Genomic DNA, 57,177 nt, shown 5'->3' on the forward strand with positions numbered 1-57,177 from the left:
GGCTGGCATTCATTTTGAAACCAGCGATATTTCATTGGCGGCCCGTATCCTGGCCAACTTCCCGGACTACCTCGCAGAAGACCAGCGCGTGCCCGATGCTTTGGCCGAACTGGGTGAATACACCAAAGATCCTAACGCCAACATCATTAAATTGCCGAACATTTCCGCCTCTATCCCGCAGCTGCGCTCTGCCATCAAAGAGTTGAACAAGCAGGGTTATAAGGTCCCGGAATATGAAGAAAATCCCCAGACTGACGAAGAAAAAGATGTCACCTCCCGTTATAGCAAAGTACTGGGCAGCGCTGTAAACCCGGTATTGCGTGAGGGCAACTCTGACCGCCGTGCTCCTGCCGCGGTAAAAGCCTTTGCCCGCAAATACCCGCACTCCATGGGCGAGTGGAGCCCTGCATCGCGCACCCACGTAGCGCACATGAAAGGCGGCGACTTCTACTCTTCAGAGCAGTCCGTCACTCTGGACAAGGCTACCAACAGCCGCATCGTGTTCGAGAATAAGAAAGGCGAACAGACCGTGCTGAAAGCCGAACTGCCGCTGCTGGACGGCGAAGTGGTCGACGGCATGAACATGAGTAAAAAAGCGCTGTGTGCATTCTTCGAAGCGGCTATTAAAGACTGTGAAGACACCGGCGTGATGTTTTCTCTGCATGTTAAAGCCACCATGATGAAAATTTCCCACCCGATCGTGTTTGGTCATGCGGTGAAGATTTACTACAAAGAACTGTTTGACCAGTTTGGCGACTTGTTCGACGAGATCGGCGTAAACCCGAACAACGGTTTGTCATCTGTGCTCGAGAAAATCAAGCTACTACCAGAGTCGAAGCAGGAAGAAATTCAGGAAGCATTGCACAAAACCTACGAGCATCGTCCGGAAATCGCTATGGTGGACTCGGTCAAAGGTATCACCAACCTGCACATGCCCAGTGACATTATCGTAGACGCCTCCATGCCTGCGATGATCCGCAACTCCGGCAAAATGTGGGCCCGTGATGGCAAGCTGAAAGACACCAAAGCGGTAATGCCAGAGTCGACTTACGCCACTATTTACCAGGAAGCCATCAACTTTTGTAAAACCAACGGCGCGTTTGACCCCACTACCATGGGCACCGTACCAAACGTGGGTCTGATGGCGCAGAAGGCCGAAGAGTACGGCTCACACGACAAGACGTTTGAAATTAAAGAAGACGGCATTATTCGGGTGATCGCCGAAGACGGCACCGTACTGACCGAGCACAACGTGGAAACCGGCGACATCTGGCGCGCATGCCAGACTAAAGACCTGCCCATTCGCGACTGGGTCAAACTGGCCGTTAATCGTGCCCGGGCCACCGGCATGCCGGCTGTGTTCTGGCTGGACGACGAGCGTGCCCACGACGCCCAGTTGATCAAGAAAGTAAACACTTACCTGAAAGACCACGACACCGATGGTCTGGACATCCGCATCATGTCGCCGGTACGTGCTATTCGCTGGACCATGGAGCGCCTGATTCGCAGCCTGGATACCATTTCGGTAACCGGCAACGTATTGCGTGACTACCTGACGGACCTGTTCCCGATTCTGGAGTTGGGCACCAGCGCCAAAATGCTGTCCATCGTACCGCTGCTGAACGGCGGTGGTCTGTACGAAACCGGTGCTGGCGGTTCTGCGCCGAAGCACGTGCAGCAACTGGTCGAAGAAAACCACCTGCGCTGGGACTCATTGGGTGAGTTCCTGGCCATCGCGGTATCGCTGGACGAGCTGGGTGCAAAGCACAATAACCACCGTGCACGTCTGCTGGGTCAGACCTTGGACAAAGCCACCGAGACACTGCTGGAAAACAACCAGTCACCGTCGCGCTCTACCGGCGAACTGGACAACCGTGGCAGCCACTTCCACCTGGCTTATTACTGGGCACAGGAACTGGCTGCTCAGGACGAAGATAAGGAACTGAAATCCTTCTTCGCCAAGCTGGCTGAAAAGCTGGGAGCCCAAAAAGACAAGATCCTTGAAGAGCTGACAGCGATTCAGGGCAAAGCAGTGGATCTGGGAGGCTACTTTCACGCGCCTGCTGGCAGAGTAACCGAAGTCATGCAGCCCAGTGCAACGCTAAACAAGCTGATGGAAGAAGCCCTCGCCTCGGCTTAACACCCTTGGTGTGGCAGCGGCCCGGTAAATAACCCGAGCCGCTGAATTGAAAAACCCGCAAAACGGTCACCGTCTTGCGGGTTTTTTGTGTGGAGATTTTACCCAGTCAGTCGGGCATCACTCCAGGCGCAACGCCACAAAGCGCCCCCGAGTGAGCGTGGCGAGGTCTGCCGGCGCCAGCTCAATTTCAAGCCCCCGCCGACCGGCGCTGACATGAATCCGTTCGAACAGCCGGGCTGACTCGTCAATGAACGTCGTCAGCGTCCGTTTTTGCCCCAGCGGGCTAACCCCACCCAGAACATAACCGCTGCTGCGCTGCACTTGCTGCTTGTCTGCCATGATGGCTTTTTTGCCGCTCGCTGCTTTGGCAATCAGCTTCATACTGAGCATGGCATTTACCGGTACAATGGCTACCACCAGGGTCTTTACATCCACCGCGACCACCAGAGTCTTGAACACGCAAGCTGGGTTCAGCCCAAGCTTCTCCGCAGCTTCAGTGCCATAGCCAATGCTGGCAGGGTCGTGTTGATACTGATGAAGTTGGTGTTCAATGCCCGCCTCCCGGGCGACATCAATAGCAGGAGTCATGCTGGTTCCGGTGGGATTTTCGCGTTGCTTCCATTATCCGATCTGTTTATTGTCAGAACTCTCTATTATCAAGGCAATCTATTATTAAGACGGCCTAATTACCCAGCACATTGGTGTCACCTTTTTTTGATTTTTTAGCCGCTTTCTTTTCTTTTGCGGTCAAAAGCGGTTTCTTTTTATCAGCTTTTTTACTGTCTTGTCCTTTGCTCATGTCTGTTGCCTCTAGCCACAACTGATTGACCCAAAATTCAGTATGGCCCCAATTACGAATAACTGGAAGCACAGAACTCGGTGGTGAAGTAAGATCCGAATAGGTGACCACATCAAGACCCTAACCGGAAGCTCGTTGGCTATCTTTTCAGTCGGCCCTCCTGTGCGTGAAAGCCAGTTGCGGCTACACTGATGTATTAAGTGATCCAACAATATACCCCCAAACATTAGAAGAACCTGAGGAACAACCCATGCAGGCAATCAGAGGCTACATGCAATCTATTTCAGGCATCATGGCGATGGTTATGATGTTGGCATCAATGTGGGCAATACCCGCTTCTGCCAGCATTGTCGGCACCGGCGAATTACTAACAGAACAGCGTGCCGATATTGACCGCCAGGCCCTGATGGAGATGCTGGATCGCGATGATGTAAAAGGTACTTTGGCCAGTATGGGGGTCGGGGAGCAGGAAGTGCGTGACCGCATTCAAAGTCTGACACCTTCTGAGCTGGGGGACTTCAAACAACAGCTGGTCGCGGCTCCGGCCGGTGAAGGCGTTGTCGGTATCGTCGTGTTGTTTCTGCTGGTGTTCATCATCACCGATATGCTTTGCGCCACCGATATCTTCCCGTTCGTCAAGTGCTTGCGGTAATGACCTCAGCATGTTCGATTTTTTGTTGAAACCAAGCAGGCTACTCACGGCCGCATTCCTGGGGGTTCTGCTCTCAGGTTGCGCCAGCCGGCCTCAGTGGCCAACCGGCTTCGAAAGCGCTGAGCTTACGGACGTGCGATTTCATCCTCAGGAACAGTATCAGTGTGGCCCCGCTTCGTTGGCGATGATGCTAAATGCACAGGGCGTGAGTGCCACCCCTGATGAGTTGATTGACCGGGTGTACCTGCCAGAGCGCCAGGGAGCGTTGCAGGTTGAAATGGTTGCTGCTGCGCGCCAATACGGCATGCTGGTGTACCCGCTGGATCCCGACCTAACCAGCGTCTTGACCGAAGTGAGTGCGGGCCACCCGGTGCTGGTGTTGCAAAACCTGCGTTTCAACTGGTGGCCGCAGTGGCACTTTGCCGTGGTTATCGGATTTGATAGTGCCCGGGAAGCGCTGATTCTTCACACCGGAACGAAACGAGGCTACCGGCAGAAGGTCTCCGTTTTCATGGCGACCTGGGATCGCTCAGGCCGATGGGCCCGAATAATAGTGCCGCCGGGCCAAATTCCGGTAACGGCACAGCCGCTGCCTTACCTGATGGCCGCGCACGATCTGGAAGCCACACAGCAACCTGTTGCAGCGGAATCTGCCTATCTGGCCGCGGCAAAAGCCTGGCCGGATCAGCCCGCTGCGTTATTGGGGCTGGGTAACATCGCCTATCAGCAAGGCCGGTGGGCTGTGGCAGCCGAACACTATCAGGCCATGACTTATCGGTTTCCAGACATTGCATCAGGTTGGAACAACCTCGCTGAAGCGCAGCTGAAGCAAGGTTGTACCGAGGCGGCTGAGGCGGCCTCGATCACCGCGAACCGGTTAGCCCCAGACCGTTTTTTTGTGATCACCCCGGAATCGTTGGCCCCCAAGTCATCGGATGTCAGCATGACCCGCAATTGCCCGGCACCGTCAGCGTATTAAAAGAAGTTTCACGCTTGGGGTTGTGCGCCAGGATTCTTTTGCACAGCGCCATCTGCTCGGTTGTAATAATTGGTGTATTTTGGGCTAGGCCGTATAACAATTTAATCCACGCGATAAGCGCGTAACTATGGCGCCGTGCGCTCATGGAGAAATAACATGCTCAGCCCCATCAACGCTCTCACTCGCCGCGCCCTTCACACGTGCAGAGTGCCCAAGGATCTTGCCAGCGTTACCTGCCGTGATACGGCCGGGGAAAATCCTGTGTCTGCAGGGTTGCGACCAGAGTCGGTGGATGCGGTATGGCGCAGTGTTGAGAGTCTTTACCGCACCGGCGTGCATCCGGGTATCCAGATTTCACTGCGTTACCGGGGCGAGTCTGTGCTGCATCGCGCTATCGGTCATGCCCGGGGTAACGGCCCGGACGACAGCGTTGATACGCCGCGGGTAGCGATGACAACAGACACACCGGTCTGTTATTTCTCCGCGTCGAAAGCGGTGACGGCCTTTTTGATTCACCTGCTAGCCGAGCAGGGGTTGGTCAACCTTATGGACCCGGTAGCCTATTACTGCCCGGAATTTGCCGACAACGGTAAGCGCACCATCACCTTGCATCAGATACTGTCCCATCGCGGCGGTATTCCGGCGATTCCTGGTGACACGCCAACTGAGGTACTTTGGAATCCGGAAGAAATCTGGCGCCTGCTGTGTGAGGAGCGCGCAGTGCAGGTAAACGGCTCAAAAGTCTTTTATCATGCTATTACCGGCGGTTTTGTGCTGCAGCGTGTTCTCGAAACCGTAACTGGTCTGACGATTCAGCAGTATCTGGACCGTTATATTCGCAAGCCCATGGGGATGACCTGGTTTACCTATGGCGTCGCAGCGGCAGATTTGAATGTGCCGGCGGCTAACTATGCTACTGGCCCGCGGCCTACCTGGCCGGTATCGCGGGTTGTAAAGCGGGCGTTGGGTGGCGATATCAAATCTGTAGAAGCGGTGACGAATGACCCCCGCTTCCAGCAGGCGGTGATACCCGCCGGCAATCTGTATGGCACCGCCGAGGAAATGGGGCGGTTTTTCCAGATGATGCTCAATGGTGGTGTGTGGGGTGGCAAGCGCATCTGCAGTGAGATTACGGTGCAGCGTGCAATTCAGCAGTTCGGGTCGCTGCAGCTCGATCGCACTCTTATGCTGCCTATGCGCTTCAGTGCCGGGATGATGCTGGGGGGCGATCCGGTAGGAGTCTGGGGGCCAAACACCCGTTATGCGTTTGGCCACGTGGGGCTCATCAATAAATTTTGTTGGGCAGATTCGGCGCGGGATATTTCAGTGAGCCTACTGACCACCGGTTTCCCGATTGTGGGCCATCATTTACCGGCGCTGGGGAAATTTCTGTACAACGTCAGTACAGCGTTTCCACAATTGCCTGAAGGCCAGCGGGTGCATGTTGGCGTGTAATTTACGGTTGTTTCAGACAGTAGACTAAAGCGTGCGCAGCTGGTCTTCCAGAATGCCCAGTACAGAAGAAAGAATGTCGCGAAAGTCGGTCAGGGTCTGCGTGCGCTGGATGATCAGTTCGCGGGCTTCGTCCAGGCTCTCAAGTTTCGGCACGATGCGGCGAATGCCTTCGGTAATCACTTCGTAAGGGTAGTGGTGGTCTTGAATGCTGAGCTTGTTCAGCTCGGCCACTTCCTGGCTGAAAATACTGATGATGTCGTACAGCATGTCTTTGTGAACGATGCAGCTGGCTTCCCAATAGGCGTCGTCCAACAGTTCCAGTAACGACTGGTACTCGCGCAAGGTATCGGTAACAGATGTTTGCGGCATAGCTCGGGCTCGGCAACGGTGATGAATCAGAACACAACCGTATAATTATAGCAGCCGCTGCCGGGCCAAGGGCGTAAATTATGACCCACTCTGGCCAGCATGCCATTGAAGACCCAGCCACGCTCGTACAAACCCAACACAGATGCATACTACCAGATGGCGCTGGCAGTATGGATTGGATTTATCAGGGTTACTGTCATTACAGGTCGTTATCCGTTTTTGGTCGGTGCATGAATCTTAAAGCGTAGTGCATCGCTTGCCCGGGGCTTTGCAGCAGCGCTGGGCAAGCGCAAAAGTCTTGAGGTCTGTGGCAAACCCTTACAGACAGCATTCTGGCTCGCCATCATAATCACTGCTGTCATATTTTACGTTGTGTTATCCACCATGCCGTTGATCAGGTATCGGGCGGATCTCTCCTTTTAGACGCAGCCTTCGGGTTGCGTTTTTTTTTGGAGTTGCTCTGGAGTCTGACACAGGCGCGAAAACGTTAACGGTTAACCCGTTGCCAGGTGTGCGATAGAATCAAGGCGTCGTTTTCGGCCCGGTGCACCGGTAAACCCAGTTCACTGATAACGTGTTGGCGGGCATCAGGCCATAGCTTAACCTGCCGGCTGTTGAGTAGCACGGACACCGATTCCAGCTGAAATTTCGGCTCTATGGCGGCCGCGCGAAATAACCGATGCAGCCAGAAGCTGTCGAAAGTGAAGGCATCACAGAACACCTGTTCCGGCAGCAGGCGGTTTAGGGCAAGCGCTACGGTTAACACATCGTTGCCGTTCTGGGTCAGTTCATCGCGTTCAATGCCGTGAATCTGCTCTGCGCTTTCTGACCAGTCCAGCCAGGCCTCACAGGGTTTTATTAGCCAGCTATGCAGGTATTTTCCATTCAGGCACAAGCCAGCCTCAATAGGATAGCTTGCGATAAGATCAAGGCTGGACGCTTCGAAATCGATAAAGGCTGGAATCTGGTTACTTATAACGTCACCTGTTATAGCTGGAATGCATTTGTACGTGAGTTTACCTTGCCGCCAGTGTATGTGCGAACCCAACCTGCCGGCAGGCTGTTACAATAAAGCCTATTAAAGCACATCGACCGCCCACCTAACGGACGCCTGAATGACTGACACCGTGGTTGTAATTTATTCCGGAGGCATGGATTCCTTCACGTTATTGCACAAGGCGCGTGCTGATGGCTTGAACGTTCATGCCCTATCTTTCAACTATGGCCAGCGTCATGTGCGCGAACTTGACTGTGCCCAAGAGGTTTGCCAGCAGCTGGGTATACCACACAAAGTGATTGATATCCGCGCCATGAGCGACGTAATGGCCGGCTCTGCGTTAACGTCTGAAACCATTGACGTGCCTGAAGGGGATTACCAGGAAGGCGCTATGAAATCTACCGTGGTGCCCAATCGCAATATGATCTTGCTGGCACTGGCCACCGGCTATGCCGTCACTGTAGAAGCCAGCGCCGTATGGTTCGGCGCCCACGGTGGCGACCACGCGATTTACCCGGATTGCCGTCCTGAGTTTGTGGAAAAAATGGACGCAGTTTGTAAGGTTGCAAACTATCAGCCGATAGCGGTGGACGCGCCGTTTATGCACTTCACTAAAGGCGACATTCTGGCCCTCGGTTTACAGTTGAACCTGGATTACCGCCATACCTGGACCTGTTACAACGGCCGTAGCAAAGCCTGTGGCCGTTGCAGTTCCTGTGTGGAACGCTTACAGGCGTTTGCCGAGCATCAGCAACAGGACCCTGTTGCCTACGAGGTGCAATACTGATGTACCGGGTAAAAGAAGCGTTTTATACACTACAGGGCGAAGGTGCCCAGGCCGGCCGCGCAGCGGTTTTCTGCCGCTTTAGTAAATGCAATTTGTGGACTGGCCGGGAAAAAGACCGTGCCACATCAGTGTGTAACTTTTGCGACACCGACTTTGTCGGTACCGACGGCCAGAATGGCGGCGTTTTTGCGACGCCTGAGGCCTTGGCAGCGCATATCGCGGGGTTGTGGCCGGTGGCACCTGGCAAGCCCTATGTGGTGTGCACTGGTGGCGAGCCGCTGCTGCAGCTAGACTCTCCATTAATTAATGCCCTGCACCAAGCCGGATTCGAAATTGGCGTTGAAACCAATGGTACCCTGCCGGCGCCTGCCGGCATCGACTGGCTCTGCGTGAGCCCGAAGGCGGATGCGCCAGTGGTCATTGAACGCTGCAACGAACTTAAGCTGGTGTACCCACAGCCAAAAGCCACGCCCGAGCGTTTTTTGCACATACAGGCCGATCATTTCTTTTTGTCGCCCATGGCCTCGCCGTCGGTGCCGGAAACCAGCACGGATGTAATCAAGCAGAGTAATACGCGTAAGGCGACTGATTACTGTCTGGCAAATCCACGCTGGCGCCTGACGTTGCAGATGCACAAAATTATCGGTATCGATTGAGCGTGGGCTTTACAGCTTTATATCGGTAATCAACGGGTTGTGGTCGGAAGAACGCCAAGGCTGCGGGCTTGAATGGCTGCGGTAATCCGCCATTCGGGGTTGATCTGCGTTGATATTCCACACCTTTGCCGACAGCACCCACGGTTTTAACGCCGCGGAAGCCAAGGCGTGATCCAGTGACCCCCGAGCCCCTTTAAAGCGATAACTGTAGTGTTCACAGCGCACCGGCGTGCACGGATGGAAGTGCGCGACCATGCTGGTGTATCCCGCGCGGGCCAGTTCACTGATCGGCTGTTCTTTGCTGTAGCTGTTGAAATCGCCGGTGATCAGGGTGCCCGCCAAGGCGTTACCTCTGTCTAGTTGGCCCAGCTGCTGATGCAGTGTTTTTGCCTGTTTTACTCTTACAGCGGTGTAGCAACCCTGGCCATCGTTCTGTTGTGCGTTGTCGCCCTTGGCGTTGCGGCAAGATTTTGATTTCAGGTGCACGCTCACCAGTCTGAGCGGAAGGCCGCCGCTTTTCAGGGCAAAACGCTGGGTTAGCGAGGGGCGTCCGCCGTCGCCCAACAGATACTGCGCTGGCCCAATCGCGTTTACTCGATCTGCGCGGTATAGCAAACCGTTGCGGATGGCGTCTCTTTGCATAGCCGGGTTAACCGGCACCACAAAGCGCCAGTGTGGCCCAAGACTGGCGGCTAACTGGGCGATGGTGCTGTTGCTGCCGTAGCCATCGTTTTCCAGTTCAGACAGCGCCAGCAAATCGGCACCCGCCTGATTTAGGCCGGTGCTTAGACGTTGTAGTTGGCGCTTGTACTGAGCCTCGGTTTTTGCCCCACGGCTGGTTGGAAAACCTTGGCCGCGGCCATCACCGTTGAACAGGTTATGCAGATTCAGGGTCATAACCCTCAGATTCGCGCTTGTTGGCCTCGCCGGCGCCGGGTCAGGCAGTGGAGGTGGTTTCAGGCTGGGTATCTGATCAGGCTGAAGGCGCCACGCGCCGTAGCGGTAATCCAATACGCCGGTCAGGCCGCGAACCTGGGTGCCGGCCACCAGGCTGGACGCGGCTGAACCCGGCTGTGTGGCGTTGTAGATTGGTAGCCAGTTCAGTGAGAGCGGGTTGCGTCGCGCGTTGCCATCATCAAGAACCAGTGTGTTCACGGAAACCAGCTTGGCGTGGCGTAGGGCCGCTGTTCCGGGAACCATGAACTCGGTCGATATCAGCGGGTCTTTGGCTGCCAACGATACGTCACCAAAGCGCGTTAGCTGATGGCTGTCGGTAATCGTGAGCGGGCCGTTAATGCGAACGCGCATGTTCTCCAAGTTTTCAGGCGCTCTTGTCCAAGGCAAAGACATTTCCACCGGGGCTGGAAGTACCTGGGTGCCGCACACCTGTAAATCACTTACCGCAACCAGCTCTGTAAGCCCGTAGTGTTCTTTGACTTTGCCGGTAACGCGAAGGCGTTGGCCCAAGCGGCCTTCTTTATGACGGGTATAAACAAACAGAGCGGAAGAGCGAATAGAGTCTGCAGGCGTATTAGCCTGCTGCAGGTAAAACCCGGAAAATCCGCCGACCTGGCGTGAGTCCTGGGTTAATACGCCTTCAACGGTAACGGTCTGGCCCACCAGCGCCGAGGTGTCTGTACTACCTTGAACCTCAGTAATGACTGTTGCAGGTTGTCCACAGGGATTTGCTGCTGTTAACGCTGGGAATACCAACATTGAACAGCAGAATAAGCGGATAAAAATCGACCGCAGGCGTGTGATCACACGCGGAACTTACGGCACGGTCGAGCGCTTAACTCAATCTTAACCACAGGCGGCGATGGTTTTAAGCGCCTGCTCGCGTTTGCTGCCAAAGCCCAGGCTGTCCGGGTTAATCAGCTCCAGCTGCTGCACCAGCGGGTCAGGATGCTGGGTGTTTATGGTAATGCCCAGCTGCGCCAGAACATAGGGCGCCAGTGCAGCCCGGCTGGTGACCGTTAATTTTCCGTGTTGCATGTCGTAATCGTTAGCAATAATAAGTTGCTGCGGCTGCGACAGGCGCTGGTCTGGCGCCACTTCCAATGTAACCTGGCGATTCCAGTCGTCGTCTTGGGACACACTGTGGCGAACTTTCTGGCGCAACAGTTCAGGCACGCTGCGTAGACGGCTGATGGCAAAGTCACGAAATTCACGATTGGCCTCACACCAGGCGCGAACGTGCCATTGATTACCCGCGCATACAATTGTATGAGGTTCCAATACGCTGTGAATCGCTTCTGGGCGGCTGAGAGATACGTAGCTGGCTTGCAGTTGTCGGCCACCGCGAATTGCACTGATCACAGTGCGCATGGTGGCTGGATCAATCACCCGTCCGGGGCTTGCAACCGAATGGCTGCCGGGTAGCCGCACCTCCAGTGAGGCAAACACACTGCTGAGCTGTTGCTGGCTGGCCACCAGATCTTGGTATTCGCTGATTTCGCCGCGGGTAACCACCGGCTTGAAATGGCTGGCTGGCACGTAGCCTTTCAAGTGACGGTCGTATTCCAAATTACCAGGCGCCAGTTCACGCAGATAGGTGTTAATGTCTTTGGACGCTTGCTGACGGCCAATGCCGAAACTATAACAAATGTGGTTGGTTGTCAGACGACCTTCCCACAACGCAACGGCCTCAATCAGGCGATATCGAACCAATAAGTCCCAACGGATGGGCCATTCTGTCTTTTTCATAACGATTGAACTCACCAATTGTACATAAGTTGATTATGGTACATTTTCACAATCATGTGATCTGTTACGGCGTATTAATGTAAAAAATTGTAGAATTCCCTGTCCTCACTGGCTAAAACACTGAGTAACAGCGGCAAGTGCCTAGTGCATTGGCGATGTTGCGGCTGGTTTAATGACGGTGCTTGAAAAGCGCTGCTGTTCGACCGGAAAACATCCGTTGCTGCGATCACCAACACCACATCATATCCTCACCTGGTAATTCCGGAGTTCTGCCATGACCCGAATGGTCGTCTCATTGTTTGCGCTGCTTCTCAGCATCGTGCTGCTGAACGGCGGGAACGCTTTTCTGATGACGCTGCTAGGTATCCGCCTGAGTATTGAGAGCGTTGCGCCGGATACCATCGGTATGGTTTTGGTGTGTTACTCCATTGGTTTTGTGCTCGGCACTTTATTTGTGCAGAAAGTGGTATCACGGGTAGGGCATATTCGCGCTTTTGCCGTATTTGCGACCATCGCTGCGGTGGCATCACTGTTGTATCCCATGGCCATCAACATGGTTTTCTGGGCCATTTTGCGAGTGGTTTCGGGATTTAGCATGGCCGGCGTTCTGGTGGTCATCGAGAGCTGGTTTTCCGCCCGGGCGACCAATGCCAACCGCAGTACCCTGTTTGCGGTGTATCAGGTGGTGTATTTGCTGGCGGCTGTAGGTGGCCAGTTATTGATCAATGTGGGCAATCCCGCAGATTATGTACCTTTTTCCCTGGCGGCGATTCTATTGGTGCTGGCCCTAGTGCCCCTGGCCTTGACGCGAATGGAGGCGCCGGAAATTGCGCCTTCACCGAGACTGTCCGTGGTTAAACTGGCGCGCGAGTCGTTTACGGGTGTGGCCGGGGCCTTAATAACCGGCATACTGATTGGCAGTTTTTACGCGCTGGGGCCGGTTTACGCCACTCTGATAGGCCTGGGTGTAAGTCAGACCGCGAACTTTATGGCCTGCGCCATCCTTGCCGCCATGCTTCTGGCGTGGCCGATTGGCATTTTGTGCGATCGCTTTGACCGCCGTCGAATCATGTTCTGGATATCAGTGCTGGCGGCCATTGCTGCCTTGGTCGTTAGTATGTTGGGTAGCCATCAGTTACTGGCATTAACGTTGGCCGTGGCGGTATTTACAGGCCTGTCCGCAAGTATTTATCCGGTGGCCGTGGCGATCACTAACGACCGCATGGAAAGTTCTCGCATTGTTGCAGCCAGTGCTACGTTGCTGCTCAGCTATGGTATTGGCAGCGTGATCGGGCCAGTGGTGCTGTCTAAACTGATACAGCTTTTGGGCCCAGAGGGTCTGTTTTATGGTTATGCCGCTGCGCTGATCGTGTTGGCGGCGGCGACCAGCTATCGCATCACCCATACTGAGGATATCGCGGTGGAGGATCAGGAGCACTTTGTGCCGGCCATGCCCGAAACGTCTATGGTTTTGGCCGAAATGGATCCCCGCAACGCTGAGTTTACCGATTCGCCAGAGGTCGCAGCGGATACGGCACACGGCGAGCCGGATGAAGGCTCAATAGCTAAAGACGGCCTCCAGGATGCACCTGCCCGCTAAAAAGCGGGCGCCTTGGTTTCCCTGCTTTCAAATATTGCTTACTATTGCAAATCTGTATTTAAGCGCATGGTTAGCATGCTATTATTGAATGATTCCATAAAATAAGCTGAAGGCAGTGTTAGCTCTGTGGCTTTCATGGCGCTGGCGGCTTGCCAAAAACTCAGGAGCAATCACCGATGAGAGAGCAGTTTCCGTTTACCATTGCACGTGTTACCCGTCGCTGGCGCAAAATGCTGGACGAACGGTTGAAAGATCTGGGCGTTACCCAGGCGCGGTGGAGCACCATGTTCTATTTAAAAGCGGGTGGTGAAGGTTTAACCCAGCGCGAGCTGGCCAGTTTAATGGCTATTGAAAATCCGACACTGGTGCGTCTGTTAGACAGCCTGGAAGGCCAGGAGTTGATTGAGCGCCGCCCTTGTCCGAATGATCGCCGCGCCCGTCGCCTGCATTTGACTGACGGTGGCCGTGCGTTTATGGACGAGATGACCACTCGTGCAGATCGCCTGCGTGACGAAATGCTGGACGGCATCAGCGAAAAAGACATCGAAGTTACGCTGCGGGTTTTTGGAACGATTCTGGAAAACGCGCACAAGCAAAGGTAAACGGTGGCAGACAATTCGGTAGCAGGTCTGCAGCAGCGCTACGGCCAGCGCTGGCGCTGGCTTGCCGTCGCCACGGTGATGGCAGGCACCATGTCAACGGTACTCAGCGCTACCGTGGTGAACGTGGCGCTGTATGACATCATGCTTGAGTTCGGGGTGCGCCAGGGCCAAATCCACTGGCTTGCCACCGGCTTTATTGCAGCCATGACAACCACCATGCTGGCTTCCTCTTGGTTGCTGGACCATTTCGGCATCCGCAAAACCCTCGCGACAGCCATGGCGCTGTTCACCGTAATATCCCTGCTGGGAGGCTTTGCAGCTAGCCCAGAGCAACTTATTGCGGCGCGCATTGGCCAGGGCGCCATGGCTGGGTTGATGCAGCCTATGGCCATGTATCTGTTATTCCGAATTTTCCCCCGCAATCAGCGCGGCCGAGCCATGGGTATTTACGGTATGGGCGTGGTATTGGCACCGGCCCTGGGGCCGGTATTGGGCGGCTTTCTGGTAGACGAACTGACTTGGCGCTACGTGATGTTCGCGCCAGTGCCGGTGACGGCTACTGGCGTGTTTATGGTTTGGCGTTTTCTGCCGAGTCCAGAGAATAGACCCAATCCCTATCCATTGGATGTGCCGGGGTTGGTTTTGCTGGGCGCCGCCATTGGTTTATCTCTCGACAGTTTGAACAGGCTGCAAAATGTGCTCGGCCAAGGTGCGTTCATCGCTTCAGAGGCCGCGGCAGCATTGCTGTTCCTGACGCTATTCGTGTGGCGTGAACGCACTGCCAGGCACCCCTTGGTGAATATTGCACTATTGCGCAAACCGGTGTTTTTGTACGCCAATCTAGGCGCCATGGCTATGGGCCTGGCGTTGTTCGGCTCTACCTACCTGATTCCTTTATTCGCTCAGACCGCATTGGGTTCCAGTGCCACCGAGGCCGGTTTGTTAATGTTGCCTGCGGGTATCGTTTTGGGCATTGTTTTTCCTATTGCCGGCAATATGGCGGACAAACACAGCAGTCGTAAACTGGTTATTTTTGGCATTCTGGCATTTACGCTGTCGGCCACACTGTTTGCGTTGTCTGGCTTCGAAACCCCTCTGGGCTGGCTGGCTCTGTGGGCAGCGGTGGGAAGGGTTGGTATAGGTTTTATGTTGCCGGCACTGTCGATGGGTGCGTTGAATCCTTTGGCGCCAGAGGAGCTGGGCGCAGGGTCCAGTACCATCAGCTTTACCCGACAGCTTGGCGGGGCCTTTGGTGTTAACATGGTCGCATTGGCCATCGAACACGGTGATCATCAAAACGGCATGCCCACCGTAGAGGCGTTTCAGTTTGCCTGGTGGATGGTGGCGGTATTTTTGGCGCTGGCGATTGTTCCAGTGTGGAAAATGCGCACCTGATAGCGCCGGTATTCATTGCCTTTTGTAGCCAAGCGCCAGTAATCTACTCGCTCTGCCGTCGGGTTCATTTTGTGGCCTGTGCGTAATGGAACTCCTGGTTGGGTCCAGGGTCTGAATTTTGTCTGTTCCTGTCTTTGAGTAGAATGTTATGGGTGTGAAAATGCGTTTATTGACACTGTTGCTGAGTGCAGCCTTTGCGCCTTTGCTGCTGGCTCAGGGCGCAGCGAATCCTGTTCCGGCTGATAAGGCAGCAAGAGTGGCTACCTACAGTATTCAGGGCGATATGGCCGGGCAGTTGAGTGTGTTTAAAACCCGCTACGAAGACACCTTTGCCGATATAGGTATCGCTGAGGCTCTGGGTTATCTGGAATTGGTGAAAGCCAACCCTGGAGTAGACCCGTGGCTGCCTGGCGAAGGCACCAGTATTACTTTGCCCCGGCACTATGTTATGCCGGATGCGAAGCGCGAAGGGATTGTGATCAACCTGGCGGAATATCGCCTTTATTACTTTACCGACAGCGGCGTTCAGGTTTACCCGGTGGGCGTTGGTACCGAAGAAAACCCATCACCGTTAACGAACGCTCAGGTGACCATGGCTTTGACGTCGCCAGCTTGGTACCCGCCTGAGAGTATTCGCGCCGAGCACGCCGCTGTTGGCGATTTCCTGCCGCGGATGATTCCGCCGGGGCCAGATAACCCGTTGGGTAGCCATGCGCTTATTTTGAGTGAAAAAGGCTATTTAATTCATGGCACCAATAAAAAATTTGGTGTCGGTATGGCGGTAAGCCATGGTTGTTTCCGCATGTATAACGAAGACATTTCGCGTTTTGCTTATCAGATTGCAAAGGGCACACCGGTGCAGATAGTCCGTCAATCAGTGAAAGTGGGTGTTGCCAATGGTCAGGTGTGGCTGGAAGTACATCGGCCCGAGGAAGATTATTCTGCAGCGGATCGCAACAAGCTTTGGCTGGCTACAGTGGAACAGTTGGAACGTCTGGCTATTGCTCACCCAGAAGTGGAAGTACGGCGTAGGGCGATTGAAATTGCAGTTGATCAAGCGAGCGGCGTGCCTACGGTGATTGGTGAGAAAATTACATCGGTGGCGAAAGGTGAGCCTGTAAAGGTCATAGAAAATGCTGGGCAACAGCTGTATTTTTAAGCGCAGGCGCCAGAGAGCGCTTAAGCGTGGTTGTTTCAGATACAAAATCAGGACACAAAAAAAGGCCGGGGTTACCGGCCTTTTTTACAGTGCAAAGCTTACTTCTTGCTGGCTTGGTCAAGCATGCGCTTGGCGCGCTCGTTGGCTTCGTCAGCGGATTTTTGAGCAGCTTTGGCAGCAGCCAGAGCTTGGTCAGCTGTCTGCTTGGCAGAGCGGGCAGAACTGGCGGCGCTGTTGGCAGTGTTCATTGCATTTTCAGCCGTTTGCTCAGCTGAATTAGCTGTAGCAGTGGCTTCGCTCATAGCAGCGTCATCAGTAGTGGCACAACCAGCAGTCAAAGCAGCTGCCAGTGCAAACCCAGCGATCGTCAGTTTACGCATTGCAAATCCCCTTATTAGTCGTTGTATTTCCCGAAGTCCGATAATCAATGTAGCTGACGTCCCGTCAACTCACCTCCTGTCAATACAGGTCTGATTGGCGATTGAATGCCGAACCAGTTGATAGTGTAAATCAGTCTGCCACCAAATGTTAACTAAGCGTAGGTAAATGTCCGAAGCTTATGACAACAACGTAATATTACACCGCGTTCCATGTCAGAAAATTATTCTAATGCCGACACTTAGCTTACTTTTTAACAAGGGCTTCAGGGCAGGATTTCAATCGGTGTGCCATCGCTTACCAGTTGCCAGATTTCATCAATCTCTTGATTGCTGACAGCAATGCAACCGTCAGTCCAATCAAGCCCCAAAAAAGCAAAAGCAAAATTGTCGTCGGTTCCGTTGGGCAGGCCGTGAATCATGATACTGCCGCCTGGGTTCAGGCCCCAGTTTTCGGCCATTTCACGGTCTTTGGCGCTGGGGTAGGAAATGTGAATAGACTTGTGAAATGAACTGCCGGCGTTGCGCCAGTCCAGCGAGTATTCGCCTTCTGGGGTGCGGCTGTCGCCTTCGTAAAGCTTGTGGCCCAAGGGGTTGTCACCCAGCGAAATGCGATATTGGCGGACAACCTGCTCACCACTGAGTAACTGCAGTGAACGCTCGCCTTTTTGCACCAGTACTTTGGTGATGGACGGTAGCTGGTCGATGTCTGACGAATGCGGAAATGGAAGACGGATGTCTGCTCGCGCCAGCAAATCCGAAGCCAGGGCCTGGGGCGTGAGCAAAGTGAGCAGCAGTGAACATAAAACAAACAATCGACCCAGACCCATAAAACCGACGTACCGATGATTAAAGTTAATTTAGAATGTTTATATCATGACTGAAGGAGCAGTTGTTAATGGGTTTTGTCATCTTTGGTGTTGTTATGTTTTGCTTCGGCTGCGTTTTGCTGGGCGTCCATTTTCAGGCCCACCTTGGCAACGATGTCGCCGTTCATTGAGCGCACCACCAGCGTAACCGGCCCCAGAGCGACCAGGTCGCCAATAACCGGGCGGCCTTTGGTACGTTGGGCAAAACATTCAGCAAGTGACAAGTCTGGCGGCAGTTCATCAAATTCAATGCCGTAAACCTGCTCTACATCGCCCAGCAGAGCGTCGCCGTTCAGCACAAAGTCGCCAAAGAACGCACGTTCGGCCAAGTGACCGGGAGCGTAGGCCCCGCTGAGTGATTTGTTCAGGTCCGGTAAAACGCTTGGGGTAGCAAATACGGCGACAACGTCGCCCTGAATCACTTCAAGATCGGGTTGTGATTGTAGGCACAGGCGGTTGCGGAATACGCCGGCCACCGCCGTGTTATCTGGAAGTTTGAGCTGGTCTAGGCGCCGCGGCAGTTCCCAGTTTTTGCCCCTCAGCGGAAACAGCATTAATTCATGGTCGCCGGCGGCCGGGGCGTCCAGCGGAAAGCGGCGAAACGGCGCGTTGTCGGCGGGCACTTCCAGTTTTAGCCAACGCGCTACAGGCGCCATGGTGGTGCCCTGAACCAGCAATGACACCAGCACGATAAAGAAAGCGGCATGGAACACCAGTTGCGCGTCTGGCAGGCCGGCAATAATGGGGAACAGTGCCAGCACAATAGGCACCGCACCGCGCAGACCCACCCAGCTGATAAAACCCAGCTCACGGCGGTTGAAGCCAAATGGCCAGAGCGTGGCCAATACGGTGAGCGGCCGAATCACGAAGATTAGAGCCAGCGCCAATATCAGGCCTCCGCCCGCCAAGGGCAACAACTCCGATGGAGTTACTAAAAGCCCAAGCATCAAAAACAGGCACAGCTGCGCTAGCCAAGCCAAGCCGTCGTGCACCTGCAGAATCATCGGCATCATGCGTACGGGCCGGTTGCCAATCACCACGCCGGTCAGGTAAATCGCCAAAAAGCCACTGCCGCCCAGAGCGTTGGTGGCGGAAAATACGGCAATACCACCGGCGGCGACCAGCAGTGGGTAAAGCGGCGGTGCCAGGCGCATCCGATTGGCCAGTGCGACAACTGCAACGCCGCCGATCAGCCCGGCAACACTGCCGATACCAAACTGTTCTACCAGTAATAGCAGAGCGGAGCCAACGGTGTTTTCGCCTGCGTTACCAATCAGTGTGACCATCAGCAACGTCAGGAAAATGGCCATGGGATCGTTGCTGCCAGACTCGATTTCCAAGGTGGCGCTGACACGCTCGTTGAGATGAACGCCGCTGCCTTGAAGCATCGAGAACACAACGGCAGCGTCGGTAGACGAGATAATAGCGCCAACCAGTAACGCCAGCATCCAATGCAAATCGAACACCCACCAGGCCACGACCGCTGCGCCGGCAGCGGTTAGAAAAACACCGAGAGTTGCCAATACCAGAGCCGGGCGCAGGCCAACACGGAAGGTTTCAGCGCGGGTGCGCATGCCACCGTCCAGCAAAATTACGCCCAGGGCCAGACTGGCGATTAAAAACGCCAGCTGGTAATCATCAAAACGAATGCCGCCGGGTCCGTCTTGACCCATGATCATGCCGACTGCCAAAAAAATCAGCAGTACGGGCATGCCCAACCGACTAGAAAGCGGGCTTAAAACAATGCTGATAACCAGCATCAGGGCACCCACCAGGGTGAGAATCGGGTCCATCACAACTCCACATCAAGAATGGCAAGCAGGGCCAGGCAAAAGGATCGTGTTGGCTTGCTTTAAGTCTGCCCATAGCTGGCACGGTTAACAAGTAGAGTCGGTGCGAGTTGCGCTGGGTATGTCGCAGGCGTTGTTGTTGGGCGCTAAAGGGCAGTTGCCGAGAGTTATATATGCATATGAATTCATACGTTAAATACCTATTTGCTGTTTGACTATCCAAAGAATCACATTAATACTCAACCCCGCAAATTTATCAGTCAGCGATATATGTTTTTACGTGCATATATTGGTGCTGAGTGATCAATTCCAAGCTGTGATAAATAACAATACGACAACAACAAAATAGAGGTTATTGATGGATGGCATGGCACAAGACCGTTTACAAAACGGCGACGAGGCGCGCTCCAACCCCGGTTTTTTTGACCGTGAAAACACGGTTGCAGGCCCCAATTTCAACCGTTGGTTGGTACCCACTGCGGCGCTGGCGATTCATCTTTGCATCGGCATGGCCTATGGCTTTTCGGTGTTTTGGCTGCCTATGGCCAATTTGGTAACGGCTGCAGACCCGGTGGCCTGCGCCGATATCGGCATACTTCAGGCAATGACGACCACGTCCTGCAATTGGGCCGTTAGCCATGTGACTTATACCTTTGGTATTTTTATAGCCATGCTGGGCATTTCGGCCGCGGTGTGGGGTGCCTGGCTGGAACACGCCGGCCCGCGTAAAGCCGGCGCCATCGCAGCGGTATGCTGGGGTGGAGGCATGATTCTGGGTGGCGTAGGTGTCATGACCCATCAGCTGTGGTTGCTGTATCTGGGCTGCGGTGTGCTAGGTGGTATTGGCCAGGGTTTGGGTTACATCACTCCGGTGTCTACGCTGATTAAATGGTTTCCCGACCGCCGCGGCATGGCGACCGGCTTTGCAATTATGGGTTACGGCGGTGGGGCCATGGTGGGTGCTCCACTGGCGGTTTGGTTGATGGGCTATTTTTCTGTGGACGGTGGCAAAGGTGTGGCCAGCACGTTGATGGTGATGGGCGTCATTTACTTTTTTGTGATGATGGCCGGCGCTCTGGGCTTTCGCGTGCCACCTAATGGTTGGAAACCAACGGGTTGGGAACCCCCCCAGGGTAAACAGGCCAATGCCATGATCACTCACGGCCATGTACATCTGAGTAAAGCTTGGAAAACACACCAGTTCTGGATGATCTGGAGCGTGCTGTTTTTGAACGTAACAGCGGGTATTGCGGTGATTTCCATGGCCAGCCCCATGCTGCAGGATGTTTTTGGCGGTGCGCTTGTGGGCATTAAAGGCTCTGCAGTGGCGCTGACCGCCGCGCAGAAAACAGCCGTTGTGGCAGCAGCTGCCGGGCTGGTTGGCCTGATCAGTCTGTTCAATAGTGTTGGTCGGTTGTTCTGGGCATCGCTGTCGGACAAGCTTGGCCGCAAAAACACCTATCTCATCTTTTTTGTTCTCGGTATTGCCATGTACTGCTTGTTGCCCACTTGGGGACACTTGGGTATGGCGGGCATGTTCGTCATTTCCATCTGCGTGATCTTGAGTATGTACGGCGGTGGTTTCGCCACGGTACCCGCGTACCTGGCTGATATTTTTGGCACTCAAATGGTGGGTGCGATTCATGGCCGGCTGTTAACCGCCTGGACGGCAGCAGGGCTTGTTGGACCGGTGGTTATTGCGTTGATTCGCGAGGTGCAGCTGGAGGCGGGAATAGAGCCTGCTCTGGTGTACGACCGCACGCTGTACATTATGGCGGGTTTATTGGTAGTAGGTCTGATCTGTAACAGCTTGATCAAGCCAGTAGATCATTTACTGCACATGACCGACGCAGAGCTGGAGGGCGAGCGGAGGTTGCAGCGCGACAGCGGTGTGTCGTCTCACGCCCAAACCGCCGCCCGTGGAACTTTCGGGATTACCGGTGTGCTGGCTTGGATGGCGGTGGGTATACCGTTCCTGATCGGCCTGTACATTGCTCTGGCCAAAGCGGCGGCGTTGTTTTAACGAGCAGGGCCGGCCGGTTCTAGGTTATTGGTCAGAAGCGATTAGCTCGTCAAAGCCGGTAATCTGGCCGGGCTGGTCGGGCTGATAGCCTGGAACGCTGTCGATGCGTTCAAGCAGTTCGGGTGCACGAAGTAGCTCAATCAGATGGTCAAGCGCGCTTTGCGACAGGTGCTCTGGCCGATAGATCAGCAGATAGTGCTCGCAGGCCAGTTCCAAAAAGTCCAGGCCGAACTGGTCGGCTGCGGCCTGCACACCAAAGCCCACATCGGCCATGCCGGAGGCCACAAACGCCGCCACGGCGGTGTGGGTGAATTCTTGCTGGCCACTGCCATTGATGCTGTTTGCATCTAACCCTTGCTGCTCTAGCAGCAGATTGAACAGGATACGGGTACCGGAATGTAAGTCGCGGCTGATAAAGCGCAATCCGGATTCGCTGAAGTCTTTCAGGCTGCGCACCTGCGGATGTTCGCCTTTGCGCAGCATCAGGCCTTCGCGTCTGGTCACAAAACGAATCAGTCGATGGCTGCCGTCACTGAGTAAATCCAGGTAGTGGCTTAAAACTTGGCGAGCCAGCTGCGGACAAGTAGGGAGGTGGAAGCTGGCAATGTCGCATTCACCCCGATTGAGCGCGGAAATCGCTTCCGCAGGATTGCGATATTGCAGGTTTATGTTCAGCTGTTCTGCCACTTCGGGCAGCAGCGCCACTGCATAACCGTGGCTGGCGTGCAGGCGCAGCGTTGGTTTTGTGTTGGCCAGCAGTTGCTGAATCTGGTCATTCAGTTCGGCAGTCATGCTGTCTATTTGCGGCCCTAAGCGCGCGTCGACCCGATGTTCGGCCCACAGCAGTTTTTCGCCCAGGGGGGACAGTTGGGAGCCTTGGCCTTTGCGCATGATGACCAGTGGCAAGCCAATAATATGGCCGCCACGGTTAAGCAGGTTCCAAGCGTGGCGATAGGAAATGCCCGCGTTTGTAGCGGCTGCGGTAAGTTTACCGGTGTCGCGAATGCCTTCAAGCAAGCGGAACAGAATCGGCTCAAACAGTTCTCCGTTGGCGGTACGGAAAATCCAGGCGGGTGAGATATTTAGTTTTTTATTATGCACTTTAATTCATATTCCGTAGGTTGGGGCAGAGTGCTAGTTTAGTTACTGTTGAGAGATCGGCTACTGTACCAAAATAAAAACAGGTAGGAACAATTATGCATATGTTAGAGACAACCGACCCAAAAGCGGCGGTTATGTCCATGCCTGTGGCAGGCGATTGGAGTCCTGAGATTATTCGTCAGGAAGTCGCTGCCCTACAGCACAAACCCGGTGCGCTTTTACCTATTCTGCACGCTATACAAGACCGCGTTGGTTATGTACCGGAAGACGCTGTACCCATTATTGCTGAAATGCTGCAGCAGACCCGCGCCGATATTCACGGTGTTATCAGCTTTTACCACCATTTCCGCACTCACCCGTCCGGCAGCAATCTGCTGGAGGTATGTCGTGCTGAAGCCTGCCAGGCTCGCGGCGGACGCGCTCTTGAGCGCCACGTTCAGGAGCGCCTAAGTGTGGGCTATCACGATACCACCGCCGACAACGAGTTCACTCTTGTGCCTGTGTATTGCTTGGGCAACTGCGCCTGTGGCCCGTCTATTCGTGTGAACAATGACATCATCGGCCGCGTGACGCCGCAGAAATTTGACCAGCTGGTAGACGCTCTCACAACGTCTGTTCTTCAGCTAAAATAAAGGCAGTAGCAAACTCCATGACAACAACAATTTATGTGCCCTGCGATACCACCGCCTTGTCTCTGGGCGCAGACCGCGTAGTACAGAAACTCCAACAGGCGGCAGCCCAGAAAAATATTGAACTTCACCTGATACGCAACGGCTCTCGTGGTCTATTCTGGCTGGAACCTCTGGTGGAAGTACAAACTCCTTATGGCCGTGTGGCTTATGGTCCGGTGGAACCGGAGCAAGTGGACGAGCTGGTGGCCGCCGGTTTGTTTGACGGTAACCCCGAGCATCCGCTGTTTCTGGGGGACATTTCTCAGCACTCGTACTTGCAACAACAACAACGCCTGACGTTTGCCCGCATTGGTATTACCGACCCGATTTGTATTGAAGACTATATTGCCCACGGCGGTTTTGCCGGCCTGAAGAAAGCAGCTGCGCTGACCACTCAGGGCATTGTGGACGAAGTAAAAGTGTCTGGCCTGCGCGGCCGTGGCGGCGCCGCTTTTCCGGCCGGCATAAAATGGCAGACCGTGCTGGACGAACCCCAAAACCAGCAGAAATACGTGGTGTGCAACGCCGATGAGGGCGATTCCGGTACCTTCGCCGATCGCCTGGTGATGGAGTGCGACCCCTACATGCTGATAGAGGGCATGACTATTGCCGGCTTGGCGGTCGGTGCCACTCTGGGCTTTATTTACGTGCGCTCGGAATACTTGCTGTCGCAAAAGATGCTGGACGAAGCCATCCGCAGAGCCGAAGTACTCGGTTATTTGGGCGATAATGTCTGCGGCAACGGCCGCAGCTTCCGTCTGGAAGTTCGCTTGGGCGCCGGCGCGTATATTTGTGGCGAAGAAACCTCGCTGCTGGAAAGCCTGGAAGGCAAGCGCGGGCTGGTTCGCTCCAAGCCGCCACTACCTGCCATAAAGGGCCTTTTTGGACAGCCTACAGTCGTGAACAATGTGCTGTCTCTGGCCGCTGTGCCCTACATCATGGCCCATGGCGGCAAAGCCTATGCAGACTACGGCATGGGCCGCTCTTTAGGCACCCTGCCGATTCAACTGGCGGGCAACATCAAACACGGAGGCCTTATTGAACTGGCCTTCGGCGCAAGTTTACGCAAAGTGCTGGAAGATTTTGGCGGTGGTACCTTCACCGGCCGGCCCATGAGGGCGGTACAGGTAGGCGGCCCGTTAATGGCGTATTTGCCGGAAAGCCAGTGGGATACGCCAATGGATTACGAAGCCTTCGCCAAATTGGGAGCGGGCATTGGTCACGGCGGTGTAGTGGCGTTTGATGACACAGTGGATATGGGCGAGCAGGCCCGTTTTGCGATGGAGTTCTGCGCCGCAGAATCCTGTGGCAAGTGCACGCCTTGCCGAATTGGCTCAGTGCGCGGCGTGGAAGTGATTGACCGCATACGTGCCGGCGAACACCGTGATAACAACTTGGTATTGCTGCAGGAACTGTGCGAAACCATGGTGGACGGCTCACTGTGCGCCATGGGCGGCATGACGCCCTTCCCGGTGCAAAGCGTGATGAAACACTTTCCAGAAGACTTGATGGCCAGCCCGCGCCCAGTGGAGGCATAACATGTTGCACTATTACGATCCAGGCACCCAGAACTACGAAGCCGGCAAGAGCGCTCTGAACCCCGATTTTGATTTCGGTACCCCGGCAAGGGTGTCCGAAACCTTGGTGTCGGTTTCTATCGACGGCCGCGAGATTACCGTTCCTGAAGGCACTTCTGTGCTGCGGGCGGCCGCGCTGGCGGGCATCAACATTCCGAAGCTGTGCGCCTCTGACAACCTGGAGCCTTTTGGCTCTTGCCGCCTGTGTGCGGTAGAAATCGAAGGTCGCCGTGGCTACCCAGCTTCCTGCACCACGCCGGTGTCTGAAGGCATGGACGTGACCACCCAGACCGGAAAGCTGGCAAAATTGCGCCGCAACATCATGGAGCTGTACATCTCTGACCATCCATTGGACTGCCTGACCTGTCCGGCCAACGGCGACTGCGAGTTGCAGGATGTGGCCGGCGTGGTAGGCCTGCGGGAAGTGCGTTACGGTTTTGATGGCAAGAATCATTTAGACGCGGAAATTGACGATTCTAACCCGTACTTCAGTTTCGACCCCAGCAAGTGCATCGTGTGTTCCCGCTGCGTGCGCGCCTGTGAAGAAGTACAGGGCACGTTTGCCCTGACCATCGAAGGCCGCGGCTTTGATTCTATCGTCTCTGCCAGCCAGAACGAGCCGTTTATGGATTCCGAATGCGTGTCTTGTGGCGCTTGTGTGCAAGCTTGCCCCACCTCCACGCTGATGGAAAAGAGCGTGATCGACGCCGGTCAGCCGGAACACAGCGTGATCACCACCTGCGCCTACTGTGGCGTGGGTTGCTCGTTCAAAGCCGAAATGAAAGGCGAAGAAGTGGTGCGCATGGTTCCTTACAAAGGCGGCGACGCCAACCATGGCCACTCGTGTGTCAAAGGCCGCTTTGCCTTTGGCTACGCCACCCACAAAGACCGTATCAAAGAACCGATGATTCGTGAATCCATCAACGATCCGTGGCAAGTGGTGTCCTGGGACGAAGCATTGGCGTTCTCCGCCAAAAAACTCAAAGGCATTCAGGCCGAATTCGGTCGTGAAAGCATTGGCGGCATTACCTCTTCACGCTGCACCAACGAAGAAACCTATCTGGTACAAAAGCTGGTGCGGGCGGCGTTTGGCAACAACAACACCGACACCTGCGCGCGGGTGTGCCATTCCCCCACCGGTTACGGTTTAAAAACCACCTTGGGCGAATCCGCCGGTACCCAGACTTTTGATTCAGTGATGAAAGCCAACGTCATTGTGGTCATTGGTGCTAACCCGACTGACGCCCACCCGGTGTTTGGCTCGCTGATGCGCCGGCGCTTGCGCCAGGGCGCCAAGCTGGTGGTGATTGACCCTCGCCGTATTGACGTTTTGAAAACGCCTCACGCTGACGAAGGGCTGCACTTACCGCTGCGACCCGGCACCAACGTAGCGATGGTAAACGCCATGGCCCATGTGGTGGTGACCGAAGGTCTGGAAGACAAAGAATTTATCAATAGCCGTTGCGATACGGAGGCCTACAACGCCTGGCGCACCTTTATTGCCGAGGAACGCAACTCCCCGGAAGCCATGGAAGAAATCACCGGCGTGCCGGCCGCCAAGGTTCGGGAAGCGGCGCGAATTTACGCCGAAGCCGAAAATGGCGCGATTTACTACGGCCTGGGCGTTACCGAGCACAGCCAGGGTTCTACTATGGTGATGGGCATTGCCAACCTGGCGTTGGCTACCGGCAACATCGGCAGCGAAGGCGGCGGTGTGAACCCGTTGCGGGGTCAGAACAACGTTCAGGGCTCTTGTGATATGGGGTCTTTCCCCCACGAATTGCCGGGCTATCAGCACGTGAGTGACCCGGAAGTGCGAGAACGCTTCAAGGCGGTGTGGGGTGTGGAAATTGACCACGAGCCCGGGTTGCGCATTCCCAACATGTTTGACGCCGCCATCGCCGGTACCTTCAAGGCGTTGTATGTTCAGGGTGAAGACATTGCCCAATCAGACCCCAACACCCACCATGTGGAAGCCGCTTTAAAAGCACTGGACTGCCTGATTGTGCAGGATATTTTCCTGAACGAAACCGCCAAGTTTGCTCACGTGTTGCTGCCAGGCTCCACCTTCCTGGAGAAGAACGGCACATTCACCAACGCCGAGCGCCGCATCAATCGTGTGCGCAAAGTGATGGAACCGATTGCCGGCATGGAAGACTGGGAAGTCACCATGGCGCTGTCAAACGCCTTGGGTTACCCGATGCATTACAACCATCCTTCTGAAATCATGGATGAAATTGCGTTGTTGACGCCGTCATTCACCGGTGTGAATTACGACAAGCTGGAACGGCTGGGTAGTATTCAATGGCCGTGTAACGATAAGCACCCAGACGGCACGCCCACCATGCACACTCTGGACTTCCCGATTGGTAAGGGCCGCTTTGCAGTGACCGAATACCTGGCCACCGAAGAACGCGCCAGCCGCCGCTTCCCGCTGCTGCTGACCACTGGGCGGATATTGTCGCAGTACAACGTGGGCGCACAAACCCGGCGTACCGCTAATAGCGACTGGCACGAGGAAGACCTGCTGGAACTGCATCCTAGTGATGCCGAATTGCGCGGTGTAAAAGAAGGCGATTGGCTGGGTATCAGCAGCCGCGTAGGCCACACCGTGCTGCGGGCGAAGCTTAGTACCCGGATGTTACCGGGCGTGGTTTTTACCACCTTCCACCACCCGGGCAGCGGTGCCAACGTAATCACCACCGATAACTCGGATTGGGCCACCAACTGCCCGGAATACAAGGTGACCGCCGTGCAGGTAGAAAAAGTGTCCCAGCCATCTGACTGGCAGCGTAACTTTGTTGACTTCGACAAACGCCAGCAGGACTTTGCAAAACCGGCTAAGGAGCATTCGGCTGATGCCCATGCAAGCGCCCTCAAATAACGGATCGCCTGACGCCACAGCCGCGCCCACCGGTGAATGCCCTACGCCGGTGAGCGCTGCGATGGTGGACGTGCGCGGAGGCATTGACCGGGCGCCAGGCCAAGACTGGGTCGCCGAAGAAGTGCCGGTGGCCATGGTGTACAACGGCGTGTCTCATGCGGTGATGATGGCGTCGCCCTGTGACCTGGAAGACTTTGCTCTGGGTTTCAGCATCAGTGAGGGTATTCTTGAAAAGCCAGAGCAGCTGTTCAGCATTGAGCTAAAACCCACGCAAGACGGTATTGAACTAGACATGCACATAGCGGGCGACTGTTATGCGCGCTTGCGCGAGCAGCGTCGTAACATGGTGGGCCGCACCGGTTGCGGTCTTTGTGGCACTGAATCTTTGGCTCACGTGGCGCGGGCTATTGCTCGGGTTTCGGCGCAGCCGTTGCCCGCAGACGACGCGGTTCAGGCTGCGCTTCATAGCTTGAAAAATCACCAGCCATTGCAGCTGCAAACCGGCGCCACCCACGGGGCGGCCTGGTGCGATAGCAGCGGGCAGATTGTTCAGGCAAGAGAAGATGTTGGCCGCCATAACGCGTTGGATAAGTTGATCGGGGTCTGCCTGCGTGAGGGTGGCGATCAGGCTTTCGACAAGGGTTTTGCGTTGATCTCCAGCCGCGCCAGTTTTGAAATGGTGCAGAAAAGCGCCAGCGTTGGCATCAGCACGTTGGTGGCGGTATCCGCGCCAACGGCTCTTGCTATCCGAGAAGCCCGCGAAAGCGGCATGAACCTTATCGGTTTTGCCCGGCCGGGCCGCCACGTCATCTACGCCCCCGTTGACGACACTGTTCAGGAGAATACCTTGTGAGTGACCAGCAAATAACCAACCTGATCAAAATGATCGACCAGATTATTGCCAACAACCTGCACCACGGTGACGACGACCAGGTGACCGACGTTGCCGCCGGCCACCTGCAGAAATTCTGGGCTCGCAGCATGAAGCAGCAGGTGATCGCTTATGCAAACAGCGAAGGCGCAGAATTGTCACCGTTGGCGCAAAAAACCATCGCTAAGCTGCAGGCCGTATCTTAGATTTTCGCTGCATTACAAGCTTGTGTACGTTGCTATCCCTTCCTGACAGCGCCAGCTCGGATGTGTCATGAGGGATAAAAGAAGGTGGCTGAAAATGTTATTTTTCAAGAGCTTAACCTCGAGGATAGACCAGGCATAAACCGCCGATACCCTTGTCTAATATTGAATCTACGGCCATTAAAGTAGCAAGCTAATTTATAGCAATTAATGCTGCGCGCGCCGGTGAATCTGGTCGTGGCTTTGCATTGGAAGCTGTGCAGTGTGCAGTCTGGCCCAGTTTAGCCACAGTTCAAACTGTGAAATTCATGGTATTGTTAATGGCACGTTGGCGCCTGCCGAGAGCTCGGTCAGTATCACGGTGCATGGCAAACAGTCTGTGGATAAGTGCTTAGAGCGAATGCTTGACGCCGAGAGCACCTTAAAACCGCGTATCGGGTTCAGTCGTAGTATTACATAGCGGTTGACTTAGATGGCCGCAGCATTATCTACCCGGCGCTATGGGAAGAAGCTTATGGACCCAGTAAATCGGGAAAAACGCCGCCTCGCCGCACTTGAGCGGCTGGCAATCATGGATACAGAGTCAGAAGAACGCTTTGATCGCCTGATCAACCTGGCGCGGCGTTTCTACAATACCCCTATTGCCCTATTTTCGCTGCTGGATGAAAAGCGGCAATGGTTCAAATCTAAACGCGGTCTGGATTTCAGCGAGACACCGCGCTGCGTCGCTTTTTGCGACCACGCCATCAGACAGGATTCGGTGTTCGTCGTCCCGGACGCGACCAAAGATGAACGCTTTTGTAGCAACCCTCTGGTGACGGGTGAACCACACATTCGGTTTTATGCCGGTATGCCCGTGCGGGAGCCTGGTGGGTTCAAAATGGGCACCCTGTGCGTTATGGATCGTAAACCGCGTGACATTCCGGAACACGAGCTGGATGTATTAAGAGCGCTTGCCAGCCTGGTTGAAGATGAAGTGGAACGTTTTTATCACGCGTCGCAGTATCAGAAGCAGGTTCCAGTGTCGCGGCTGAACCGTGCTATTCAGCGGGCTCAGAACGTTTTCCACACAGATGACAATCAGGACGCCGCGTTTGAACTCCTGTTAAGCGATCTGCTGGTGTTGACCGACAGTCAGTTCGGGTTTATTGGTGAAATCCTGACCAATAGCGACAACAGTCCTTATTTGCGCGTAGGTGCCATAACCGATATATCCTGGAGTTCGGAGTCAGCAAAGCGCTTTCAGCAGCGAAAAACGCGGGGCATGCTTTTCGAACGGCTGGATAGCCTCATCGGCGCATCGATGTTGTCAGACGAAGTTCTGTTGAGTAACGAGTTTGAAAGCGATAGCAGAGCCGGCGGATTGCCGCCCGGCCAACCACAGATTACTCGCTACATGGGCGTTCCTATATTTTCTGGTGATAACCGCGTTGGTTTGTTGGGCCTTGCCAATCGCCCCGTGGGGTACACCAACAAATTGGCCGCGGAGCTTGAACCGCTGCTGCAGACGGTGGGCCAGTTGATTGAGCGCAAGCGCATGTATCAGGAGCGGCAGGAACACCAGAAGGGACTTGAACAGGCGGCAAATTTCGATTCGCTGACGGGTTTGCCCAACCGCAGGCGGTTAACTGAATTGTTTGAACTGGAGCTGACACTCGCGGATCAGCGCCAAGGCGCCCTGGCCATCTGCTTTATTGATCTGGACGGTTTTAAAGAGATCAACGACGATTACGGCCACTCAGTAGGCGATGCGGTTTTGAAAACCGTTGCGGCGCGGCTTCAGCATATTCTTCGTGAGTGCGACATTATTGCCCGTTTGGGCGGCGATGAATTTGTCGCCATTATCCGCGATGTGGAAAATAACGCGGTTTACGAGCGTATGCTTGAAGCGATTCGGCGGCCGATACACCACCAGGATGTCACGCTCAATCTGGCCGCTAGTATGGGCGTTACCCTATACCCGCGGGATCAGTCCACACCGGATCTGTTACTGCGACATGCCGATCAGGCGATGTATGTGGCAAAAGACGCCGGTCGCAATCGCTACAGCATTTTTGATTTCGAGACTCATGTGAGCCGCATTGAGCAGGGACGGATTTTGGAGCAGGCTGCGAAGGCCTTGGACGAAGGCCAGTTTGAAATGTATCTGCAACCCAAAATTGTTCTGGCTAACCATCGGGTGGAAGGTTTCGAGGCCTTGATCCGTTGGAATCACCCAGAGAAAGGGTTACTCGGGCCAATCAGCTTTTTGCCACAGGTGGAGCACACGGAATACGCCGCAGAGGTGGGCCGGTTTGTTATCGCAGACGCGGTGGCCAAGCTGCAGCATTGGAAACAGCTGGGGCTGCCTTATTCGCTGAGTATCAATCTGAGCCCTACGCACCTTCTTAGCGATAGGTTTGTAGCGGATTTGCAGGCGGCTTTGCAGGATTGCGATCCAGATGTACGCTCGAGCCTGATTATTGAATTGCTGGAAACCACGGCGCTGAACGATTCTGGAAGAATCATGGGCATTCTGTTGAAATGCCGGAATCTGGGCGTGCAAGTATCCCTGGATGATTTTGGTACTGGTTATTCTTCGCTGGACCACTTTCGCCGCCTGCCGGCGCAGGAAATCAAGATCGACCGTTCGTTTGTGAGCGACATGCTCACCAACGCGGACGATGAGATGATCGTAAAATCCATCATCAGCCTGTCAAAGAACTTCAAGCGCCGGGTAGTGGCAGAGGGCATTGAAACCCAGGCCATGCAGGACAAGCTGATTGACATGGGTTGTGAGCAGGCTCAGGGTTTTTTCTACAGCAAGCCCCTACCGGCAGATGCCGCTCTGGCCTGGGCCGAGGCCTATCAGCAGCGCTAATAGGTTCCCGTTTGGCTCCACAATCCGTTTCTGAAAATCTTAGTGCAGCTTCAAACGCGGCTGCATTGCCCGGCTGATTTTGTCCATCAACCAGATAACGCCGGTACGCAGGAAACCGTGCACAGCCACCTGGTGCATGCGGTACAAAGACACGTAAAAAAGCCGCGCTACCCTGCCCTCAATGTACATGCTGCGGCCCGACAAATTACCCATCAGGTTACCTACGGTGGTGTAGCGGCTAAAGTTAATGAGCGAGCCGTGGTCGTTGTACACAAACGGCACGGCTGCTTTGCCTTGCAGGCGGTTGCACAGGGTTTTGAACAGCGCGTCGGCCTGCTGGTGCGCCGCCTGAGCGCGAGCGGGTACCGGGCGCTCCGAGCCTGGTTGAGGGCAGGCGGCGCAATCGCCAAGGGCAAAAATATGTGTGTCATGGGTGGTTTGCAGGGTTTGCAGTACCACCAATTGATTATCACGATTTACTTCCAGACCTTCCAGTTTACTCAGAAACACCGGTGCCTTGATGCCAGCAGCCCAGATGGTCATGTCGGATGGCAGCTCGGCGCCGTCCTTCATCACAACAGTGTCTTCTTTTATTTCGCTGACCGGTTGGCCCGTCAGCACCTTTACGTGCTGATGTTCCAGCTCGCGAGTTGCCGCAGAAGACAGTCGTGTGGGCAATGCAGGCAAAATACGGTCGGCCGCTTCAATCACTGAAATAGACACGTCAGACGCGCGCAGGTGGTTCATGCCGTACACCGGCAGTTCGCGCGAGGCCAGACGCAATTCGGCTGCCAACTCCACACCGGTAGCGCCAGCGCCAATTATATTGATGTGCAGGCGGTGTTGGCGGCCTTGCTGAGCTTCGTGGTTTTTGCGTAAAAAGGCGTTCAACATAAGGTTATGAAAGCGTCGGGCTTGTAACAGACTGTCCAGAAACAGACAGTTTTCCTGAGCCCCGGGGGTGCCAAAATCGTTCGCGGTACTGCCTACAGAAATTACTAACGTGTCGTAGCTAATTTCCCTTTCGGGCACCACTTCTACGCCGCTTTCACCCATAAACGGGGCAACCACAAGAGTTTTGGTGGCGCGGTTCAGGCCGCTCATGCGGCCGAGCTGAAATTCGTAATGATGTTTGCGAGCGTGGGCGCGGTAATTGATCTCGTTGGCATTGGCGTCCAGGGAGCCAGAGGCAACTTCGTGCAGCAGAGGTTTCCAGACGTGTGTCAGACCGGCATCCACCAAGGTAATGCGGGCTTTGCCTTTTTTCCCCAGTGTGTTGCCAAGGCTGGTAATCAATTCAAGGCCGCCGGCACCGCCGCCAACAATGACTATATGGTGGGGGCTACTATTATGGGATTTATTTCTCGGAGCAACCATCGCATTGGGCCTTTACAGAAAAGAGAACAAAGCGCTCTTACTGCTGGCGTATAAAAGCGCTTTGTTGTCGTGACTGAGACCTATAGCAAGCGTTTGATATTAACGCGCCATGCGCCAGCAAACAATGAACACCGTGTAAGCAATGTTGCTGAGTTATTTCACTTGTAAAGACATCAGAGGCACCGTGTGCATTATTCCAAGCGACTCATTTTTATTCCAGGCGGCTCACTTTGGCCATCAGTTTGCGCCATCCAATCGGCAGCGTGCGTTCCAGAGCGTTTAGCTTCGGATCTTTGGCATTTATGGCCTCAAGTGGCTGTCTACTGGCGTAAAGCACGGTGTTGTTGGTTTTGCTGCGGAACACTAGCAATACCGGAAAGTGTTTCTTCAGCTGGCGGAACCAGGCGTCGTTGGGAACGGGTGGGCGGTGGTAGTTCAGTGCCAGCCAGCCGTCATCTGTTAATACGCGGGCGCAGCTGTCCATAAAAACCCGTTGTGACTGGGCCGGGCTCATACGATCGGCGTTGTAAAGGTCAGCCAGGATCATATCGCTGCTGGCGTCAGGTAGTTGTTCCAGCGCAACGCGGGCGTCGGCGACGGTAACCTGCATGCGGTCGGTTTGCGGCAGGCTGAAAAATTCCCGGGCCACATCCACCACAATCTGTCGCAGTTCCACCACGTGTACGGTGCATTCGGGGTTGAGATGGTGAAACGCACTCGCCAACGCGCCTCCACCCAGGCCCAGAACGGTTACCCGGGCCGGCATATGGAAGGCGGCGGGCAGCATCATGGCGCGATTGTATTCGTGCACGGGCAGATGGGGTGTGCGGCGGTCTATTTTGCTTTGTTCAAAAATAGAGTTGAACGTCAAAACACGGTGTTTGCGCTCGTCGATAACCAGCACGCTGCCCAGAGCGTCGCGTACGTGGTGGATTATTTCTCCTTCATTAAACATAAGGTTGACAACAATTCCATGCAGTAGTGGTTGATAAAAAAGGCATAGGCGATATGGTTGGCCTTTGTATCACAGATTCGCTGGAATTCTGCCACAATGGTGGTGAAAAACGTTGACGATCAATTGCTGACCAAAAGTGGTCAGGGCTAAGGAGGATTTGACGTGAAACTGACAGTGTCAGGAATTGAAGACGGTAACCCGGCACCAGAGAAGTTTGCCTTTGGCGTGTTCAATGAAGACGATCACATGAGTTTTGGCGCTAATCGCAGCCCGGAAATGATCTGGGATCAAGTGCCGGAAGGCACGCGCAGCTTCGCCATTGTGATGTTTGATCCAGACGTGCCCAGCATCGCAGACGATGCCAATCAGGAAGGTAAAACCGTCTCCAAAGACATTCCGCGGGTCGACTTCTTCCATTGGCTGCTGGTCGATATTCCTGCCCGCATGCGCTGCCTGCCGGAAGGCGAAGACAGCGACGGCGTTATTCCAAAGGGCAAGGGGTCCGGCGGCGGCCCGGTAGGTGTGCGCGGTGTGAACAGCTTCACCCAGTTTCTGGCAGGCAATCCGGATATGGCCGGCACCTATTTTGGTTACGATGGGCCGTGCCCGCCCTGGAATGACGAGTTGCTGCACCATTACCACTACGAGGTATATGCACTAGATATAGAAACTCTGGGGCTTAGCGGAGAATTCGATGGCGTGAGCGTGCGTAATGCCATGAAAGAGCACGTATTGGCCAGCGCTCGAGTAACCGGTACCTATACCCTGAACCCGGATTTGCCCGAATGCCAAAGGTAAGCACTATGATCTTATTCTAAAAAGGAATAAATAAACGTGTGTTAATTCTTTTTTGAATAAGCCATAATGCCACTCTGTTAGAATTCTTGCGTGGAGTGATGTTATGGCCCGTTTTTTTGTTTCCTTCCTTATTCTGTTCAGCTCGCTGGCAACAGCCGCTGACCGCGACTTACCTCCGCTGGTTGATGCCGACTGGCTGCAACAACAGCGCCAGCAGTCTGAATTGGTTATTGTCGATATCCGTTCCGGGATTGATAACGGCGGCGACCGCAGCACTTTTCGCAAAGCGCATATTCCTGGCTCGGTTTATAGCAGCTACACCGACGATGGCTGGCGTGAAAGTCGTGATGGCGTAACCGGTGTTATGCCACCGGTGCCCAGTCTAGAGCGCCTGATCAGCGGCCTAGGCATCAATAATGGCGATACGGTTGTATTGGTGCCAGCCGGAACCGGCCCCACCGACTTTGGCAGTGCTGCCCGGGTGTACTGGACGTTCAAGGTACTGGGCCACGATGCGGTGACCATTTTGAACGGCGGCTTTGCCGGCTGGAACGAGGCTGGATTTGAAGTGGCCAGTGGTGAAGGCGCACAGCGTCCTTTCGGTGCTTTCGAAGGCGAGCTACAACCAAAGCTGCTGGCCACGCTTGAAGAAGTAGACGACGCCCGCCAGAATCAAGGCCAGCTGGTAGACGCTCGCCCGGCGGACTATTTTACCGGCAAAGAAAAATCATCGGTGGCCAAAGCTGCGGGCACCATTCCTGGTGCGATGAATCTTCCCCACCAGAACTTTCTCAGCCAGCAGGGTAAAGCCTGGTACTTGAACTCCGACACCATTGCCGGCCAGCTGCAAAGCACCAGTCTGGATCGCGACAAGCGCGCCATTGCCTTCTGCAACACCGCCCACTGGGCCGCCACCGACTGGTTTGTGCTGAGTGAGCTGGCCGGATTTGACGAAGTGGCGCTGTATGACGGCTCCATGGCAGAGTGGTCTCAGGACAGCAATCGGCCGATGCAGGTGGAGAAGAAAGGTTTAGCGAAACTGCTCGACGTATTTAATTGATTCCACGTGATGCTTTAGACAGCAAGAGAGAATGGCATGAGTGAAGTTGCTGCCCCCACTTCAGCGATTCAATCGACCTGGCAGGTAGATCGTTTTGTTGTAGTAACAGCACTGGTCGGTTTTGCCCTTCTGGGTGGACTCATCTGGCTTGAAACCGCACCGTTCATGGTGGTGTTATTTGCGATTGGTACGGTGCTGGGTATTGCGCTTTACCACGGCGCGTTTGGTTTTACCGCCGGATGGCGCAACCTTGTTGTGCACAAGCGCGGCGCCGGCATGCGAGCTCAGCTGTTGCTGTTTGGGGTAACCTCCATTGTGATGGTGCCGCTGCTTTACAGCGGTCAACCCGGTTTGATTGGTGCAGTAGCGCCAGTGGGTACCTCACTGGTGGTGGGTTCCTTCATGTTTGGTTTGGGCATGCAGCTGGGTGGTGGCTGTGGCTCCGGCACCTTGTTCACTGTAGGCGCGGGCAATCTGCGGATGATCATCACCCTGGTGTTCTTCATCATTGGTACGGTGCTGGGTTCTATTCATTTGCCTTGGTGGCTGGATCAGCCCGGGTTTGACCCGGTGCCGCTGGTCGCGAGTTTTGGCGTGCCCGGCGCCATCGTGTTGCAGCTGGTCGGCTTGCTATTGATTGCTCGCTGGATCAGTCGCATTGAGCGCAAAGCGCACGGCCAAGTGGCCAGCGATGAGCTGTTGTGGAAACAGAAAGGTCAGGGTTTCTGGCGCACACTGGTAACCGGCCGTTGGCCGTTCACCTGGGCCATTTCGATTCTGGCCGCCGGCAATATTCTTACCCTGGCCATCGGTGGGGCGCCCTGGAGCATCACCTTTGCGTTCAATGTATGGGGCGCTAAAGCGCTGCAATCCATCGGCGTCGACATGGGTCAGTTTGAGTTCTGGCAATGGGAATACCCGGCCATGGCTCTGAAAGATTCTCTGCTCACCAACATTCCATCGGTGATGAATTTTGGCCTGCTGTTAGGCGCCATGCTGGCCGCAGGTTTGGCTAATCGTTTCAACGAAGCCAGTCGCAACAAGCTCCAAGGTCGCCCGTTTCTGGCGGCGGTGGTGGGCGGCCTGTTGCTGGGCTACGGTGCTCGCTTAGGTTTTGGCTGCAATATAGGTGCGCTTTTCTCAGGTATTGGTTCGGCCAGCCTGCACGCCTGGATATGGTTCGCTTGCGCGTTTGGTGGGTCTTACATTGGTATTCGCCTGCGGCCCTGGTTCCGCCTGCCGAACTGACAACGGGAGCACAGTTATGAATCCAGCTTACCGTAAAAGTCGCGTTCTGGCGTTGTTGGGTGCCATTTTGATACTGATTGTCATCGACCACCTGAATAGCCCGACGTTTGCGTTCAACTCAGGCCAGGGCAATGTGCAAACCGCGCTGTCGCAGAAAGACGACTCAGCCTGTGCGCCCTGTGGCGCGCCCTGCCCGTCTACCCGCGACTGACGCCAGTCTGCTCTCGTGGCGGGTTAGTAAGCGTCAACAATGTAAGTCATATCGTCCCTAACGTCTTCAAATCCCAAGCAAAAAAGTTTCGCTCTGCAAGGGTGGCTTTTAAGTCCGGCCAGAATGGAATCTAGCCAGCCACATGCTTGGCCAACTCCGCACCGCCAGCCTCGGCATAGCGGGCAGATTGAATGATCGCTCAGTAACAAGTACCATTTAATACGCAGTTGAAAATTCCCGAAAATGCTTCCCGCCTTCAACGTGGCCGGTAGAATACTCTAATGAACCGTTCACAATGGGCTTTCCGGCTCACTTTTCTGATCATAGTTGCACTCGTGATGGGGGCTATTTGGTTGCTTCTTCGTCAGCTGGGTATGCCTGTTAGTCTGGCGCCAGAAGCGTTGGCTGAGTGGCTTAACCAGCAGGGCATGTCCGGGCCAGTGTTGCTGATGCTGTTGATGATCCTCGCGGTGGTTGTCGGGCCGATTCCGACACTGCCCATCAGTGCTGCTTCAGGTCTCGTTTACGGCGTGTTCACTGGAACTGCGATTGCAGTGTCGGGAGCCCTCGCCGGGTCTATCATTGCTTTTTATCTGGCGCGGGTACTGGGGCGTGAGGCGGTTCGGCGCAAACTGGGCGATAACCCGGTATTTTCAGCCACCGGTTCCCAGCGTTTTCTGTTCATGGCGGTGACGCTGACGCGCCTGATCCCATTGTTTTCGTTTGCGCTGATCAGTTATGCCGCCGGTGTCACTGCGATATCGTTTTGGCGTTATGCGCTCGCGACCACCCTTGGCATGCTGCCCATGACTTTCGTTTTTGCCGGACTGGGTCACAGCTTTGAGCTGAGCCCTTTGCTGACCGTGGTCGCTGCTGTGGTCATTCTGGTCGTCATGAGCACACTGCCGCTGTATCTCAGCCGGCGCCCTCACTCCCGACTGTCTCGTTTTTTGCGTCTCGATACTCAGGCCTGAGGTTGTGAGCATCGCGTGTGTAACAGAGCGCCGTTGCCTTTATCTGTGGCCATTATTTTTCGGGGTTTCTGTAATTTTTATTAAAGTCATGTGTCCTGAAGATTCAAATTGTTGAATTTTCTGACCGAGCAAGGATCAACGACCGTGGAATCCATCTATTATGTCCTTTGTTGGCATTGTCACCGACGTTGCAAACACGGCTACGAAACCCGCTTCCAGCCCCAGCGGCGTTCGAGCCAACATGGCGTGGTGGCAGTATCATGACCCGGAATCTGAACCAGGGGCAAAACGGAATGTTTCACGCCCTCGGCGTATCGGAAGCGGGCCTTGAAAAACGCCTTGCGGACACCGTCTGGCGCGGACAATCCCTGCGCTTCCTTCAGGACACCGGGTTAGCCCACGCCCATGTGCTTCTTGGCGATAGCGGCCAGTTACTGCGTATTCCCAAACAAAGCCAGGTGGGCCTGGATCCGGAACCGCATCTGGCCCACGAAGCAATCTGTTTTCAGGCGGCGGCGCCCTCTTTGGTAACGCCAGCACTGCACCAGGTGTTACCGGTCAGCCCGGCGCTGCCCCGGGGTGCTCTGGTGCTGGATTATGTGGACGGTGTGCCATTGGCGTTGCCTGAGCATGTGGCGTCTCTGAGCCTGTCATTGGCGAGAATACATTGTGTTGATGTGCCGCAAGCGAGCCACCAGCGCCTGAGCCTTCCTGAAGATCCATTGGTCAGCATGATTCAGGAAATCCGCAGCCAGGCGGAGTTCCTGGCGCGCGCCGGGTTGTCCGCCGACGTTCAGGCCCGGGTGCAGGGGCAGCTTGAGTTCGCCACCAGACTGGCCGGCCTGGATGAGCGACCGCCAGAAAGCCTGATCACCTTTGATGCCCACCCCGGCAACTTTCTGGTCGACAAACAAGGCGCCGCCTGGATGGTGGATCTTGAAAAGTGTCGCATCAGCTACCCGGGCTTCGACCTGGCCCATAGTACCCTGTACACCTCGACCACTTGGGACATGAACTCTTACGCCGTTCTGGCGGTCGACGACATCGCCTATGCGTATCAGTCGTGGGAGCAGGCTTTTGGTGCCAGGGGCGCCGATCACCGCCCCTGGCATGTGCCGCTTCGTCGACTTATGTGGTTGTGGTCAACGACCTGGTGTGCAAAGTGGCTGGCACTGTCCAGTACCGCACCCGGGCCGGATGGCGGCCAAAGCTGGTCCGAATCTAATAATGAAAATGCACTCAATGCCCATGTGCGGGATCGGGCGAAACATTACCTGGAACCAGCGGTCATTGACGCCATCGTATCTGAATTCGATGAGCTGGAACGGCTGCTGGCTTAGGCGGTGGCCTGCACGGTTTTTAACCAACTAACAACGACAAACAGAGGTCCTGATGAAGTCTACTTTACTGGCGTTATCCGTGAGCCTGGCGCTGCCGCTGGGAAGCCATGCTGCAGTATCTGATGAATGGCCGGCCATCGTTGAGCAGGCGCGCGGACAAACGGTCTATTTCAACGCCTGGGGCGGAGAATCGAACACCAATAACACCATCCGCTGGGCCGCAGGGCAGGTCGAGGAACGTTACGGTATCGACCTTGTCCACGTGAAACTGGGTGATACCGCCGAGGCCGTTTCACGGGTCGTTGCGGAAAAGCAGGGGGGTAACACCTCCGAAGGCGCTGTTGACCTGATCTGGATAAACGGCGAGAACTTCGCAACGCTTAAGGAGGCAGGCCTGCTGTTTGGCCCCTGGGTCGGGCAACTGCCGAACTTCAGCCTGACAGACCCCGAAAATAACCCCGCAGTAACGACCGACTTTACCGTGCCGGTGGAGGGCATGGAGGCGCCCTGGGGCAAGGCGCAGGTGGTGTTCTATTTCGACAAATCGCTGACGGACAACCCTCCGGGCTCGATGCCTGGGCTGCTTGAATGGGCGCAGGAAAATCCCGGTGAGTTTTCCTATCCCAAGCCGCCTCAGTATCTGGGCACCACGTTCCTGAAACAGGCTTTAATTGAACTGACAGGCGATGGAGACGCGCTGTATGGACCGGTTGCCGAGGCAGATTTCGAGGCGGTCACAGCGCCACTCTGGAATTTTCTGGATCAACTTCACCCACACCTTTGGCGGTCCGCCCGTAATTTTCCCGACAATGGTCCGGCCCTGCGTCGCCTGATGGGGGATGGCGAGCTCAGCCTGGCTTTCTCCTTCTGGCCCGCCGAGGTGCCAGCCGCCATCGCCAACAACGAGCTGCCGCCAACGGTGGAGAGCTATGTGCTGAACGGGGGCACCATCGGCAACGTCAGCTTTCTGGCCATACCCTTCAACGCCCAGCATAAGTCAGCCGCCATGGTGGTAGCGAATTTCCTGCTGTCCCCGGAAGCTCAAGCCTACGCGCAGCATCCTGACAACTGGGGCTTCCTGACTGTGCTGTCTATGGATCAACTGGACGCCGAACAGAGAGCTCTGTTCGAAGCATTGCCGTCGCCTAAGGGCGGAGTGACACCGGCAGAGCTCCAACAGGTCGTGGAGGAACCTCATGCCAGCTGGGTTGAGGCCCTGGAAACCGCCTGGCTTGAGCGATACAGCGGCAACTGACCCCATTTGATGATGATCTGAGCTTGCCAATGCTGCGCCTTGCACCCTGGATTATTGTTCTCAGTCTGGTCTTGCCGGTGGTAGGAGGCACCTTGTTTACCGTGCCACCGGCTTTTGGCTACCTGCCTGTACTTGGGGGCAATGACTGGTCGTTTCGTCCGTGGCTTGAGCTGGCGGCAACGCCTGGCATTCTGCGGTCGGTTGCCGTGAGTTTTAGTAGTGGCCTGTTGGCGACCGGCCTGGCGCTGATCATCGTCTTTCTGTTTCTGTCGACCATTGCCAATACCCGGTTTGATCGCTGGATCCAGCGGCTGGTTTCTCCCCTGTTGTCGATCCCCCATGCCGCCGCGGCGTTCGGGTTTGCTTTTCTGGTCGCGCCTTCCGGCTTGCTGCTGCGGTGGCTTTCCCCGTCATTGACCGGGTTTGAGCGACCACCGGATTGGCTGTTGCTGAATGATCCTTTCGGCATATCGCTGATCAGCGGCCTGGTGTTCAAGGAAATTCCTTTCCTGCTACTGGTCAGTCTGGCGGGTTTGCCTCAGCTCAATGCAGGTCAGCGAGTCATGCTGGCACGTTCCCTTGGTTACCTGCCTCGGGTTGCCTGGTTCAAAACGGTGGCTCCGGCACTTTATCCGCTGATCCGACTGCCAGTGTATGCGGTGCTGGCGTTTGCCACGTCCACGGTGGATGTGGCGATGATTCTGGGGCCCAATCTACCTTCCACCCTGAGTGTTCAGGTGGTGCAATGGTTCAATGATCCGGACCTTTCCCGCCGTTTTCTGGCCTCGGCTGGAGCGCTGCTTCAGCTTCTGGTAACCGTATCGACGTTGTCAGTTTGGTGGGGGTTGGAGAAACTGATTGGCACGGGCTTCAATGCCTGGATAGCCGGCGGCAACCGGCAACGATTTGACGGCACGTTATGGCTGGCCGGGCGCGGACTCATGTTGATTGCAACGCTGCTGCCGATGCTGGGACTGTTCGCCCTTGCGCTCAACTCCGTCGCCGGCTTCTGGCGTTTTCCCGACGCCTGGCCAGGGTCTATTACCACGAGCCACTGGCTGCAGGCACTGCCGGATTTGGCCCGGCCGTTCTGGATGACCATGGTCATCGCGACGGCGGCATCCGCGCTGGCTGTGGCCATGGTGCTCGCTGCGCTGGAGCATGAGCAGCGCCGGAACCGACCGACTCCCCGCGCGCTCTGGCTGCTCTATCTACCATTGCTGGTGCCGCAGGTGGGCTTTCTGTCCGGCATTACCGTGCTAAGCCAAATAGCGGGGCAGGCGCCGGCGCTCTGGGTGGTGGTCTGGGCCCACCTGCTTTTCGTGTTGCCTTATGTGTATCTGACGCTGGTGGAACCCTACCGTCGCTTTGATTTTCGGTGGGTCATCCTGGGCCGATCATTGGGACTCTCGGTCAATCAGGCTTTCTGGCGCATTCGATTGCCGATGATGCTGAGGCCGGTGCTGACCGCGATGGCTCTGGGCGTGGCAATCAGCGTCAGCCTTTACCTACCTACCCAAATGCTGGGGGGTGGGCGCATCGTCACGGTGACGACGGAGGCGGTGGCACTTTCATCGGGTGGGGATCGCCGCCTTATTGGGGTCTGGGCCATGGTGCAGGCCATCACACCTTTCATTGGCTTTCTGCTGGCACTACTGATTCCGAGGTTATTATGGAAAGAACGTCGGGGCATGCAGGCCCTTTAGCTAAGGCTGGCTGCTTACAACTGCAAAACGTTGCCCTGGAGCTACATGGGCACCGTCTGCTTCATCTGAACGAAACCATCAGCCCCGGCGGAGTGCTGACCGTTATGGGCCCCTCCGGCTCTGGCAAGTCCACGCTGCTGGCCTGGATTGCCGGCTTCATGTCGCCCAGCTTTCACGCGACCGGCCGGGCCATTCTGGACGGTGAGGATATTACCGGCCGACCGGCAGAAAAGACCGGAGTGGGTCTGCTGTTCCAGGACCCGTTGCTGTTTCCGCATTTGTCCGTTGCCGGAAATGTAAGATTTGGCGCCCGCGTAGGAAAAGACGGCGTAGCCGAGCGGGTAGAAAACGCGCTTGCCAGTGTTGGCCTGGCGGGGTTCGGACACCGCGACCCCGAGACGCTTTCAGGTGGACAGCGGGCGCGGGTCGCGCTGGTAAGGCTGATACTCTCCCGACCCCGGGCAATCCTGTTAGATGAGCCCTTTTCCAAGCTGGATGCGCCCTTGCGGCGGGAATTGCGAGCTGTCGTTTTTGAGCACCTGCGTCAACAGAATGTGCCTGCGGTGCTGGTAACACACGATCAGGAAGATGCCGACGCGGCTGGCGGTATTATTGTCACGATCGACTGACTTGTTGGGCCTTGCCATGCAGCAAGGACAATGCAACGAAGCCTGCAACTGCTATTGGCCGGGTCAAGCCGTTACCTGTAATTTGTAATGAGACGATTTCCAAGATGGTCGAACAAAAGGAGCGATCAATGAACAAAGTGTGCGTGATTATTGGTGTGGGACCCGGCAACGGTGAAGCATTGGCCCGCCGTTTCAGTGAGGGAGGCTTCCAGGTGGCGATGCTGGCGCGCAGCCGGGATTACCTCGAATCCCTGGCGCAACAGATTCCGAATACCCATGCCTATGAGTACGATGCCACAGAGATTGATAGCGTAAATTCAACGTTCCAGGCGATCGAGCAGATACTCGGCCCGGTATCGGTGCTGCTCTACAATGCCGGGGCTGGTGTTTTCAAGAATGTGGAGGAGGCCAGCTTCGACGATTTTGAGGCCAGCTGGCGCACCAACGTCCAAGGCCTTGTAGCGGCCACCAAAGCAGTTTTGCCGCAACTGCGCAAGCACGACACGGCCAGTATTGTGGTGACCAGTGCGTCTGCTGCGACCCGGGGGCGGGCAAATTCTGCACCTTTCGCTTCGGCCAAGGCGGCCCAGCGCAGCCTGGCGCAATCCCTTGCCCGGCAGTTGGGGCCGGAAAGAATTCATGTGGCCAACGTGGTGATTGACGGCGTGGTGGATTTGCCACGTACCCGCGAGTGGCTGCATGACAAAACGGATGATTTTTTCGTCAACCCATCTGCCGTGGCGGATGCGATTTGGACCCTGTGTCACCAGGATCCTTCGGCCTGGACCTTCGAACTGGACATAAGACCGTTCGGGGAAAACTGGTAACGGTGTCGAGATTGCAGTTTAAGGCTCAGTCCGAGGGCGACTGATCCTGAAAGAGTTGATGCGCCTCAGCGAGGGCGCCCATGACCATTTCCGCCGAGTCCATGGGGATCTCGCGGATCACCCTTTGGTCATAAGGCCGAAACACTTGCACACTGTTGGTTGTGTTCACAGTTGGCATGTTTTCTCCTTAAGCATGACGTTGAGGATTTCGTGATTGAGTGAGTAATCCACGGGCAGTTCAATGACGTGAACCCCGCTAGACGCCAAGCATGTGTCCAGAGTTTGTTGAAAGTGCTCATCGTTTTGTATCCGGTAGCCGTGGGCGCCGTAACTTTGGGCGTAAGTAACAAAATCCGGGTTGGCGTAATCCAAGCCAAAATTGTCGAAACCCATGGCATGCTGTTTCCATTTAATCATGCCGTAGGCATTGTCGTTGACGATGATCACCACGAGATTAAGCTTCAGGCGAACAGCGGTTTCCAGCTCCTGTGAATTCATCATGAAACCGCCATCACCACAAACAGCCACGACTTGAGTCTTGGGGTACAGCATTTTAGCCATCATGGCGCTGGACAAGCCCGCGCCCATGGTAGCCAGTGCATTATCCAGCAGCATGGTGTTGGGGAAATAACATTTGTAGTTGCGGGCGAACCATATTTTGTAAACGCCGTTATCCAGGCTAAGCACTGCGTCTTCCGCCAGGGTTTCCCGCAGCACATGTACTAAACGTTGCGGCAGCATCGGGAACCGGGTATCGAGAAAATACTTCGACAGATGCTGGTCTACTTCTGTTTTGATGGTTTTGAAAAAGGACAGGTCCCAATGGTCTTTGTTTTCAATAAGCTTCGACAGTTGCTGCACGGAAAAGGCGATATCCCCAACCACGTTGAGTTGGGGGAAGTACACTGGGTCCACCTCGGCAGGTGAAAAATTCACATGAATGACTTGCTTGCCGTCATGCTCCATAAAAAACGGGGGCTTTTCCACTACATCATGGCCCACATTGATAATCAGATCCGCTCGGTCAATGGCGCAATGCAAGAAATCGTGGTCGGACAAGGCGGCTGATCCCAAGTAAAGGGGGTGGCGTTCGTCGACAACACCTTTGCCCATTTGGGTCGTGAAAAACGGAATGCCGGTGGCCTCGACGAAAGCCGTCAATGCTTCGCTGACGCGTTTGCGGTTAGCACCCGCTCCGATCAACAGTAGAGGGCTTTTTGCCGCCTCGATCATGCTGGTTGCTTCGCGCAGTGCGTCTTTTGTGGCGTGGGGGCGGAGGTGACCAATCGGCGGAAAAACCGTCTCCGCACATTCCTCGTCGGCGATGTCCTCTGGTAATTCCAGGTGCACGGCCCCCGGCCTTTCTTCGATGGCCAGGCGAAATGACTCGCGCACCAGTGAGGCGATGGTGTTGCCATTGACAATCTGCTTGGTGGATTTGGTGACCGAGCGCATCAAATCCACCACATCGAGGATTTGAAAGCGACCTTGCTTGCTTGTTTTGATCGGTTTTTGTCCGGTGATCATGAACATCGGCATGGCGCCCAATTGGGCGAAAGCCGCCGGCGTGATCAGATTGGTTGCGCCAGGCCCAAGGGTTACCAAGCAGACGCCGGGCTGACCGGTTAAACGGCCATAGGTGGCGGCCATGAAACCCGCGCCTTGTTCATGGCGGGTGAGAATCAAGCGGATGCTCGAGTTCTTTAATGAATTCAGTAAATCGAGATTTTCTTCGCCGGGAACGCCAAAAATGTACTGGACTCCCTCATTTTCTAGCGCTTTTACGAATAAGTCAGATGCTTTCATCAGGTTTGCGCGAGATACCCCGTCCATTGGGTCGGGGAGGGATAGCACGTCGCCGTTAGGCGGCCCTGGTCTCGCTTTCTCCGTTTTGGTTGAGTGCTATCTTCGGTTGTTGATGGTAGTCATACCGGTCGTTGCCATGCTCGCCTTCCCAACTGCCAGGAGAGAAGGAAAAGTTAGTGTAACGGATCCGGTAAAAGTGGGCGCGTTGATGGATTGCGTCTTAGAGACGCACGGAAGCCTCGGCCTACTCCAGGTCCGGTTGCTATTTTATGCCCAGCATGAAGGCACCCGGATGACTCGATTTTTAAAGCGAGGATGAACAGCTTCAGAACTTGATGTTAATAAAATTACTTTGCGCTCTTTTAATCAGCTCGCGCTCGGTCATTACTCCGGATCTGACCGTCTCCTCCCATCGCTTGCGTCTATGGTGTTCTGCAGAACGATGGAATAGCAGGAGCTGGCCTTCCCCGCTCAACTACGAAACCGGGCCGTATCCGTCGATGCCGCAAAGCTGACCATGAGGTTCAGCAACAGTGCCTTGAGAACTGGTTGAAGGTTATTGGAGATAGAGTGTCTCCGCTTTAGTTGAATAACGTGAGGGATCGCTGTCCCTTTGAGACAGACTAGACAGAACCGTTGTTGTTACACAAAGTGGGAAAAAACTGTAGATAACTGCAAGTTGCTATCAAGCAAAGATCCGAAAAATAGCTTTGGCTCTCTCATGGCGGGTTCGGCGGCATGGCGCATGGCAATGGCGAGAGTTCGTTCCATGGCCGCTTTTGGGCTGGCCATCCAGCAACGGAAAAATCTCATCTTTCGATCCCCTCGTCCGGGATATCACGTTGACCCCGCAGCGAATGAATGATCGGACATCGCTGCGGGTCTTCACTGCACCGGCAACGTTCCACTAGGCTATCCAGAGTGGATTCCATCTGTCGCAAGGCGGCGATCTTGCGTCGCAAATCATCCAGTTTGCGCTCAGCCAGGACTCGAGCTTCATCACAATGGGCACCGTCTTCCAGCTTAAGCAGCCCTCCGATTTCATCCAGACTGAACCCCAACCATTGGGCGGTTCGAATGAAGTGAAGGCGCGCCAATGCCTGCTCGTCGTAATGACGAATGCTGCCATAGGGTTTTTCAGGTTCAGCCACCAGTCCTCTGCGCTGGTAATAACGGATGGTTTCCACCCCCATACCGGCGGCCTTGGCCAGTACACCGATAGTCATTGAGCATTGTTTTTTAGACATAGGGCTTGATTCCGTAGCTGACTACGGGAGTAACCTTAACGCCGTCATCCATGTCATGAAAGGAACCATTGTAATGTCAGAATCAAAAGCAGGTCGCGGTTCGCTGATTGCTGGGGGGCATTGCAGCTGTCGTGGCGTCTGCCTGCTGTCTTGGCCCCTTGGTGTTAATCACGCTGGGCATTTCCGGCGCCTGGATCGGCAACCTGGCCGCCCTGGAACCCTTTCGACCATGGTTCATCGGGGCTGCGCTGGTGGCAATGACTTTTGCCTGGCGTCAGATATACCGGCCTGCGGAGGCCAGCCAGGCATGACCTGCTCGGCCTGCCCAATCACCGTCAAAGTTGTTCTCACCCGGGTCGAGGGAGTGAGCGCTGTCGATGTCCGTTATGAAGAACGTGATGCTACGGTCACCTTCGACGATGCGAAAACCTCCGTTGAGGCACTGACTCAAGCCACGACTAACGCAGGCTATCCGTCCACGCTGAAACAAAGCCAGGCGACACAGGAGTAACCATGCACAACCCCAAAACCCTGTTGCGGGTGAGTGTCATTGGCACCGTACTTGTTGCGCTTTGCTGCTTTACGCCGATATTGGTAATTTTGCTTGGGACGCTAGGCCTGGCTGCACTGACCGGTTATCTCGACTACGTGCTGTTGCCCGCGCTCGCCTTTTTTATTGGCCTGACCTGCTATGCCTTATGGCGCAAGAAGAAACACGATGCCTGCTTCGATAGCCCATCGACTAAGGAGTAACGTTTATGAGTGACAACAACTTGCACATCGTAGTGATTGGCAGCGGCGGTAGTGCCATGGCCGCCGCCCTGAAGGCGACTGAACGCGGTGCCCGAGTGACACTCATCGAGTGCGGCACCATCGGTGGAACCTGCGTCAACACTGGCTGTGTGCCCTCCAAAATCATGATCCGGGCGGCCCACATCGCTCATTTGCGCCGCAAAAGTCCATTTGACGAAAGCATCACGGCGACCGAACCCATAATCGACCGCCCCCTGTTGCTGGCCCAACAGCAGGCCCGTGTTGATGAACTGCGGCACTCCAAGTATGAAGGGATCTTGGAAGAAAACCTTGATATCACGGTCGTGCAGGGTGAGGCTCGTTTTATGGATGCCAGTACGGTGCGGGTCAATGGTGCTGACGGCAAGGAACACGAGATCGGCTTTGACCGTGCGTTCATTGGTACCGGTGCGCGGCCAACCATACCGCCGATTCCGGGCCTGCCCGATACGCCATACTGGACCTCCACCACTGCGCTTGCCAGTGACACCATTCCGGACCGATTGATTGTCATCGGGGCCTCGGTGGTGGCGGTGGAACTGGCCCAGGCGTTTGCCCGGCTGGGTAGCGAGGTGACGATTCTGGCACGCAGCAGGCTATTATCTCGTGAAGACCCCGCTGTTGGAGAAGCCATTCAAACAGCGTTCCAGGCTGAGCGTATAAGCGTCCTGAATGACACGCAGGCGAGCCAGGTCAGCTATACCAATGATGAGTTCATTGTCGCCTCGAATGCCGGGGAGCTGCGGGCCGATCGACTTCTGGTGGCGGTGGGTCGCACCCCGAACACTGAAAGGCTGAACCTGAATGCGATCGACGTAGAGACAGATCACGGTGCCGTCATCGTGAACGATCAACTCCAGACTCGGGTGCCGGGCATTTACGCCGCTGGCGACTGTACCAACCAGCCCCAGTTTGTTTATGTAGCCGCCGCCGGAGGCAGCCGGGCTGCGGTGAATATGACCGGCGGCGATGCACGGTTGGATCTCAGCGCCATGCCGGCGGTGGTCTTTACCAATCCCCAGGTGGCTACTGTCGGCCTGACAGCAGCCGAGGCCGTCAGGCGGGGCTTCAAAGTGGACACCCGTTCGCTCAATCTGGAAAACGTGCCGCGGGCGCTGGTGAATTTCGAGACTGGCGGTTTTATCAAGATGGTGGCCGAGCGTGGCTCAGGACGGTTGCTTGGGGTCCAGGCGGTCACCGGCGAGGCGGGTGAACTGATCCAGACGGCGGTGATGGCACTGCGGGCGCGCATGACCGTGCAAGAGATCGGCGACGAGCTGTTTCCCTATCTCACCATGGTGGAGGGGCTGAAGCTCTGTGCCCAAACCTTTACCAAGGACGTCACCAAGTTGTCCTGTTGTGCCGCCTGACAAAGAGGAATGCACCTTGACCTGAGAGCAGGTACAAGGTTCTACGCTGCAGGTAATCTGCCAAGTCAGTCGGTTATGAAACGAGGCCTGCTCTCCACACTTTTCTAAGCTCACCATTATCAACCACGGCCGGTCATTGCGGCCCCTGCCACATTTTCCGGCATCGAGCTTTCACGAATAGGGTTCTGAGCCGCAGAAAAGTTCAGCTCTTGGTGTAACAGTTGCAACTCACATGTGTCTCTATCCTCGAAACGCCAATAAATCACTGTCTTGTAAAGCGTCGAGGCAGTGGCCAATCGGAATGGAGAGCACGGCACCATGACTCGGTACTACTGGATGGGTGGCAACAGGTCCTACGAGCAGGACAGGTTCTTTGAGCAATCGCTGGACAAATCTCAGTGGCAAAAGGCAGAAAGTGCCGAGAAGTGGGACGCCTGCTGGTATACCGGCATGCCGGATCAGAACGACTTCAGCGAGGTCGGACCGGAAAGGAAGATCAATCACATTCCGGGCAACAATGCGCTCACAGTGAAGAGCTGCCTTTACCGCAGCCTGATGGACCTGCGCGAGCGGGCTGAACGACAGGACAAAGGGAGCGGACACCTGACGGATCGCCTCGCGTTTGTGCCAGGAGTCTTCTCTATGCCGGAAGACTACCACGCGTTCCAGCAGGCAGCGCTGGACGATCCGGGTAAACGCTGGATTCTGAAACCGAAGAACGCCGCGCGAGGTAAAGGTATCCAGTTGGTTGGAGATCCGGCCGATGTGCCGCTGGAATCCTCCTGGATGGTTCAGGAATACCTCGAAAACCCCCACACCATGCATGGTCGGAAATATGTTCTCCGTCTTTATGTTCTGGTGTCCTCGGTATCGCCTTTTCGGGTGTATCTCTACCAGCAGGGTTTTGCCAAGCTGGCTTCCGCACCCTATAACGAGGAAAACGCGAACAATCCATACAGCTATCTGACCAACCCCGACGTTAATGCCTTGAACCTGGATGCCGAGGTGCCGGTGGAGTTCGTGGACTTTGAGCGTTACCGGGAGTGGCTTCGGGAACAGGGCCATGATGACAAAGCCCTGTTTGCCAAGATTGAAGACCTGGTGGCCCTGACCTGCGTGGCAGCCCTGGAACCCATGCGAGAACGCTCAAGGGTGGTGGGTGCGGATACCCGGGGCTGTTACGAACTGATGGGTATTGACTGCCTGGTGGATGAAAAGCTCAAACCCTGGGTGTTGGAGTGCAACCTGAGTCCCTCCCTGGAAGTGTGCGCCGGGCCGGAAAGCGGCGGCGGCATTGAGGAGGGTATTAAGGGTTCACTGGTTGCCGACATGGTTGAAATCGTGGGGCTTAATAGCAAGCGTGTCGCTTTGGAAACCGGCTCTGTGGATGAGCGCCTGGTCCGGGAATCCCAAGATGAAATAGCCCGCAGCGGCGGCTTCAAGAACCTGGTGCCCGGGGCAGACCCGGCGGCGTATCTGCCTTTCATGGCGCTGCCACGACTGTCTGACTGGGTGGTGGCCCAGGCATTGTCTGATCACGCTCTTCAGCAACCACGCCTTGAACGCTGGGTGGCGGAAGACACCCTCAGTGAAGACCAAGTGTATCTATATGACACCCGCCTCGGCCACCTGAGCGGTCTGAACGAAACCGCCTCGCTGATCTGGCTAATGGCCACCGACGGTGCAGGGCCAGACGACATTGCTGCAACCCTTTACGAATCGGCCAGCCGCAGTATGCCCGCCGCTCCGGACGCCTGGGCAATCCGCAACGATGTCTGGAATACCCTCGGCGACTGGGTGAATAACCGATTCCTGATCCAGTCAGGCGCATCCGCTAACCAGCCGGCAGCACCGGCAACTTCGCCGAGCCCTGAACCCTCGCCATTTTCGGCAGTGCTGGACTGCGGACGCTTCCGGGTGCGGTTGTTCACAGACAGTGCGCCGCTGATTGGTCGAATCGAAGCCTTGCTTGAGCCTATGGCGGTTGCCGGTGTCGCCGGGACCGAATTGCTTCCCAGGCTTGAGATCGTTCGCGATACACCGGGTTTCACCCTGATTCTGGAGGGCAGGGTGCTTCGTTCCCGTCTGCCCCTGTCCGGCGTTGCCTCAGCGCTCATGGCCTGCCTGGCGACGCATGCCGCCGAAGCGCAGGAAATTGCCATAGACGCCGGTCTGATTGCGGGCCCGACCCTGGCCGGTCAGGCGTTTCTGGTCGGCAACTCCGAACCCGCCGTCCATGATGCCCTGGCGCTAGCCTTGTCAGCCTGCCTGAAGGCTGACCATAGCCGCGGCGCGCTGCTGCCCTCGGGCACCGACGACCAGATTTCGGCGCTGGGGATGCCGCTGCAGGTTTCGGAGGGCTTATCCGAAAGCTTCTTTGGCGACCAGGGTATTAGTGGCCCATTGTCGCCGACGCCTGGCAGGGGGTGTCTTGTGCCGGCTTCTTCGGCTGTCACCGGCCGTCGCTACACGGTGTCTGCGGTGCTCATTCCCAGTATGGCCCGGCTCCGGGAAGAGGACGGCTTACGGGCAATTCCGGTCAATGAAACGCTGAGGCAGCTTATTTCGGGGTGTTGTTCCGCTGGTGGCCAGCCGCTCGATACCCATGGGTTTACCCGGCTCGCGGAGTGGTTGGAAACCTGCGATCGGTACCTGGTTGACATGAACAATATTGAGGTCGCTGCCGCGGCACTCGACAAGCGGTGTTCTACAGCACCGCCGCAAAAATCCGGGAGTCTTTGAGGTCTGCTGGATCTTTGGCTCCGGGTCTAAGGAAGGCCGGGCAACCCGCCCGGCGGTAATGTGAAACAACGGAAGGGGATACATCATGTCCAAAGAAACACAGAAACAGCGGTTGCTTGGCAAGCTTGCGCGGGGTGTCGCTTACACAGGACCCGTTTTTGCCATCATTGTCGGCGCTTCGGCGTTTAACGTATCGGCCGCCGAAACCAACCTCGATGCTAACTATCTGATGGTCGCTGCGGGCGAAGCCGAGGCCGAGGGTAAAGCCAAGGGCGAAGGCGAGGCAGAAGCTAAGGCCAAGGGCGAAGGAGAAGCAGAAGGCAAGGCCGAAGGAGAAGGAGAAGGCAAGGCCGAAGGAGAAGGAGAAGGTAAAGCCGAGGGCGAAGCAGAAGGTAAAGCCAAGGGCTGATGAGCGAACACGTGTGGGCATGAGTCTGTCTTGTGTCCACTCGGCCGCTAACAGCGCCGTAAAGAACAACGTAAAACGGATAAATGCGATGAAACAGCCAGTTTCAGACAATAACTGGGCCTTGGGCCAGATCGTTGATGAAAATGGTCATGCGATCGGGCAGCTTGTCCAGCTGCTTGACCAGATGCCGGGAACTTTGTACCGACAGTGCTTTGGTGCGCGAAATCAACATGTCATCGGCAAGCATGTCCGGCACATTATCGATCACTACAGCGCGCTGCTGACAGCCACTTCTGGTGTTGGCGGTCTGCTTGACTACGAGAACCGCAACCGGGATCTGTCCCTGGAAAAAGACAGACGGGCGGCACAGGATTGCCTGGAGGAGACCGTTGAGGCCCTTCGCAGTCGATTTGAAGGACTCTGTGCGGATGAGCTTAACATGCGCCATAACAGTGCCGGTAAGCATCAGACTGTGAAGACAAGCGTGGAACGTGAACTGGTGTTTCTGGCCAGCCACACCATCCACCATACGGCCATCATCGGCATGCTGGCCGAACAGGCCGGGGTGAAGGTCAGCTCTGATTTTGGGGTTCACCCCTCAACGCTGCGATATCTGGAAGGGCAGGCTGCAGGCCTGGCCCGAAGTGCCTGAACTCAGAAAATGCGCGGCAAGGGTGTCCGTGCTTCAAAGACCCGCATGAAGGGTCTACAACCTGAAAAACGACAATGCGACCGGAGGTTGCTGACATGTCCAAAGAAAAAAAACGAAAGGCGCTTTTAAGCAAGCTGTCGCGAAATCTCATGATATCCGTACCCATGATGACTGTGGTGGCTGTGGCAGGTTTCAACATACACACAGGCTCTAATCTTGGCCTGATTCCCTCTGCGGAAGCCGCGCAGGGCGAGGCTGAAGGGGAAGCAAAGGGCGAAGCTGAAGGCCGCGCGGAAGGCGAGGGAGAAGGCGAGGGCAAGGCCGAAGGAGAGGCTGAAGGCGAAGCAGAGGGAGAAGGCGTATCAGCGAGCCTCAAGAAAGCCGTGCACCGCCCCGAAGGTTACACGCCCTACCAGGGTGATGTTGCGGAACTGAGAGCCTTGGGCGAAAAGCTGTTCAACGACAATAGCCTGTCCTCCAATGGTTTGTCCTGTGCCACCTGCCATACGAACGGCATGGTCTACCTGGACACTTTCAAGAATCAGTACCCGCATTTTGTTGCCATGGGCAAGCGGGACTTCGGTATGGACATGGTGCACCTGGATGAAATGGTCCAGATATGCATGGTGGCACCGATGGCCGCCGAGCCTCTTGAATGGGGCTCCAAGGAGCTGGCGGCATTGACCGAATACACTCGACAGGAGCAGCAGAAGTATATCGACAAGCCGTAGCGTTGTTTTGCATCGACAATTCCACTGTCGACCTTGGGTGGGGCCACATGCTCCATCCTTTTTTTGGATGGCAAAGGATTCCAGAAGCCGGTTTTGATTGTTTGCAGCCTCGGGGTTAACCGTCCTCCCAGGCGATGGCCCGATAATCGAATACGCCTTCGATGGTGGGTTTTATTATCCGGAAATAGGGTGAGGCATCAAAGTCCCTCGGGGTGAACAAGGAATGATGCCGCACCCGGAAACGCTCATGTACGCAGCCGGCACAGTCAGGATCGTTGGCGGGAAGCGTTTTCACCACCGGTAGAATCGGATAGCGCAGCTGTTGGAATCCTTCGGCAATGAACGTTGAACAGATTGCCCGGGTGGGATCGCCGCTTCCGAACGCCAGCAGTTTGTGTCTGTAGCGGGTTGGCACCGGAGGCGTTGACCAAAGGTAACGGGCCAGATCAAACACGTTTTTCATATCGTACTGATGGCCGAGTCTGCTGAAAGCGTATTCAGCAAGCGTTCGAAGGTCCTTGTCACTTAACCCGACCGGGCGGCAGATGCGGGTGTGGGCGTGACGGTAATAGCAAAGTGGCAGCGGACGGATACCGTGTTCAAGGTCCGCCTCAACGAGCACGTGAGCTTCACCATCGTCCGATACTCCAAGTCCGGCATCCGGTCCAAGGTAAAGCGCAGCGTGAGACCAGGTGGACTGAGTCAGGTACTTGATGGCAACGCTGATCCGCGTGTTGCCCTCTACCAGCAGAACGTCTCCGGGTTGGAGAGTATTCACCATCGCGCCCCAGGTGGACGTTCTGATGGAGTGCCGGGAGATTTCCTTCGAAAGGTAAGCGGTCAGGCGCCTCGAAAGCCAATTCAGTAGCATGCAGTACCCCGGTTGTTTGTCTTTGTTTATAGTGATAACACAGACAAACAACCGCGAATACTGTTACAGCACCAACTGATCGTGCCTAGTCGGTGGCTGGAACGAGTTGCCGCGAAAGTGTCAGCGTGTCGTACTCACGCAAAAGGAACAGCGCAGGGCGGGCGGCCAGCATTGGCCAGGCAGAAAAGAACATGAGGTTATCGAAGGGCTGGGAAGCCTCGGCAAATACCTCCAGCCTGGTATTCGGTCTGGACCATTTTGTCCAGAGTCCAGACCAGGAGCACGATAAATACACCGAGTCTGAGCAGTAAAAAGGCGAGGGGTAACTGCTTGGGACATACTCTATCCGTTGGTTTTTGAATGGTCGTTCCAGAGACCAAAATGTTACTCGATGACTTCGCTGATCTGAACCGTCGGCTGTACGTTGGTGAAATTTGGGATATCTCCTAGGATTTCTTTGGCGTGGGGGCCGAACGTCGTCTCGAAATCACTGACGGAGTCAAAATACAGGTGCCCCATGGCGATGTAGGTGGGCGCCTCGCCTGGTGCGCCTCCTGCCAGACCTGATTCGATGGCTGTTCGCTTGCACGCGCTTCCGAGTCTTTCGCGAACCAGCGCCATATGAGTGTCACGGTAATAGACAATGTCGAACGTGCTATCTGCAGCCTTGGGGTAGAGTACGCTGACTTTTATCATTATTGGGGTCTCGCTTTTTGAAGTTCGGATGTATGGCCTTATAGTGAATCGTATCCGGAGCGTATGGCCAATGGCACTTTAGAACGAATTTTGAACAATCACTCATGATTCCCATCACGGGGTTTTCGTGTCTTGAGCGCTTTGGCTACCTGTTCATCAATCCGACGTATGAATTCCTCGTCCGGCTTGCTGGAGGAGTGCGCCTTCATAAGATCGGTGCTGACACGAAGATTCCCGATAAACGAGCGGCAGTGCTTGCACATCATCAGATGCATTTTCACAGACAGATTCCGCCGGCCGGTCAGCTCACCATCGATGTAATCACTGGCGATTCCGGCCAGGTCCCTGCACATTAACATTCGCCCGTCTCCTGGAAGGCTTCCACCATGAGAAAGATCTTCTGCCTGGCACGGTGTAAAAGGACACGAAGGTTAGAGGCACTGACATCCAGAATGTTACAGACGTCCTCGGATTTGTGTTGGTGGGCTTCGTACAGCATCAGGGCTGAGCGCTGGGTTTCTGGTAGCGCGGACAGGTGTTTGTCTAGGCAATCGCTGAGCGCTTCATTCTCCATTAAGGTATCTGCGGACTCATGGAACTTAAGTGATGGCGGCAGGTCCCAGCGGCCTTTTGCATTGAAGCGGTTGGCAAGCTCCGGTTCCAGGCTTTCGGAAAAATCAATGGCTACTTCCCGCTTGCTGGATCGGAGCTTGTTCTTGCAGCGGTTGGCGACAATTCGGTGCAACCAGGTTTTCAGGCCGGAGCGGCCTTCAAATTTGTGAATGGCATCGATCACCGTCACCCAGCAATCCTGAACAATCTCTTCAGCACTGGAATAATCCAGGTAAAACCGGGCGACGGCTAACATACCTGGGGAATATTCCCGAACGGCTTTTTTGTAGGCAGATGAATCGCCTCTTTTCAGGTCTTCGATCAGCGAGCATTGGGGGTCCGGATGCACTGCGGTGTTCATGGGATTCCGTTCCTTATCAGGCTGGGTTTGGTCGTTATGTTTGTATAGTGTTTCGGATTAAGGGAAAGTTTCAGTATTCTGGAACGAACGTTCAAAAAATTTTAGTTCAATCGCTATGTAACATCCAGTCGGTGACCGTGTCTTAGCGTGAACAGCGTATTGGCTGATACATCTTAAAAGGCATGGATATGACGCGTAGCAAGCTTTTACTTATTTTAGTGATCGCCGTGATTGTTGGTTTTTTTCTCGGCTTCGATGGGCACAAGCTGCTGACTCTGGAGAACCTTCAGGCGAATCAAGGTGCCCTGGCACAATGGATTGACCAGAACCTCCTGACAGCCGTTGTCGGTTATGCCGTAATTTATGTGGTGGTCACAGCTCTGTCCTTGCCGGGGGCGACCATCATGACTCTGGCCGGCGGTGCCTTTTTCGGTAACTTGTATGGCTTGGCGGCGGTTTCCATTGCCTCAACGCTGGGGGCTTCCCTGGCGTTTTTGGTGGCGAGATTCCTCATGCGTGACACCCTGCGGGCGCGCTATGGGGAAACCATCGCCAAAATGGACCGCGGAATCAAAAAAGATGGCGCGTTCTATCTGGCAACCCTTCGTCTTGTGCCGGTGTTCCCGTTCTTTCTGATCAACCTGGCGATGGGCCTCACAGGGATGAAGCTGCGGACCTACGCATTGGTCAGCTGGGTTGCCATGTTGCCGGGCACGTTTGTTTTTGTGAATGCCGGCACCCAGTTGGGTCAGATTCAGTCCACGGGCGATATCGTCTCTGCGGATTTGCTGCTGTCGTTTGCGTTGCTTGGGCTTTTCCCGCTGATTGCGAAATTTTTGGTTGGCTTTCTCCGTCGTCGCAAGGTTTATGCCGGCTGGAAGAAGCCGGCAAAGTTTGACTACAATTTGCTGGTGATTGGCGGCGGTTCTGCCGGCCTGGTATCGGCTTATATTGCTGCGGCGGTGAAAGCCAAAGTGGGTTTGATA

The 57,177-nt window shown here is 55.4% G+C and carries 52 protein-coding genes and 2 pseudogenes (2 of these 54 running past the window's edge); 36 read left to right on the plus strand and 18 right to left on the minus strand.

Annotated elements, in window-relative coordinates:
- Positions 1-2,140, plus strand: partial view of an NADP-dependent isocitrate dehydrogenase gene (locus tag MRBBS_RS00480; protein WP_014869425.1) — the 3' portion only. 101 nt of this gene lie to the left of the window's left edge; the window shows 2,140 of its 2,241 coding nt (coding positions 102-2,241); its start codon lies off the left edge, out of view; the stop codon is at positions 2,138-2,140.
- Positions 2,141-2,257: 117 nt separating this feature from the next.
- Here MRBBS_RS00480 and ybaK read toward each other — a convergent pair whose 3' ends face one another.
- Positions 2,258-2,728: a Cys-tRNA(Pro) deacylase gene (gene ybaK / locus MRBBS_RS00485; RefSeq protein ID WP_014869426.1), complete on the minus strand. Its 471-nt coding sequence runs from the start codon at positions 2,726-2,728 to the stop codon at positions 2,258-2,260.
- Positions 2,729-3,189: 461 nt separating this feature from the next.
- On the opposite strand from ybaK, the gene MRBBS_RS00490 reads away from it, so the two are divergent.
- The 3 genes from MRBBS_RS00490 to MRBBS_RS00500 all read left to right on the plus strand — a co-directional run bounded on the left by MRBBS_RS00490 (position 3,190) and on the right by MRBBS_RS00500 (position 6,025).
- Entirely contained in the window at positions 3,190-3,591 is a 402-nt protein-coding gene (locus MRBBS_RS00490; protein ID WP_014869428.1) for a PA2779 family protein, read from the plus strand.
- A gap of 10 nt (positions 3,592-3,601) precedes the next feature.
- Positions 3,602-4,570, plus strand: a complete 969-nt coding sequence (locus tag MRBBS_RS00495) for a PA2778 family cysteine peptidase (RefSeq protein WP_014869429.1) — start codon at positions 3,602-3,604, stop codon at positions 4,568-4,570.
- A gap of 156 nt (positions 4,571-4,726) precedes the next feature.
- Entirely contained in the window at positions 4,727-6,025 is a 1,299-nt protein-coding gene (locus tag MRBBS_RS00500) for a serine hydrolase domain-containing protein (RefSeq protein ID WP_014869430.1), read from the plus strand.
- A gap of 24 nt (positions 6,026-6,049) precedes the next feature.
- Here the strand turns inward: MRBBS_RS00500 and MRBBS_RS00505 are convergent, their stop codons facing one another.
- Positions 6,050-6,394 (minus strand): hypothetical protein, encoded by a 345-nt coding sequence (locus MRBBS_RS00505; protein WP_014869431.1) that lies wholly within the window; start codon positions 6,392-6,394, stop codon positions 6,050-6,052.
- A gap of 487 nt (positions 6,395-6,881) precedes the next feature.
- Positions 6,882-7,289: a hypothetical protein gene (locus tag MRBBS_RS00510; RefSeq protein WP_227497549.1), complete on the minus strand. Its 408-nt coding sequence runs from the start codon at positions 7,287-7,289 to the stop codon at positions 6,882-6,884.
- 220 nt (positions 7,290-7,509) lie between these two features.
- Here MRBBS_RS00510 and queC point away from each other — a divergent pair, with 220 nt between their 5' ends.
- Positions 7,510-8,178: a 7-cyano-7-deazaguanine synthase QueC gene (gene queC / locus MRBBS_RS00515; protein ID WP_014869434.1), complete on the plus strand. Its 669-nt coding sequence runs from the start codon at positions 7,510-7,512 to the stop codon at positions 8,176-8,178.
- Positions 8,178-8,834 (plus strand): 7-carboxy-7-deazaguanine synthase, encoded by a 657-nt coding sequence (gene queE / locus MRBBS_RS00520; RefSeq protein WP_014869435.1) that lies wholly within the window; start codon positions 8,178-8,180, stop codon positions 8,832-8,834. Before queC ends, queE begins: the two co-directional genes overlap by 1 nt.
- A 9-nt stretch (positions 8,835-8,843) precedes the next feature.
- Here queE and MRBBS_RS00525 read toward each other — a convergent pair whose 3' ends face one another.
- The gene (locus MRBBS_RS00525; protein WP_014869436.1) at positions 8,844-10,550 is read right to left on the minus strand and encodes an ExeM/NucH family extracellular endonuclease; all 1,707 of its coding nucleotides are present in this window, start codon (positions 10,548-10,550) and stop codon (positions 8,844-8,846) included.
- Positions 10,551-10,637: 87 nt separating this feature from the next.
- Positions 10,638-11,540 (minus strand): helix-turn-helix transcriptional regulator, encoded by a 903-nt coding sequence (locus MRBBS_RS00530; RefSeq protein WP_014869437.1) that lies wholly within the window; start codon positions 11,538-11,540, stop codon positions 10,638-10,640.
- Between the two features lie 274 nt (positions 11,541-11,814).
- Between MRBBS_RS00530 and MRBBS_RS00535 the strand changes: the two genes are divergently transcribed.
- The 4 genes from MRBBS_RS00535 (at position 11,815) to MRBBS_RS00550 (ending at position 16,296) form a co-directional block, all read left to right on the plus strand.
- Positions 11,815-13,140, plus strand: a complete 1,326-nt coding sequence (locus tag MRBBS_RS00535) for an MFS transporter (RefSeq protein WP_014869439.1) — start codon at positions 11,815-11,817, stop codon at positions 13,138-13,140.
- A 176-nt stretch (positions 13,141-13,316) separates the two neighbouring features.
- A complete protein-coding gene (locus MRBBS_RS00540) occupies positions 13,317-13,742 on the plus strand; it encodes a MarR family transcriptional regulator (RefSeq protein ID WP_014869441.1) in 426 nt (141 codons plus the stop codon).
- Positions 13,743-13,745: 3 nt separating this feature from the next.
- A complete protein-coding gene (locus tag MRBBS_RS00545) occupies positions 13,746-15,137 on the plus strand; it encodes a DHA2 family efflux MFS transporter permease subunit (protein ID WP_014869442.1) in 1,392 nt (463 codons plus the stop codon).
- 148 nt (positions 15,138-15,285) lie between these two features.
- Positions 15,286-16,296, plus strand: coding sequence for a L,D-transpeptidase family protein (locus tag MRBBS_RS00550; RefSeq protein ID WP_014869443.1), 1,011 nt, complete (start codon positions 15,286-15,288; stop codon positions 16,294-16,296).
- A 98-nt stretch (positions 16,297-16,394) separates the two neighbouring features.
- Here MRBBS_RS00550 and MRBBS_RS00555 read toward each other — a convergent pair whose 3' ends face one another.
- The 3 genes from MRBBS_RS00555 to MRBBS_RS00565 all read right to left on the minus strand — a co-directional run bounded on the left by MRBBS_RS00555 (position 16,395) and on the right by MRBBS_RS00565 (position 19,335).
- Positions 16,395-16,676 carry an Lpp/OprI family alanine-zipper lipoprotein gene (locus MRBBS_RS00555; RefSeq protein WP_014869445.1) on the minus strand — a complete coding sequence of 94 codons (282 nt, stop codon included), beginning with the start codon at positions 16,674-16,676 and terminating at the stop codon, positions 16,395-16,397.
- 263 nt (positions 16,677-16,939) lie between these two features.
- Entirely contained in the window at positions 16,940-17,503 is a 564-nt protein-coding gene (locus MRBBS_RS00560) for a L,D-transpeptidase family protein (protein ID WP_014869446.1), read from the minus strand.
- A gap of 65 nt (positions 17,504-17,568) precedes the next feature.
- Positions 17,569-19,335: a potassium/proton antiporter gene (locus MRBBS_RS00565; protein ID WP_014869447.1), complete on the minus strand. Its 1,767-nt coding sequence runs from the start codon at positions 19,333-19,335 to the stop codon at positions 17,569-17,571.
- A gap of 355 nt (positions 19,336-19,690) precedes the next feature.
- On the opposite strand from MRBBS_RS00565, the gene MRBBS_RS00570 reads away from it, so the two are divergent.
- Positions 19,691-21,355, plus strand: coding sequence for an OFA family MFS transporter (locus tag MRBBS_RS00570; RefSeq protein ID WP_014869448.1), 1,665 nt, complete (start codon positions 19,691-19,693; stop codon positions 21,353-21,355).
- A gap of 24 nt (positions 21,356-21,379) precedes the next feature.
- Here the strand turns inward: MRBBS_RS00570 and MRBBS_RS00575 are convergent, their stop codons facing one another.
- The gene (locus MRBBS_RS00575; protein WP_014869449.1) at positions 21,380-22,456 is read right to left on the minus strand and encodes a substrate-binding domain-containing protein; all 1,077 of its coding nucleotides are present in this window, start codon (positions 22,454-22,456) and stop codon (positions 21,380-21,382) included.
- Positions 22,457-22,557: 101 nt separating this feature from the next.
- Between MRBBS_RS00575 and MRBBS_RS00580 the strand changes: the two genes are divergently transcribed.
- The 6 genes from MRBBS_RS00580 (at position 22,558) to MRBBS_RS00605 (ending at position 31,522) form a co-directional block, all read left to right on the plus strand.
- Positions 22,558-23,088, plus strand: coding sequence for a formate dehydrogenase subunit gamma (locus MRBBS_RS00580; RefSeq protein WP_014869450.1), 531 nt, complete (start codon positions 22,558-22,560; stop codon positions 23,086-23,088).
- A 17-nt stretch (positions 23,089-23,105) separates the two neighbouring features.
- Positions 23,106-24,665, plus strand: coding sequence for a formate dehydrogenase beta subunit (locus MRBBS_RS00585; protein WP_014869451.1), 1,560 nt, complete (start codon positions 23,106-23,108; stop codon positions 24,663-24,665).
- A 1-nt stretch (position 24,666) separates the two neighbouring features.
- Complete coding sequence (gene fdhF, locus MRBBS_RS00590; protein WP_014869452.1) at positions 24,667-27,588, plus strand: formate dehydrogenase subunit alpha; 2,922 nt, start codon at positions 24,667-24,669, stop codon at positions 27,586-27,588.
- On the plus strand, positions 27,563-28,441 hold the full coding sequence (gene fdhD, locus MRBBS_RS00595; protein ID WP_014869453.1) for a formate dehydrogenase accessory sulfurtransferase FdhD: 879 nt from the start codon (positions 27,563-27,565) through the stop codon (positions 28,439-28,441). The genes fdhF and fdhD overlap by 26 nt, the downstream gene beginning before the upstream one ends.
- Positions 28,438-28,665, plus strand: a complete 228-nt coding sequence (locus MRBBS_RS00600; protein WP_014869454.1) for a formate dehydrogenase subunit delta — start codon at positions 28,438-28,440, stop codon at positions 28,663-28,665. Before fdhD ends, MRBBS_RS00600 begins: the two co-directional genes overlap by 4 nt.
- A gap of 511 nt (positions 28,666-29,176) precedes the next feature.
- Positions 29,177-31,522 carry an EAL domain-containing protein gene (locus tag MRBBS_RS00605; protein ID WP_041635001.1) on the plus strand — a complete coding sequence of 782 codons (2,346 nt, stop codon included), beginning with the start codon at positions 29,177-29,179 and terminating at the stop codon, positions 31,520-31,522.
- Between the two features lie 39 nt (positions 31,523-31,561).
- Here the strand turns inward: MRBBS_RS00605 and MRBBS_RS00610 are convergent, their stop codons facing one another.
- Entirely contained in the window at positions 31,562-32,899 is a 1,338-nt protein-coding gene (locus MRBBS_RS00610; protein ID WP_014869456.1) for an NAD(P)/FAD-dependent oxidoreductase, read from the minus strand.
- A 211-nt stretch (positions 32,900-33,110) separates the two neighbouring features.
- A complete protein-coding gene (locus MRBBS_RS00615) occupies positions 33,111-33,854 on the minus strand; it encodes a spermidine synthase (protein WP_014869457.1) in 744 nt (247 codons plus the stop codon).
- Between the two features lie 162 nt (positions 33,855-34,016).
- On the opposite strand from MRBBS_RS00615, the gene MRBBS_RS00620 reads away from it, so the two are divergent.
- The 10 genes from MRBBS_RS00620 (at position 34,017) to MRBBS_RS00665 (ending at position 43,902) form a co-directional block, all read left to right on the plus strand.
- Positions 34,017-34,652 (plus strand): YbhB/YbcL family Raf kinase inhibitor-like protein, encoded by a 636-nt coding sequence (locus tag MRBBS_RS00620; RefSeq protein ID WP_014869458.1) that lies wholly within the window; start codon positions 34,017-34,019, stop codon positions 34,650-34,652.
- Positions 34,653-34,755: 103 nt separating this feature from the next.
- Positions 34,756-35,712: a sulfurtransferase gene (locus tag MRBBS_RS00625; RefSeq protein ID WP_014869459.1), complete on the plus strand. Its 957-nt coding sequence runs from the start codon at positions 34,756-34,758 to the stop codon at positions 35,710-35,712.
- A gap of 36 nt (positions 35,713-35,748) precedes the next feature.
- Positions 35,749-36,960 carry a YeeE/YedE family protein gene (locus MRBBS_RS00630; protein ID WP_014869460.1) on the plus strand — a complete coding sequence of 404 codons (1,212 nt, stop codon included), beginning with the start codon at positions 35,749-35,751 and terminating at the stop codon, positions 36,958-36,960.
- A 16-nt stretch (positions 36,961-36,976) separates the two neighbouring features.
- Complete coding sequence (locus MRBBS_RS00635; RefSeq protein WP_014869461.1) at positions 36,977-37,171, plus strand: hypothetical protein; 195 nt, start codon at positions 36,977-36,979, stop codon at positions 37,169-37,171.
- Between the two features lie 281 nt (positions 37,172-37,452).
- Positions 37,453-38,145 (plus strand): TVP38/TMEM64 family protein, encoded by a 693-nt coding sequence (locus tag MRBBS_RS00640; protein WP_014869462.1) that lies wholly within the window; start codon positions 37,453-37,455, stop codon positions 38,143-38,145.
- 260 nt (positions 38,146-38,405) lie between these two features.
- Positions 38,406-39,485, plus strand: a complete 1,080-nt coding sequence (locus tag MRBBS_RS00645; protein WP_014869463.1) for a phosphotransferase — start codon at positions 38,406-38,408, stop codon at positions 39,483-39,485.
- Between the two features lie 52 nt (positions 39,486-39,537).
- Positions 39,538-40,740, plus strand: a complete 1,203-nt coding sequence (locus MRBBS_RS00650) for an ABC transporter substrate-binding protein (RefSeq protein ID WP_014869464.1) — start codon at positions 39,538-39,540, stop codon at positions 40,738-40,740.
- A 29-nt stretch (positions 40,741-40,769) separates the two neighbouring features.
- The gene (locus tag MRBBS_RS00655) at positions 40,770-42,446 is read left to right on the plus strand and encodes an ABC transporter permease (RefSeq protein WP_014869465.1); all 1,677 of its coding nucleotides are present in this window, start codon (positions 40,770-40,772) and stop codon (positions 42,444-42,446) included.
- Positions 42,413-43,075 carry an ATP-binding cassette domain-containing protein gene (locus MRBBS_RS00660; RefSeq protein WP_041635002.1) on the plus strand — a complete coding sequence of 221 codons (663 nt, stop codon included), beginning with the start codon at positions 42,413-42,415 and terminating at the stop codon, positions 43,073-43,075. Before MRBBS_RS00655 ends, MRBBS_RS00660 begins: the two co-directional genes overlap by 34 nt.
- Positions 43,076-43,203: 128 nt before the next feature.
- Positions 43,204-43,902 carry an SDR family NAD(P)-dependent oxidoreductase gene (locus MRBBS_RS00665; protein ID WP_014869467.1) on the plus strand — a complete coding sequence of 233 codons (699 nt, stop codon included), beginning with the start codon at positions 43,204-43,206 and terminating at the stop codon, positions 43,900-43,902.
- A gap of 25 nt (positions 43,903-43,927) precedes the next feature.
- Here the strand turns inward: MRBBS_RS00665 and MRBBS_RS19585 are convergent, their stop codons facing one another.
- The 3 genes from MRBBS_RS19585 to MRBBS_RS00675 all read right to left on the minus strand — a co-directional run bounded on the left by MRBBS_RS19585 (position 43,928) and on the right by MRBBS_RS00675 (position 46,955).
- Positions 43,928-44,080 (minus strand): hypothetical protein, encoded by a 153-nt coding sequence (locus MRBBS_RS19585; RefSeq protein WP_014869468.1) that lies wholly within the window; start codon positions 44,078-44,080, stop codon positions 43,928-43,930.
- The gene (locus MRBBS_RS00670; RefSeq protein WP_014869469.1) at positions 44,068-45,708 is read right to left on the minus strand and encodes an acetolactate synthase large subunit; all 1,641 of its coding nucleotides are present in this window, start codon (positions 45,706-45,708) and stop codon (positions 44,068-44,070) included. Before MRBBS_RS00670 ends, MRBBS_RS19585 begins: the two co-directional genes overlap by 13 nt.
- Positions 45,709-46,517: 809 nt before the next feature.
- Complete coding sequence (locus MRBBS_RS00675; RefSeq protein WP_014869471.1) at positions 46,518-46,955, minus strand: MerR family transcriptional regulator; 438 nt, start codon at positions 46,953-46,955, stop codon at positions 46,518-46,520.
- 73 nt (positions 46,956-47,028) lie between these two features.
- Between MRBBS_RS00675 and MRBBS_RS20170 the strand changes: the two are divergent.
- The 8 genes and pseudogenes from MRBBS_RS20170 to MRBBS_RS00715 form a co-directional block, all read left to right on the plus strand.
- A pseudogene (locus tag MRBBS_RS20170) lies at positions 47,029-47,254 on the plus strand (mercuric transporter MerT family protein); the annotation flags it as partial.
- A 2-nt stretch (positions 47,255-47,256) separates the two neighbouring features.
- A pseudogene (gene merP, locus MRBBS_RS20175) lies at positions 47,257-47,466 on the plus strand (mercury resistance system periplasmic binding protein MerP); the annotation flags it as partial.
- A 2-nt stretch (positions 47,467-47,468) separates the two neighbouring features.
- Positions 47,469-47,708 carry a mercury resistance system transport protein MerF gene (merF, locus tag MRBBS_RS00690; RefSeq protein WP_014869474.1) on the plus strand — a complete coding sequence of 80 codons (240 nt, stop codon included), beginning with the start codon at positions 47,469-47,471 and terminating at the stop codon, positions 47,706-47,708.
- A gap of 5 nt (positions 47,709-47,713) precedes the next feature.
- Entirely contained in the window at positions 47,714-49,117 is a 1,404-nt protein-coding gene (merA, locus tag MRBBS_RS00695) for a mercury(II) reductase (protein WP_014869475.1), read from the plus strand.
- Positions 49,118-49,435: 318 nt separating this feature from the next.
- Entirely contained in the window at positions 49,436-51,859 is a 2,424-nt protein-coding gene (locus MRBBS_RS00700) for a hypothetical protein (RefSeq protein WP_227497551.1), read from the plus strand.
- 85 nt (positions 51,860-51,944) lie between these two features.
- Complete coding sequence (locus MRBBS_RS00705) at positions 51,945-52,268, plus strand: hypothetical protein (RefSeq protein WP_014869479.1); 324 nt, start codon at positions 51,945-51,947, stop codon at positions 52,266-52,268.
- An 88-nt stretch (positions 52,269-52,356) separates the two neighbouring features.
- A complete protein-coding gene (locus tag MRBBS_RS19290) occupies positions 52,357-52,920 on the plus strand; it encodes a DinB family protein (protein ID WP_041635004.1) in 564 nt (187 codons plus the stop codon).
- A 149-nt stretch (positions 52,921-53,069) separates the two neighbouring features.
- Positions 53,070-53,651 (plus strand): cytochrome-c peroxidase, encoded by a 582-nt coding sequence (locus MRBBS_RS00715; protein WP_227497552.1) that lies wholly within the window; start codon positions 53,070-53,072, stop codon positions 53,649-53,651.
- Positions 53,652-53,766: 115 nt separating this feature from the next.
- Here MRBBS_RS00715 and MRBBS_RS00720 read toward each other — a convergent pair whose 3' ends face one another.
- The 4 genes from MRBBS_RS00720 to MRBBS_RS00735 form a co-directional block, all read right to left on the minus strand.
- Positions 53,767-54,522: a YiiX/YebB-like N1pC/P60 family cysteine hydrolase gene (locus MRBBS_RS00720; protein ID WP_014869483.1), complete on the minus strand. Its 756-nt coding sequence runs from the start codon at positions 54,520-54,522 to the stop codon at positions 53,767-53,769.
- Positions 54,523-54,906: 384 nt separating this feature from the next.
- Positions 54,907-55,218: an EthD family reductase gene (locus tag MRBBS_RS00725; RefSeq protein ID WP_014869485.1), complete on the minus strand. Its 312-nt coding sequence runs from the start codon at positions 55,216-55,218 to the stop codon at positions 54,907-54,909.
- A gap of 98 nt (positions 55,219-55,316) precedes the next feature.
- Positions 55,317-55,577, minus strand: a complete 261-nt coding sequence (locus MRBBS_RS00730) for a zf-HC2 domain-containing protein (protein ID WP_014869486.1) — start codon at positions 55,575-55,577, stop codon at positions 55,317-55,319.
- Complete coding sequence (locus MRBBS_RS00735) at positions 55,571-56,191, minus strand: RNA polymerase sigma factor (protein ID WP_014869487.1); 621 nt, start codon at positions 56,189-56,191, stop codon at positions 55,571-55,573. Before MRBBS_RS00735 ends, MRBBS_RS00730 begins: the two co-directional genes overlap by 7 nt.
- Before the next feature lie 188 nt (positions 56,192-56,379).
- Between MRBBS_RS00735 and MRBBS_RS00740 the strand changes: the two genes are divergently transcribed.
- On the plus strand, positions 56,380-57,177 hold the start of the coding sequence (locus tag MRBBS_RS00740) for an FAD-dependent oxidoreductase (protein WP_014869488.1). The gene runs 1,353 nt beyond the window's last position; only the first 798 of its 2,151 coding nucleotides appear in the window; its start codon is at positions 56,380-56,382; its stop codon lies off the right edge, out of view.

The sequence above is a fragment of the Marinobacter sp. BSs20148 genome (assembly GCF_000283275.1).
GTDB lineage: Bacteria > Pseudomonadota > Gammaproteobacteria > Pseudomonadales > Oleiphilaceae > Marinobacter > Marinobacter psychrophilus.

Bases quoted from the DNA above. Each gene is read 5' to 3' on its own strand.
- MRBBS_RS00550 (WP_014869443.1), top strand. From the start codon at position 15,286: ATGGGTGTGAAAATGCGTTTATTGACACTGTTGCTGAGTGCAGCCTTT.
- merF (WP_014869474.1), top strand. From the start codon at position 47,469: ATGCACAACCCCAAAACCCTGTTGCGGGTGAGTGTCATTGGCACCGTA.
- MRBBS_RS00570 (WP_014869448.1), top strand. From the start codon at position 19,691: ATGGATGGCATGGCACAAGACCGTTTACAAAACGGCGACGAGGCGCGC.
- MRBBS_RS00725 (WP_014869485.1), bottom strand. From the start codon at position 55,218: ATGATAAAAGTCAGCGTACTCTACCCCAAGGCTGCAGATAGCACGTTC.
- MRBBS_RS00555 (WP_014869445.1), bottom strand. From the start codon at position 16,676: ATGCGTAAACTGACGATCGCTGGGTTTGCACTGGCAGCTGCTTTGACT.
- MRBBS_RS00565 (WP_014869447.1), bottom strand. From the start codon at position 19,335: ATGGACCCGATTCTCACCCTGGTGGGTGCCCTGATGCTGGTTATCAGC.
- MRBBS_RS00705 (WP_014869479.1), top strand. From the start codon at position 51,945: ATGTCCAAAGAAACACAGAAACAGCGGTTGCTTGGCAAGCTTGCGCGG.
- MRBBS_RS00670 (WP_014869469.1), bottom strand. From the start codon at position 45,708: ATGAAAGCATCTGACTTATTCGTAAAAGCGCTAGAAAATGAGGGAGTC.
- MRBBS_RS00730 (WP_014869486.1), bottom strand. From the start codon at position 55,577: ATGTTAATGTGCAGGGACCTGGCCGGAATCGCCAGTGATTACATCGAT.
- MRBBS_RS00605 (WP_041635001.1), top strand. From the start codon at position 29,177: ATGGACCCAGTAAATCGGGAAAAACGCCGCCTCGCCGCACTTGAGCGG.
- MRBBS_RS00540 (WP_014869441.1), top strand. From the start codon at position 13,317: ATGAGAGAGCAGTTTCCGTTTACCATTGCACGTGTTACCCGTCGCTGG.
- ybaK (WP_014869426.1), bottom strand. From the start codon at position 2,728: ATGACTCCTGCTATTGATGTCGCCCGGGAGGCGGGCATTGAACACCAA.
- MRBBS_RS19585 (WP_014869468.1), bottom strand. From the start codon at position 44,080: ATGCCAACTGTGAACACAACCAACAGTGTGCAAGTGTTTCGGCCTTAT.
- MRBBS_RS00655 (WP_014869465.1), top strand. From the start codon at position 40,770: ATGCTGCGCCTTGCACCCTGGATTATTGTTCTCAGTCTGGTCTTGCCG.
- MRBBS_RS00645 (WP_014869463.1), top strand. From the start codon at position 38,406: ATGACCCGGAATCTGAACCAGGGGCAAAACGGAATGTTTCACGCCCTC.
- MRBBS_RS00665 (WP_014869467.1), top strand. From the start codon at position 43,204: ATGAACAAAGTGTGCGTGATTATTGGTGTGGGACCCGGCAACGGTGAA.
- MRBBS_RS00505 (WP_014869431.1), bottom strand. From the start codon at position 6,394: ATGCCGCAAACATCTGTTACCGATACCTTGCGCGAGTACCAGTCGTTA.
- MRBBS_RS00625 (WP_014869459.1), top strand. From the start codon at position 34,756: ATGGCCCGTTTTTTTGTTTCCTTCCTTATTCTGTTCAGCTCGCTGGCA.
- MRBBS_RS00500 (WP_014869430.1), top strand. From the start codon at position 4,727: ATGCTCAGCCCCATCAACGCTCTCACTCGCCGCGCCCTTCACACGTGC.
- merA (WP_014869475.1), top strand. From the start codon at position 47,714: ATGAGTGACAACAACTTGCACATCGTAGTGATTGGCAGCGGCGGTAGT.
- MRBBS_RS00650 (WP_014869464.1), top strand. From the start codon at position 39,538: ATGAAGTCTACTTTACTGGCGTTATCCGTGAGCCTGGCGCTGCCGCTG.
- fdhF (WP_014869452.1), top strand. From the start codon at position 24,667: ATGTTGCACTATTACGATCCAGGCACCCAGAACTACGAAGCCGGCAAG.
- MRBBS_RS00630 (WP_014869460.1), top strand. From the start codon at position 35,749: ATGAGTGAAGTTGCTGCCCCCACTTCAGCGATTCAATCGACCTGGCAG.
- MRBBS_RS00585 (WP_014869451.1), top strand. From the start codon at position 23,106: ATGACAACAACAATTTATGTGCCCTGCGATACCACCGCCTTGTCTCTG.
- MRBBS_RS00495 (WP_014869429.1), top strand. From the start codon at position 3,602: ATGTTCGATTTTTTGTTGAAACCAAGCAGGCTACTCACGGCCGCATTC.
- queE (WP_014869435.1), top strand. From the start codon at position 8,178: ATGTACCGGGTAAAAGAAGCGTTTTATACACTACAGGGCGAAGGTGCC.
- MRBBS_RS00580 (WP_014869450.1), top strand. From the start codon at position 22,558: ATGTTAGAGACAACCGACCCAAAAGCGGCGGTTATGTCCATGCCTGTG.
- MRBBS_RS00720 (WP_014869483.1), bottom strand. From the start codon at position 54,522: ATGCTACTGAATTGGCTTTCGAGGCGCCTGACCGCTTACCTTTCGAAG.
- MRBBS_RS19290 (WP_041635004.1), top strand. From the start codon at position 52,357: ATGAAACAGCCAGTTTCAGACAATAACTGGGCCTTGGGCCAGATCGTT.
- MRBBS_RS00735 (WP_014869487.1), bottom strand. From the start codon at position 56,191: ATGAACACCGCAGTGCATCCGGACCCCCAATGCTCGCTGATCGAAGAC.
- MRBBS_RS00675 (WP_014869471.1), bottom strand. From the start codon at position 46,955: ATGTCTAAAAAACAATGCTCAATGACTATCGGTGTACTGGCCAAGGCC.
- MRBBS_RS00660 (WP_041635002.1), top strand. From the start codon at position 42,413: ATGGAAAGAACGTCGGGGCATGCAGGCCCTTTAGCTAAGGCTGGCTGC.
- MRBBS_RS00525 (WP_014869436.1), bottom strand. From the start codon at position 10,550: ATGTTGGTATTCCCAGCGTTAACAGCAGCAAATCCCTGTGGACAACCT.
- MRBBS_RS00635 (WP_014869461.1), top strand. From the start codon at position 36,977: ATGAATCCAGCTTACCGTAAAAGTCGCGTTCTGGCGTTGTTGGGTGCC.
- MRBBS_RS00640 (WP_014869462.1), top strand. From the start codon at position 37,453: ATGAACCGTTCACAATGGGCTTTCCGGCTCACTTTTCTGATCATAGTT.
- MRBBS_RS00715 (WP_227497552.1), top strand. From the start codon at position 53,070: ATGATATCCGTACCCATGATGACTGTGGTGGCTGTGGCAGGTTTCAAC.
- MRBBS_RS00535 (WP_014869439.1), top strand. From the start codon at position 11,815: ATGACCCGAATGGTCGTCTCATTGTTTGCGCTGCTTCTCAGCATCGTG.
- fdhD (WP_014869453.1), top strand. From the start codon at position 27,563: ATGCCCATGCAAGCGCCCTCAAATAACGGATCGCCTGACGCCACAGCC.
- MRBBS_RS00610 (WP_014869456.1), bottom strand. From the start codon at position 32,899: ATGGTTGCTCCGAGAAATAAATCCCATAATAGTAGCCCCCACCATATA.
- MRBBS_RS00615 (WP_014869457.1), bottom strand. From the start codon at position 33,854: ATGTTTAATGAAGGAGAAATAATCCACCACGTACGCGACGCTCTGGGC.
- queC (WP_014869434.1), top strand. From the start codon at position 7,510: ATGACTGACACCGTGGTTGTAATTTATTCCGGAGGCATGGATTCCTTC.
- MRBBS_RS00530 (WP_014869437.1), bottom strand. From the start codon at position 11,540: ATGAAAAAGACAGAATGGCCCATCCGTTGGGACTTATTGGTTCGATAT.
- MRBBS_RS00490 (WP_014869428.1), top strand. From the start codon at position 3,190: ATGCAGGCAATCAGAGGCTACATGCAATCTATTTCAGGCATCATGGCG.
- MRBBS_RS00560 (WP_014869446.1), bottom strand. From the start codon at position 17,503: ATGGGTCTGGGTCGATTGTTTGTTTTATGTTCACTGCTGCTCACTTTG.
- MRBBS_RS00700 (WP_227497551.1), top strand. From the start codon at position 49,436: ATGACTCGGTACTACTGGATGGGTGGCAACAGGTCCTACGAGCAGGAC.